Origin of the sequence: Agrobacterium sp. CFBP2214, assembly GCF_030209895.1 — a bacterium.
In the GTDB taxonomy this organism is placed as follows: domain Bacteria; phylum Pseudomonadota; class Alphaproteobacteria; order Rhizobiales; family Rhizobiaceae; genus Agrobacterium; species Agrobacterium radiobacter.
Genome location: NZ_JARVRC010000003.1, coordinates 170,649 through 227,882 on the forward strand (window position 1 = coordinate 170,649; position 57,234 = coordinate 227,882).

Here is a 57,234-nt window from a genome sequence, read left to right on the forward strand (position 1 = left end):
GCCGCTTCGCCGCCGCCGAACAGAAGGGCGAGACCCCGAGCCTGCCGCCGGCCACCACCGCGCTCGGCTCGCTTCTCAACCACATCACCGGCGGCCACCTCTCCTCCGATGATGAGCCGGGCAAACGTTCCTTCCAGCCGATGAACATCAATTTCGGCCTCTTCCCGGAACTGACGCCGGGCTCGATCGTCAAGCCTGAAGGCGTGAAGCGTTTTCGCGGCAAGGACAAGACGATCATGAAACGCCAGCTGATTGCAGCGCGGGCGTTGAGGGATTGCGCGGAATGGCTCGGCGGAAACAGGAACGAGACACACGCGCTTTGAGGCCGCTCAGTCGGCTTTGAATGGCGAGCGTTTGAGATTCCACTTTGCGAAATCCGATTTGCCCGTCTGGTACGGATATCGCTGGGAAAAGAACGGGTTAACAGCTGCAACATATTCGAATTTGAGCGTGATATCGGCGAGGACCGAGATCAGCGGCTGGTAGCTGTAGCGACCGGAGACGACGATGACAGCCTCCTGAGCAACGAAACCGTTGGCAATCACGGTTTTCTCCCACGGCACATCTTCGGCGGAGCCCAGAAAATTGTGGGCGGGAAATTGCAGCCGGGCGACCTTATCCACCAGTTTGACGCTTCTCAACGTCAGGTCGAGTTTGCCCGTCTGGAGAATGCCGCTGCCGGAAAGCACGACGAAACTCGGAACCCCCGTGCGCACCCTTTCCTCGAATTCAGGAAATCTTGCCGCCCAGCGCGCTGAATTGTCGACGATCGTCATGAACCGGTCATAGCTCAGCCAGCCCCGCCCGATCTCAATGACCACCGCAAGCATAAGGACGAGCAGCGGTGCCAGAAGCCCCATTTCCACCGCCGCAGCGCCAGAGCGGCAACGGCCAAAACCAGCAAGACGCAAAAACCGTGTCGTCTTTTTCATTCGGTCACCCGCACGGCAGTGATCGCCAGGGAAATGCTGCGCAACTGATGAATGCCCCCCGTGTCCGGCACGAGAATACGCGTCGTCGGCATCAAAAAATTCCATTTGTAACCGATCGCCAGAATGTACTGCCCGGCGGTATCGGCGGGCGGGCGAAAATCGTTCACGATCGGTATGGGCACCTTGGCTTCGGCAATGTCGTCGTCGGGAATCGGCAAAAGGGCAATCTTGAGATTGGTTTCGTCCGTCCCTCCAATGAAACGGGAGGCGATTGCCTTACGCAGCGCAATCTCGGTCGCCGGTTTACCGTCCGCCGCCGCCTTGCGGAGATACTCGATGCCCGCATTCGAGGCAAAAGAGAGATAGAGATAATAGAGCATCAGCAGGCCGATTTCGAGCGTCCCAAAAATCAGCGCAAAAAACAGCGGCAACAGCAGCGCCGTCTCCACCGCCGTTGTCGCCTTTCGGTCGCCAAACAGCCGGTAACATGCCCCATGCGTGAACCGGCATCCGCGCGGGCCGCCGCAGCTTTTATCCTGACGCGGGGAAAGAAAAGACTTCATCTCAGCCTTCTTCCATTCGATCCACATAGATAAGCTGGAAGCCCGTGATGATGCCGCCGAAGCTGTCGCTCAGTCCGGTAGCCTCGATCGTCACCCGATAGATGGAGTAAGCCTTGACCCTGAAACTGTAATCCCTCGGCGTCCAAGCGATATTGTTTTTATCCTGAGCCATTTCCCACACCTTCTGCTGAGGTTTCAGGGTGGGGAGCCGTTGCTGTAGCGAAATCTTGATTCCGTTTGTTTTTTCGACGTCCTCGACGGCCCGGCGCCCATTATACCAAACCATGATCTTATATATCCCGGGGTGAAGCTCGACATCCTTGTAGATCGAGCTATTGGCTTCGATATTTTTTTTCTTGCCGGGCGCAGGCGGGCCCCAGTCGCTGTCGAGTTCCATGACATAACGGGTTGGCAATGAGAGCTCTGTGCCCGCCTTCTTTTCAATTCCGTTCTTGTCGGTGGTCTTTACCTTATCGGCCTCCTTCAGTGTGCAGGCCAAATCGTTCGCGGTGGGGGCCCCGTTGAGTTTCTTGCTCTCCATGCCCGCCGGATAACCCTGCCAGTTGTGATTGCGGCGACAGCAGGGGCTGCTCCAGTCCTGCAACTCTACGCCGGGTCCGGTCCCACCATCCCATCCGATTTCCGAATATGGATAGACACCCCAGCAGCCGCCGGGGGTTTCCTTGGTGACGCCGTTTTTCAGAACTCGCTCGACGCCGAGAGCATTGCTCTCGAACATATTGTCAATGATGACCGCATCGTCCTCGGGATAGGGCGGGATGCCTTCGCAGGACTCATCAAGGCGATATTTCAGCTTATCGAGATTGAACATCTCCGAGAAAATCAGACCGTAACTGAACTCAGCCTTGATCTTCGTCGTGGTCCAGTCCACCTCCACCTGGCGCGAGAGGACCTTTTGCTTGGTGGATTGAATCATGGCATCGAAGGCTGCGGCCACATTGTCACGCCTGACGCGGTCAAGCAACGTATAGGTGCGCGTGGGCTTGGTGGCTCTTTCGCACGCCATCGCCATGACCCGCTTGGACTGGTTGTAATATGCCAGCGCTCTGCCGCCTTCAAAAAGCAACCCCAGCAAAATGATGAAGACCGGCAGCAGCAGCGCGGTCATGATAGCGAAGGTGCCCGAGTGGTCTCTAAGGAGCGACGAAAAAAGGCTCCTTTTCCGTGCTGTTTTTTTTATCCGCCTGCTCATCCTGAAAACACCGTTTCATGTCGCTCATCGCGGCGGGAAAGGCGCGCTGTGAAAAGCGGTGCGCCGGGCTTTCTGCCACGCTAAAAAATATCCGGCCTGCCGCCGGGTGCTGAAAATTGCCTGTCGATTGGCGAACGCATTTTCGGGAGCAGTTCTCGCCGACCTCTTAAAATCCACGGGGTCATTAGCACGGAAACCGTAAACCAAAGGCCAACAAAAACCGGAAAATATGCTGTAAATTCATATGCTTAATTCATTTATTAATAAATTAGAACGTATGAATTACGGCCATCATGCCGTGCATGACGGGGCCGATTTCGGCAATGCAGTTTTCTTCGGGGCGACAAACCGGGGTTTGCCCCTTGTCCCTCCAGCCAAGCTCGGGCAAAACAGCCCTGTTCAATCACAAGACAATGCCAGGAGATAAGATATGGACGTTCGCGCCGCAGTTGCCATTCAGGCCGGAAAACCGCTTGAGGTCATGACCGTTCAACTCGAAGGCCCCCGTGCCGGCGAAGTGCTGGTTGAGGTCAAGGCGACCGGCATCTGCCATACGGACGATTTCACCCTGTCGGGCGCGGATCCGGAAGGCCTGTTCCCGGCCATTCTCGGCCATGAAGGCGCGGGCGTCGTGGTGGATGTCGGACCGGGCGTCACCTCGGTCAAGAAGGGCGACCATGTCATTCCGCTCTACACGCCGGAATGCCGCGAGTGCTATTCCTGCACCTCGCGCAAGACCAATCTCTGCACCTCAATCCGCGCCACCCAGGGCCAGGGCGTGATGCCTGACGGGACCTCGCGCTTCTCGATCGGCAAGGACAAGATCCATCACTATATGGGCTGCTCGACCTTCTCGAACTATACGGTCCTGCCGGAGATCGCGCTCGCCAAGATCAATCCCGATGCACCCTTCGACAAGGTCTGCTACATCGGCTGCGGCGTCACCACCGGCATCGGTGCGGTCATCAACACCGCCAAGGTCGAGATCGGCTCCACGGCGATCGTCTTCGGCCTTGGCGGCATCGGCCTCAACGTTCTGCAAGGCCTGCGTCTTGCCGGCGCGGACATGATCATCGGCGTCGACATCAACCCCGACCGCAAGGCCTGGGGCGAGAAGTTCGGCATGACCCATTTCGTCAACCCGAAGGAAGTCGGCGAGGACATTGTGCCCTATCTCGTCAACATGACGAAGCGTAATGGCGACCTTATCGGCGGCGCGGATTATACCTTCGACTGCACCGGCAATACCAGGGTCATGCGCCAGGCGCTGGAAGCCTCGCATCGCGGCTGGGGCAAGTCGGTCATCATCGGCGTTGCCGGCGCCGGCCAGGAAATCTCCACGCGTCCGTTCCAGCTCGTCACCGGCCGCAACTGGATGGGCACCGCTTTTGGCGGTGCGCGCGGCCGCACGGATGTGCCGAAGATCGTCGATTGGTACATGGAAGGCAAGATCCAGATAGACCCGATGATCACCCACACCATGCCGCTAGAAGACATCAACAAGGGCTTCGACCTGATGCACAAGGGCGAAAGCATCCGCGGCGTCGTGGTTTATTGATTGGATAAGACAGAGGCGGGACGCGCGTAACCGCGCGCGCCCGCCTTTCATACAAATGTGATCGCCTCCAACCGCCTGCAGCCATTGCGATTAACGGGACGGTAAATCTATCGTCGTAAGCCGATACTACGCGGTGGAGTTGAAAATCCCTCCCCGCCCAGAACGGCGCCAGACCAGCGGAGAGCGACCCTGAAAATCGTACCGATCGACAACGGAAACCGCGTCGCCGCCGTCGCTCTTCTGGCGAAAGGCTTCCCGGAAAAAAGCGAGGCCTTCTGGTCGCGCGGGTTGTCGCTCATCAGCGAGCATCACGAGCGGCGCGAACTGGGTTCAATCGGGCAATTACTGATCAAGGGCGACGATGCCGCAGGTGTGCTGCTGACGATCAAAAGCCGCCTGCCCGACACCGGCACGATCATCGTCAACCTGTCCAGCTGGTATGTGGAGCCTTCCTGCCGCTGGTTCGCACCGCGCATGCTGCAGATGGCCTCATCCAATGAGGACGAAATCTTCACCGATCTCACCCCCTCTCCCGAAGCCTGCAGGCTGAATGAGAGGCTGGGCTTTGCGACGGTGACCGATTGCACGCTTTTTTATCCGCTGCCCTTTGCTGCACTTCGCCCGGCGAGTGCGAGGCTCCGCCCGCTTGTGGACATAAAACCGGGAATATTGTCCGGCGAAACGCGCGGCATGCTGGAAGACCACGCCCGCCTCGGCTGCATCGTGGCCTTGATGGAGGCGGAGAACCGCCACCACCCGCTGGTCTTCCTGAAAACCACAACCAGAAGACTGCCCTCCGCGCGCCTCATCCATTGCGACGACCGGCAGGTTGCGCAAAGGCACATATCCGCAATTGCCCGCCACCTTCTTGGCCACGGCCGGGTTGCGCTGACCATGGCGGCGCTTGAGGGAGAGCGAAAGGCCGGCGGCCTTGCCGCACATAAATCTGCACCCATACAAGTAAAAGGCGTATGGAACCCACAATTTATTAACGAAACATACTCAGAGTTGGTGTTATTGCCACCGTAGGTATTTTAGTGATTCTTGCGCGACTCGACGGAATCTTGGCCTTTACAGACAAAGCGCCGTTCCGGGCAGTCTTCTGGGGAACACGAGGGAAATCGGAGAACGAGCATGCTTGCAGCGCAAAAGAGTGAAATCGACGTTGCTGATACCATCTATTCCTACCTCTCCAATCGTTTTCCCGCCTATGCCCCCTTTTCCGCCGACACGCTGCTTCTCGAAGGCGGTGTGATCGATTCGCTCGGGTTTCTTGAGTTGATGATCTTCCTCGGGGAGGGTTTCGGCATCATTCTCGATGACGAGCATTTCACCCCCGACAATCTCGGCACGCCGGCCGATCTCATCGCCTTCGTCCTCAGGGAACGGAGGAGATGACACCCCATTTCCTGCTGCACCATCTTCTTACCGCGCGCGCGGCGAGCGACGATCCGGCCGTCGTCCACAAGGACCGATCGCTGAACTATCGCGAATTCGCCAAGGCAGCAGCCCGTTGTGCAGCGGCATTGCAGGAAGCCGGAACACAACGCGGTGACCGCGTCGTCATCTATCTGCCGCGCGGCATCGAGGAATGCTGGTCGATCTTCGGCGTGAGCATGGCGGCCGGCGTCTTCGTGCCGGTCAACGCATTGCTGAAGGCGCAGCAGATCCGCCATATCATCAGGGATTGCGGCGCAAAAATCGTCATCAGCGACACTGCGATGATGGATGAGCTGAAAGCAGCATTGGCAGACCTTCCCGATGTCACGATCCTGCTGGCGGAGGAGATTGGGACCCGCACCGGCGCACCCGCCCGGCCTTCGGCGGCGATCGGCGAAGACCTGGCCGCAATTCTTTATACCTCCGGCTCCACCGGCTCGCCCAAGGGCGTGATGCTGTCGCACCGCAATCTTCTGGCCGGCGCGCGCATCGTGCGCACCTATCTGGACATCACCGGCAGGGACCGCATTCTTTCCCTCCTGCCCTTCAGCTTCGATTATGGCCTGAACCAGCTGCTGACGGCGGTGGAACAGGGCGCGGCCACTGTTATCTCCACCTTCCGGCTGGGCGATGAGATCGTCCGCGATCTGCGCGACCACGCCATCACGGGTCTGGCCGGCGTGCCGACCATCTGGGCGATCCTGACGAAAGCGGCCCCATCGCTCACAAAGACGCCGCTCCCGCATCTGCGCTACATCACCAATTCCGGCGGACGCGTGCCGCAGGAAACCGTAAAAGCACTGCGCGAGAAGCTGCCGGACACGAAAATCTACCTGATGTATGGCCTCACCGAGGCCTTCCGCTCCACCTTCCTGCCGCCCGATGAAATCGACCGCCGCCCGACCTCCATCGGCAAGGCCATTCCCGAATGCGAAATCTTCATCGTCACCGCTGAGGGACAGAGGGCAAAACCGGGTGAACCCGGCATTCTCGTGCATCGCGGCCCGACCGTCTCGCTGGGTTACTGGAACCGGCCGGAGGACACGGCCAAGGTGCTGCGCCCTCACCCCTTCATTCCGGCGGCACTGGGCGGCGAAACCGTGTGTTATTCCGGCGATCTGGCGGTGGAAGACGAGGACGGTTTCTTCAGTTTCGTTGCCCGCAACGATGCAATGATCAAATCTTCAGGCTATCGCATCAGCCCGACCGAGGTCGAGGAGAGCCTGATGTCGACGGGGCTCTTCCAGCAGGTCGCCGTCATCGGCCTGCCCGACCCCTTTGCGGGCGAAAAGGTTCATGCCGTGGCGACCGCCGCCAACCAGAATATCGATGTTTCGGCCGCGCTTAAAAAAGCCGCCGAAATGCTCGCCCCCTTCATGATCCCGCGCGCCATCGAACTGGTGGAACGACTGCCGACAACGGCCAATGGCAAGGTGGATTACCGCGCGCTGGTGCGCGAACGGACGGACAATGGCGCCAACGGATAAACCCCAGAGCCACGGCCCGGCCTTTGCAGCCGCGTTATTCGGCATAAGCGAAAACGATCTGATGATCGGTGGACTTCCCGTGCGCGATATTGTCGCCGGAACCGGAACACCATGCTTTCTCTATGACGCCAGCGCCATGCGCCGCGCCTATCGCAATCTCGAAACGGCGCTCAGTGGCTTTGCCGACATCTATTATTCGGTGAAGGCCAATCCCCTGCCCGCCATCATCTCGCTTTTCCGCCAGGAGGGCGCCGGTGCGGAAATTGCTTCCGTCGGTGAATACCGCGCCGCCATCAAGGCCGGTGTCGCACCGGAAAACATCATCTTCGCCGGCCCCGGCAAAAGCAAAGCCGAATTGCGCGAAGTGATCGAGGGCGGCATCGGCGAAATCCACATCGAAAGCGCCGAGGAAATTGGCCGCATCGAGGCGATCGGCAAGCCGGTCAAAGCCTCGATCCGCATCAATCCGGTGCCGGATGCACAAGCCGGCGCGATGCGCATGGGCGGCAAGGCCACGGCCTTCGGTTTCGATGAGGAAGAGCTGGAAAATGTCCTGCCGCTCTTCAAGGACGCCCGATATATCGATCTCGTCGGCGTTCATATTTACGGCGGCACGCAGATCCTCGATGCCGACATGCTTGTCTCCCAATGGAGACACTCCATTTTGCTTGCCGCGCGCATGGCCGGGATGCTCGGTAAGCCGCTCGAAACCATCGATCTCGGCGGCGGTCTCGGCATCCCCTATTTCGCAGGCGAAACGCCGCTCGATCTTGCAGCGGTCAGTGCCGCCATTCCCGACCTCAAGGCGCTCGTAAAGGCGCATCCGCTGATAACCGACGCCCATGTCATCGTCGAACCCGGCCGTTTCCTCGCCGGTCCCGGCGGCGTCTATGTGGCGGAGGTGAATTCGGTAAAGACCTCGCGCGGCACTACCTTCGTGGTGATGGATGGCGGCATGCACCATCACCTCGCCGCCTCCGGCAATCTCGGCCAGATCGTCAAGCGCAACTACCCCATCGTCGCACCGGCCATGATGCAGGCAGACTATGAGGAAACGGCAACCATCGTCGGCCCGCTCTGCACACCGCTCGACACCCTGGCCCGCAATGCGGCCCTGCCGAAGCTGAAGGCTGGTGATCTCCTGGCAATCCTGCAATCGGGCGCCTATGGCGCCACCGCTAGCCCTTCGGGTTTTCTCAGCCATCCGGCGGCGAAGGAAGTGCTGATCGAGGATGGTGACATCGCCATTGTCACGTCGGCTCGAGATAGGGCTGGAGACAATATTGCTACCCTCACATCCGAAAATCCCCATCAAACACTAAGAATTTATGACATTCGCGAGGGCGTAATTGCAGCCGATCTTTACGATCTCCTTCATCTCCTCGCACCGGCCTCTCAAACGGCAACTTGGGTCGTTTCCACGGTCAAGTCTCTGCAATCCGCCGATGAATGGTTTGAGGTGGTGGGTGAATCGCGAGATGACCTCGAGATGTTGGCCCAGAAAGATGCGCGTATTTCAGGCGCCGTTCTGGCCGACCTCGCGAAGAAGGCGAAACAAGTGATATGGGGGCAGTTTACTGCGTTGTCGCCAGCCTTGGATCAGGAATGGGTGACCATTCGGGCAATCGACAGTAGCTTCTATGAGGTAACGACGCCTGACGCGAATGTGCAGGATAAGATTAAATCGTTCTTTCGGGATGTCCGCCCTACAGATTCGCAATACCGGTAAACTGAGACGCAACGCACGGGATAATCACCCCCGTAACAGTCTGTCCCCAACCGCAAATTTGGATTTCAGCAGACACTCATCATATTCCGCCTCGGCATCGGAATCGAACACAATACCGCCGCCAACATTGAAGACCGCGCGACCGTCATCGAACAGCGTCATCGTGCGGATCGCCACGGAGAACCTCATCTCCCCACCAGGCGATATGGCGCCGATCGCGCCGCAATAGGCGTCGCGCGGCGTCTGTTCCAGTTCGCGCAGGATCTTCATCGCCCACATTTTCGGCGCGCCGGTCACCGAACCGCAGGGAAAAAGCGCCGCGAAAATATCCTCCACCGTCACATCAGGCAAAAGCTTCGCGCGCACATGGCTGACCATCTGGTGCACGGTGGGATAGGTCTCGATATCGAACAGTCGCGGCACATGGAGGCTGCCGACCTCGGTGATGCGGGAAATATCGTTGCGCAGGAGATCGACGATCATGCGGTTTTCGGCAAGCGTCTTTTCATCCTCAAGCATCGCCGCGATGATCGTCCGGTCCTCTTGCGCATTCGCACCGCGCGGCGTCGTTCCCTTCATCGGATGGGTTTCAATGAAACCTTCCCCGTCCACCGAGAAAAACAGTTCCGGTGAGCGCGACAGGATCACCGGTCCACCGAGATCGACCAGCGCGCCATATTTGACCGGCTGGCGCTCAACCAATGACCAGAAAGCCGTGAGCGGATCGCCGCTCCAGCGAGCATGAACGGGCATCGTCAGATTGCCCTGATAACAGTCGCCGCGACGCAGATGCCCGTGCAACCGCTCGAAGCGCTGGCAATAATCTTCAAGGCTCCATGCGGGCGCGGGATCGGACAGGAACGCATCGGCATCCGGCAGACTTTCGGGCCGCGCAAATCGCCCCTCATCCGGCTGTGGGCCGGAAAAGACGCCGAAGCGAAGGAACGGCACGTTGCGAGGCTCGGCAGCAAAGTCCACAAGTTTCGGCTCGAACAGGAAACCCGCCTCGTAGGACATATAGCCGGCAAGGTATTTCCCGGCGCGGCGCAGCTGCTCCATGCGCGTCAGGGCGGCAAAAAACGCTTCCGGCTCGTCCGCGACGATGATCTCTTCCGGCTCGGTGAAGGCAGTCACCGTGCCGGTCGTATCATCCCGGAAAAGAACGTAAGGCGCATGTGCCAATGAAAGCGTCCGAAACAGGAGAAAGGGTCGGGAAACGTCAGACCGGGTCTATATCGCCCCGCGCCCACATCTCGATGGTTTCCGCATAAAAATCGGCGAAACGGCCTTCCTCGATCGACTTGCGGATACCCTGCATCAGCTCCTGATAATAGGCAAGATTGTGCCAGGAGAGCAGCATGCCGCCCAGCGCCTCGTTGGAGCGCGTAAGATGATGCAGATAGGCGCGGGAGTAATCACGCGAGGCCGGGCAGTTTGACTGCTCATCGAGCGGCCGCATATCCTCCGCATGGCGGGCATTGCGGATATTGACCCTGCCGCGACGGGTGAAGGCAAGCCCGTGACGACCGGAACGGGTCGGCATCACGCAGTCGAACATGTCGATGCCGCGCGCGACGGATTTCAGAATATCGTCAGGCGTACCGACGCCCATCAGATAACGCGGCTTTTCAGTGGGCAGCACCGGCAGCGTGATGTCGAGCATGCCCAGCATCACATCCTGCGGCTCGCCGACGGCAAGGCCGCCGACCGCGTAACCCTTGAGATCAAGCTCCTTCAGCCCTTCGGCGGAACGAATGCGCAGATCCGGCTGGTCGCCGCCCTGCACGATGCCGAACATGGCCTTGCCAGGCTGTTCGCCAAAGGCAACGCGGCAGCGTTCCGCCCAGCGCAGCGACATTTCCATGGCGCGCTCGATTTCCTTGCGCTCGGCTGGCAGCGCGATGCATTCGTCGAGCTGCATCTGGATATCCGAATCGAGCATGCCCTGGATTTCGATCGAGCGTTCCGGCGACATATGATGCAGCGAACCATCCACATGGCTCTTGAAGGTCACGCCCTTCTCGTCCAGCTTGCGCAGGCCCGAAAGCGACATGACCTGAAAACCACCGCTGTCGGTGAGGATCGGGTGCGGCCAGCGGATCAGCTCATGCAGGCCGCCAAGCCTTGCCACGCGCTCCGGGCCGGGCCGCAGCATCAGGTGATAGGTATTGCCGAGAATGATATCGGCGCCGAGCTCGCGCACCTGATCGAGATACATGGCCTTGACGGTGCCGACAGTGCCAACAGGCATGAAGGCGGGCGTGCGGATGACGCCGCGCGGCATGGCAACCTCGCCAAGGCGTGCGCCGCCACTCGTGGCTTTCAGGGTGAAGGTGAATTTCTCGTGCATCAGTTTTTCCGGAACAACAGGCTGGAATCGCCATAGGAATAGAAGCGGTATCCGGTTTCGATGGCGTGCTTATAAGCGTCACGCATCGTTTCGAGACCGCAGAAAGCCGAAACGAGCATGAACAGCGTCGATTTCGGCAGGTGGAAATTGGTCATCAGAATATCGACCGCGCGGAAGCGATATCCGGGCGTGATGAAGATGCCTGTGGGGCCTGACCATGGGTGAATGACGCCGTCTTCGGAGGCAGCGCTTTCGATCAACCGCAGCGAGGTGGTGCCGACGCAGACGATGCGCCCGCCGCGCGCCTTCACGGCATTCAGCCTGGCTGCGGTTTCCTGCGACACATGGCCGATCTCGAAATGCATCTTGTGATCGTCGGTATCGTCGGACTTAACCGGAAGGAAGGTGCCTGCCCCAACGTGAAGTGTCACGAAATGTCGCTCGACGCCCACCCCATCAAGAGCTTCGAACAGGTCGGGCGTGAAATGCAGGCCGGCGGTGGGGGCGGCGACGGCTCCTTTTTCGCGGGCGTAGATGGTCTGGTAATCGGTCTGGTCCTGCGCATCTTCCGGCCGTTTGGCGGCGATATAGGGCGGCAAGGGAATATGGCCGACGGAGGCGATCGCCTCATCCAGAACAGGGCCGGAAACGTCGAAAAGCAGCGTGATTTCGCCCTCTTCGCCCTTTTCCTCGACGGTGGCCTCGAGATGGGCAAGGCCGCAGGCATTGTCGCGCTCATAACCGAAACGGATGCGGTCACCCTCTTTGATGCGCTTGCCGGGGCGCGCGAAAGCCTTCCAGCGCGACTGGTCGGCGCGCATGTGCAGCGTGGCCGAAACAGCCGTCTCCGGCGCGCCTTCGCGCAGGCGAACGCCCTCAAGCTGGGCGGGAATGACGCGGGTGTCGTTGAAGACAAGCGCATCGCCCGGCTTCAGAAAAGTCGGCAGGTCAAAGACGCGGTGGTCTTCCATGCGGCTTTCATTCGGATCGACCACCAGCAGGCGCGCGCTGTCGCGCGGGTTCGCCGGGCGAAGGGCGATATTCTCCTCGGGCAGATCGAAATCGAACAGGTCTACACGCATTGCAAGGGTCTTCCAGACATCAAAACTTTACACGGCACGGTGAATTTCGGTCCGCCGCATCCCGCCCACTCCCCTCATTCCTGTGCTTGTCACAGGAATCCAGTCGACACGCGTCTGCGTGGCGAGGGAGTCTTTCCAGCCCAAAGACTTGGGCTGGCTGGATTCCTGTGACAAGCACGGGAATGAGGGAAAAAGGAAACGGCGCAAAGAACAGCAATCGTCAAATCTGCCGCACCGTCCTCCACATCAAGCACCGTCAATAAACATCAAAACCCGCCCCGCATAAACTGCGGGACGGGTCAAACTGCAACTTCCGAAAATCAGGCCGCCGAAGCGAGCTTGATGGAAACGATCGAATCGGGATCCTTCACCGGCTCGCCGCGCTTGACCTTGTCGATGGCTTCCATGCCTTCGATGACCTGGCCCCAGACGGTGTACTGCTTGTTGAGCCACGGAGAATCCGTGAAGCAGATGAAGAACTGCGAATTGGCGGAGTTCGGGCTCTGCGAACGGGCCATGGAGCAGGTGCCGCGCACGTGCGGGATGGCGGAGAATTCAGCCTTCAGGTCCGGCTTGTCGGAACCGCCCATGCCGGCGCGGGCCGGGTTGAAGCTGTCGGAACCCTTCTTGCCGAACTGTACGTCGCCGGTCTGGGCCATGAAGTCTTCGATGACGCGGTGGAACACGACGCCGTCATAAGCGCCTTCCGATACGAGTTCCTTGATGCGGGCAACGTGGCCCGGAGCAACTTCCGGCAGCAGCTGGATCACGACCTTGCCGGTCGTCGTTTCCATGATGATGGTGTTTTCCGGATCCTTGATCTCGGCCATGGTTATTCTCCTCTGTTCGGGCTCTATTGCCCTACCTTACTTTTTGCCGACGGTGACCTTGATCATCCGGTCGGGGTTGGAAACTTCGCCGTTGCCGCCGGCGCCGCGCTTGATCTTGTCAACGGCTTCCATGCCGGACACGACCTTGCCGACCACGGTATATTGCCCGTTCAGGAACGGACCATCGGCAAACATGATGAAGAACTGCGAATTGGCGGAATTCGGATCCTGCGAACGGGCCATGCCGACCACGCCGCGCGTGAACGGAACCTTGGAGAATTCGGCCGGAATATCCGGCAGATCGGAACCACCCGTACCGGCGCGCTGGGCGCTGAAGCCCTTCTCCATATTGCCATACTGCACGTCGCCGGTCTGCGCCATGAAGCCGTCGATGACGCGGTGGAAGGCGACGTTGTCATAAGCGCCCTTCTTGGCCAGCGCCTCGATCTGCGCCACATGCTTCGGCGCAACATCGGGCATCAGCTCGATGACAACGGGACCATCCTTCAGCTGGACGGTGAGAAGTTCGGCGGCCGAAGCGAGGGTGCTGGCGGCAAGCGCGCCTGCAAACATGGCGCCGGCAAAGGCAAATCGAACGAGTTTCATCGGATTGGCTCCAGAATGTGAGGCTGAAGTCAGCGCTTCAGCTTGGCGTTGAGGGCTTCAAGCACGGCCTTGGGCACGAAGGCGTCGACATTGCCGCCCATGGCGGCGATCTGCCGGACCAATGTGGCTGTAATGGGTCGCGACGACGTGCCGGCGGGCAGGAACACGGTCTGAATATCAGGCGCCATCTGGCGGTTCATGCCGGCCATCTGCATTTCATAATCGAGATCTGTGCCGTCACGCAGGCCGCGCAGCAGGAGATGCGCGCCGTGCTGGCGCGCGGCGTCAACGACCAGATTATCGAAGGAAACGACTTCCATGCGCGCCGCCTCATCGGGCAGCTGTTCGGAAAGCGCCTGCTTTATCAGCGCTGCCCGCTCCTCGAAGCTGAACAGCGGCGCTTTTCCGGGATGGATACCGACGGCAACGATGACTTTCGACGCCACATTCAGCGCCTGGATAAGCACATCCAGATGTCCGTTGGTCATCGGATCGAAGGATCCTGGATAAAAGGCAATCGTCATATCGCTCTCAGGTGGTGGGCGCGCTTCGATGCTGGGTATCATGTGCCCGCCTTTTGTCATGGAGAGGCACGCGGCGCAAGACTTTATAACCATCCCTCACAAGCCCGGTTGCGGCGTGAACCCGGGATGAATGGGCCGTTCAGTGCGGTTTCACAGCTATTTTGTTTAAATGCACAACATCGGGAAACCGAAACGCCCCTCACTCGTTAAGCATCCGGAGAATTGAAAATGCTGGCCTTCATGATCGTCCTTTCGATCATCGCATCATTCGCTGCCGAGTATCTTTTTCTCGAATGACGGCCTTAGCCAGTTTCCTGAACGCCAGATGAACGAGCCATTCAAGGAAGTTTCACAGGCGCGATGCTAATCGATTTTTACGGTTGACGCGGAACATGTCGAGACATGGCGCGTTAAGAAAGAACCAAAGGAACGGACAGATGTTTGTAAGAGAAAAACAGTCTACTTCGGCGAAAATCAGCGTCATCAGCACCGCCTGGACAGTACTGGTTATCGCAATGGTAGCAACGACGTTTAGCCTTTATGAGCAGAAGACTGAAACCCAGGGACCGGACTACCCGCAACTGACCGCCCGTTACCAGTATATGAATTATTACTGAGGAACGGGGAGAATTTCCCCACAACTCCCGGAGACGATATCAATGTTCACATTTCTGACGATGCTTCTGGCCCTGATCAGCGTAATGTTCGTGACATCGATGATATCAGTCGTCGCCGAGATGCGGCGGGAGGATGAGGAATTCAAGGCGACGATCCGGCGCGACCGCGCCTTCTGAGCGCGGCGAACCGACCCGACGGCCCCTTAGAAATGATTCTTTTTCAACCGCCTGGACCTTCCGGGCGGTTTTGTTTTGCCAAGCCGCCAGCCTCTCCTTCCCTCATTCCTGTGCTTGTCACGGGAAACCGGCCGACGCGGCTCTCGTGCAGTGGGAGGAGTCCTTTCAGCCCAAGGACTTGAGCTGGCTTAATTCCTGTGACAAGCACAGGAATGAGGGAAGAAGAGGCAGCCGATATTGAACCGTCGCCTCCATTTCGGCGCCTCCAATCACACAACCGTTTTCAAAACCCCGTTTTTCCAAGGCAAATTCCCTTCAATTTCCGTTTGGATTGATTTAAGGAACGCCGATACGTTGCGGGCCGGACAGCCGGCGACCGCGATGACGTTCCTGTGAGGTTTGCATAACGATGCTCGATTCCCTGAGAAATGCTTCTCGAACCATGGCAGCCAAGCTGCTGCTTCTCCTGCTTGTTGTTTCGTTTGGCGTCTGGGGCGTCTCCGCATCGCTTGTCACCGCCAATTCCCACGCCGTCATGACGGTGGGCGACCAGACGGTCAGCCCTGAGGAGTTCCGTCTCGCCTATCAGCGCCAGATTTCCGATCTCAGCCGCCAGTTCGGCACCCGGCTGACGACCGAACAGGCCAAGGCCTTCGGCATCGACCGTCAGGTCTTCAGCCAGCTTGCGGCCGGTGCAGCCCTTGACGAGCTGGCCTCGAAGATGAATCTCGGCCTTTCGGAAAACCGCCTCGCCAACCTCATCGCCGAAGACCCGGCCTTCAAGTCAGTCAACGGCCAGTTCGACCGTAATCTCTTCAGCGAGCGCCTGCGCAATTCCGGCTTCCGTGAGGACGACTATATCAAGGAACGCAGCAAGGTTGCCGTCCGAAGCCAGATCGTTGAAGCCGTCTCCGATGGTTTTGCCGCACCGCAGGTGCTGGTGGATGCGCTGAAGCAATATCGTAATGAACAGCGCTCGGTCGACTACGTCATTCTTTCGAACGCCGTCATTCCGCCGGTCAAGGCGCCGGGCGACGATGTGCTCACGCCCTGGTTCGAGACCAACAAGACGAAATACCGCGCGCCCGAGTTCCGCAAGTTCACCTATGTGAAGCTGGAACCGTCGGACATTGCCGATCAGGCCTCCGTCACCGACGCCCAGATCGCTGATTATTACAACAGCCACAAGGACAGCTTCCGCACCGCCGGCCGCCGCACGGTGGAGCAGCTGACCTTCCCTGAAAAGGAAATGGCCGAAGCCGCCGCCGAACAGATCCGCCTCGGCAACACCACTTATGACCAGGTGGTGAAGGATCAGGGCAAGGCCGCGTCGGACGTCACGCTCGGCGAATTCACCAAGGATACCATCCCCGACCAGTCGATTGCCGATGCCGCTTTCGCCATCCAGAAGGATGGCGGCGTATCGCCGGTGGTCGAAGGTTCCTTCGGCCCGGTGCTCCTGCGCGTCACCGGCATCAAGCCGGAAACCACCCGCACGCTGGAAGAGGCGAAAGAGGATATCCGCAAGGACCTCGCCACCGCCGCCGCTGCGGAAGAAATCACCAATGTTCATGACCGTTACGAGGACCTGCGCGCCGGCGGCTCTTCGCTCGCGGATGCGGCAACGCAGCTGAACCTGAAGGCCGTCACCATCGCCGCCATCGACGCTTCCGGCCTCGATGAGAAGGGCGATGCGATTCAGGGCCTGCCCTCCCCGCAGCTCGCGCAGGAGGTCTTCAAGACCGAACCCGGCACGGAAGCCCTGCCGATCAATCTCGGCCGTGAAGGCTACATCTGGTTCGATGTCGACCAGATCATCGCCGCCCGCGACCGCACGCTTGCCGAAGTCCGCGACGATGTCGTGGCCGACTGGACGGCGGAACAGCAGCGCAACGCGCTTGCCGCCAAGGCCGAGGAACTGAAGGCGCGCGTCGAAAAGGGCGACACGCTGGAAGCCGTGGCCGGTGAGCTGAGCCTTGCCGTCGAGCAGAAATCCGGCCTGCGCCGCACCAGCGAGGACGCTATTTTCGGACGGCAGACCATCGCCGCCGTCTTCTCGGGCGCCGAAGGCGTGGTCGGCACTGCCGCCGATGCCGAGGGTTCCAGCCGCATCCTCTTCAAGGTCACCTCCGTCGACACCAATGCCCCGGCAGACGCGCTTGCCAATGACGACCAGCAGTTTGCCGCCATTGCCCGCGCGGCCGGCGACGACATGCTGGACCAGATGGTCAACCGCCTGCAGAATGACTATGGTGTCACCATCAATCAGGCCCTCGCCGATCAGGCGATGGTCGGCTTCTAACCCGGGGGGCGACAAGATGGCCGAACTGAAGCCGCTGATCGCCAAGGTCGCAAATGGAGAGAGCCTGAACCGCGAGGAATCGCGGGCGGCTTTCGACGTTTTGATGTCGGGCGAAGCCACGCCGTCGCAGATTGGCGGCTTCCTGATGGCGCTGCGCGTGCGCGGCGAAACGGTGGACGAAATCGTCGGCGCCGTCTCCTCCATGCGCGCGCGCATGCTGCCGGTTTCGGCTCCCGCCAATGCCATCGATATCGTCGGAACCGGCGGTGACGGCATCGGCACCTATAATATCTCGACACTCGCCTCGATCATCGTCGCCGGAACGGGCCTGCCCGTCGCCAAGCATGGCAACCGGGCGCTGAGCTCCAAATCCGGCACGGCAGACGCACTCTCCGCGCTTGGCGTGAAGCTCGATATCGGTCCTGAGCTCATCGCCCGCTGCATCAGCGAGGCGGGTCTCGGCTTCATGTTCGCGCAGCTGCACCATTCGGCCATGCGCCATGTCGGCCCCAGCCGCGTCGAACTCGGCACGCGGACGATCTTCAACCTGCTTGGCCCCCTTTCCAATCCGGCAGGCGCAAAACGCCAACTGCTCGGCGTCTTCTCGCCGCGCTGGCTGGTGCCGCTTGCCGAAGTGCTGCGCGATCTCGGTTCTGAAAGCATCTGGGTCGTGCATGGCGACGGCATGGACGAGGTGACGACCACGGGCGTTACCCATGTGGCGGCGCTGGAAGGCGGCAAGATCCGCACTTTCGACCTGACGCCGAAGGATTTCGGCGTCGAGCCCGCTTCCATGGAAGACCTGAAGGGCGGCGACGGCATTGCCAATGCAGCAGCACTGCGCGAGGTCCTGTCCGGCAAACGCAACGCCTATCGTGACGTGTCGCTGTGCAACGCGGCCGCAGCGCTGGTCATTGCCGGCAAGGCGGAAACGCTCACTGAGGCGATGGCGATCGTCAGCGAGGCGCTGGACAGCGGCAAGGCCGCAGCCGCGCTCGACCGTCTGGTTGCCGTGTCCAACGAAGAATGAGAGCGAGATCATGAGCGACATTCTCAAAAAGATCGAGACTTACAAGCGCGAGGAAATCGCCGCCGCCAAGGCGAAGGTTTCGCTGGCCGATCTGAAGGCCATGGCCGCAGACCAGAGCGCGCCCCGCGGCTTTTATAAAGCGCTGAGGGCAAAGCAGGCCGAAGGCAAGTTCGGGCTGATCGCCGAAATCAAGAAGGCGAGCCCCTCCAAGGGCCTGATCCGTCCGGATTTCGATCCGCCGGCGCTGGCCGCCGCCTATGAAGCCGGTGGCGCCGCCTGTCTGTCGGTTTTGACGGATACGCCGAGCTTTCAGGGCGCACCGGAATTCCTGACCGCCGCCCGCAATGCCTGCGCTTTGCCGGCGCTGCGCAAGGATTTCATGTTCGATACCTATCAGGTGCATGAAGCCCGTGCCTGGGGCGCGGACTGCATTCTCCTCATCATGGCCTCGCTTTCCGACGACGAGGCGAAACGCCTTGAAGACGAGGCTTTTGCGCTCGGCATGGATGTGCTGGTCGAGGTGCATGACGCCGAAGAAACCGAACGGGCGCTGAAACTCGCCTCGCCGCTTCTCGGCATCAACAACCGCAACCTGCGCACCTTCGAAGTCAGCCTCGAAACCAGCGAGAAGCTGGCGGGCCTCGTGCCGGCTGACCGGCTGCTGGTGGGCGAAAGCGGCATCTTCACCTTCGAGGACTGCCAGCGTCTGGAAAAGAGCGGCATCAGCACCTTCCTCGTCGGCGAAAGCCTGATGCGCAAGGATGATGTGACGGCGGCGACCAAAGCGCTGCTGACAGGCCAATCCGGCATTCTGGCAGCGGAATAAAGCGCCGATGAGCGAGACGGGAAAGCTCACCCATATCGATGCGAGCGGCGAAGCGCATATGGTCGATGTCGGCGACAAGGCCGAGACCGTCCGCGTCGCCGTGGCCGAAGGCTTCGTGAAGATGAAGCTGGAAACGCTGGCGCTCATCCGCGACGGCAATGCCAAGAAGGGCGATGTCATCGGCACTGCCCGTCTGGCGGGCATCATGGCCGCCAAGCAGACGGCAAACCTCATTCCGCTCTGCCATCCGCTGATGCTGACCAAGGTTGCGGTCGATATTACCGAAGATACCGCCCTGCCCGGCCTGAGAGTCGAGGCCATGGTGAAACTGTCTGGCAAAACGGGCGTGGAGATGGAAGCGCTGACCGCCGTCTCCATTGCCTGCCTGACGATCTATGACATGGCGAAAGCCGCCGACAAGGCGATGGAAATCGTGAATATCCGCCTTCTCGAAAAGAGCGGCGGCAAATCCGGCGATTTCCGGCGACAGGAGACCTGAATGAAACCGCTGCTGCCCGTGGATGAGGCCATAACACGCCTTCTGGAGGCAGCGGTTCCGGTGACCGAAAGCGAGATCCTGCCGCTTGCCGAATGTGATGGTCGCGTTCTCTCGGCCGACCTTACGGCGCGTCTCACCCAGCCGCCCTTTGATGCCTCGGCCATGGATGGTTATGCCCTGCGCAGCGCCGATGCGCTCAATATCGGTTCGGTTCTCACTGTCATCGGTCAGGCCGCCGCCGGCCATGCTTTTGCCGGCACTGTTGGTGAAGGCCAGACCGTGCGCATCTTCACCGGCGCGCCGGTGCCGCAGGGTGCGGATACAGTCCTCATTCAGGAAGATGCCGAAGTGCTGGAGAGCGGAAAGATCCGCACCGCCTTCGACGTCACTGCCGGGCGACATATCCGCCCGCGCGGGCAGGATTTTACCGAAGGCGAAACGGCGCTGAAGGCCGGGCGTGAACTTGGCTTCACCGACCTGACACTGGCGGCGGCGATGAACCATGCCGCGCTGACCGTCTATCGCAAGCCGCGCATCGCCATCCTCGCCACCGGCGATGAGTTGCTGCCGCCGGGAAGCGCACCGCAGCCCGCCCAGATCATCGCCTCCAACACCTTCGGTGTCGCAGCCCTTGCCCGGCAGGCCGGCGCAGAGGTTCTCGACCTCGGCATCATTGCCGATGACGAGGGGTTGATCCGCGCGGCCATCGGCAAGGCCGTCGCGGCGAAGGTCGATGTGCTGGTGACGCTCGGCGGCGCCTCCGTTGGCGACCGCGACCTCGTGCAGGCCGCGTTGAAGGCGGAAGGCATGCAGCTCGATTTCTGGCGCATCGCCATGCGTCCGGGGAAACCGCTGATGGTCGGTGCCATTGGCGCCATGCAGGTTCTGGGCCTGCCTGGAAACCCGGTAGCAAGCCTCCTCTGCGGCCTGCTGTTCCTCGAACCCCTGGTCCGCAGCATCGCCCGCCGCGCCCCCCTGCAACGCGAAGCTACAGCCCGCACCGCCACACCGCTGAAGGCGAATGACCAACGGCAGGACTATCTGCGCGCCCGTTTCAGCACGGACGAAAACGGCATGCTGGTGGCGGAAGCCTACGCGAAGCAGGATTCATCGATGATGAAGATATTGGCCCATTCCGATGGCCTGATCGTGCGCCCGCCACATGCGCCGGCGGCAACCGCCGGGGCGGAATGCCCGGTCATAAGGCTGAAATCCTGACACGCAGTCGGTGCGGCCGAAGCTGCGGCCGGAAGCATAATTGATCCCTTCGCAAAATTTGCCGAATGGTTGCCGCGCCGTCACAAAATGGCACTGCCGCATCCCGCATGGCATGGGAGCCGCAAATAAAACTGTAACGTTACTGTATCCCGACACGGATGACAGAAAACGCCGCCTATAGGCGGTGTCTCTCCCAACTCAAAAAACCTCATCTCTTTTCATCCCGGCAATATCTTTCCTTATTGTTGTGCCAAAATAAATCACACCAACCCCGTTATTGGGATTGACAGAATAAATGCGATGCTGTCACCAAGACGAATAGTAGAGATAAAAAGCTCCGGAATTCTTCAAAATGAAAATTACTTATATTTATCAATTAACTAAAATAAAAATTGGCGAAAAACGAGTTTCTGGAAACAAAAATTAGTTTCCCGTAAATTAAGCTTTCCAAAACTAGCTTCATAATAATAATCATAGTCGATAAGCAGACTCACTGGAGTTTCTTGATGAACACGGCATCCACGCCCAAAACCACGGGGCCCGACATTGCCGGGCAGATTGCCTATGCCATGCGGAGCATGGGTGTTTCGCCGATCCCGCGTAACTACAGCCTGTTTTACGAAGCCTATATCGGTTCGAACCCTGCCCTGACGAAGGATCTGGCCGCGCTCGGCAACCGGGTGACGCAGGAAGATCTGGACGAGCTGTCCTCACGCTATGGCGAAGGTAATCCCGCACGGTCGATCGACGATGCGCATGACAAGCTGCGGCGTGAACTGGAGGGTCTGCTGGGAACGCTGAGGCGCGAACAATCCTCCATCGAAAACTACAACAGGATTCTCGGCGAAACGCGCCAGCGCATCGACGACAAGAACGCCGCCAGCAGCAATATTCTGAGGAATGCAATCTCATTGCTGGCCGAAGCCACCGGCTCGAAGATCATCGACGGCGAAAAGGCGTTCAACGACGTCAACCGCCATGCCGAGGAAATGCATCAGGTGCGCCTCGAACTGGACGAATACAAGCGCATCGCCAATACCGACTCGCTGACGCGCCTCTCCAACCGGCGCGCCTTCGACGACCGGCTGGCATCGGTTTATGACAGCTCCATCGGCCTGCAATATACCACGCTCGTGCTACTCGATATCGATCACTTCAAGCGGATCAACGACACATTCGGCCATCCGGTCGGCGACAAGATTCTCGCCACCGTCGCCTCGGTCATCCGCGCCAATGTCCGCAAGGATGGTTTTGTCGCCCGAAGCGGCGGCGAGGAATTCGCCATCATTCTGGATGGCAACACGCCCGAAGAGGTGATGGTGACGTGCGAGCGCATCCGCCTGTCGCTGGAAAGCACGCCGTTCCGCAATTCGAGATCGGGCGCCGACTATGGCACGGTGACGATTTCCATCGGCTTCGCCTCCGCCGCACAGGCCACCAATCCGAGCGAGCTTTACGGCCATGCCGATACGGCGCTCTACCATGCCAAGGAAACCGGCCGAAACCGCTCCGTCTATTATGAGGACGGCATGCAGAAGAACTATGTCGGGAAGAACTGGCTGATTTATCGAACTTGAGGATGTTGGCGTACGCGCCACTATCTCCCCCGTCATGCCGGACTTGATCCGGCATCCAGTCACGGCGCGTCTGCGCCGTGAAAAGAGTCTCTGGCGATCAAGGACTTGATCGCGCTAGACCCCGGACCAGTCCGGGGTGACGGAGTGAGACGCTCCGCTTTCGCCAATGGCGTAAGCCTTGCGAGGCTTGCCTCAGCGGCCCGACGGTCGCGTCTTTATTGCGCCTCACCACATGGTCTTCGCAGCCCGCGCCGCCCATTCGCGGTCATAGGTTTCCTGATCGAACTCCGCCTTCGCCGCCTTGAGCAGAAGACCGGGTGTCGGGAGCGCCGACGGATCGACGAAATTATCGGGGTTCCACAGCTCGGAGCGCATCAGCGCCCGGGCGCACTGGAAATAGACTTCGTCGATCGTCACCACGATAACCGTGCGCGGATGTTTGCCATCCATCTCGAAGCTCTCCAGCAGATCGGGAGCGACGGAGACCACGGCGCGGCCGTTGATGCGCATCGTCGTGTTCGAGCCGGGGATCAGGAACATCAGCGCCACGCGCGGATCGCGCACGATGTTCAAAAGCGAATCCACGCGGTTATTGCCGCGCCAGTCCGGCAGAAGCACCGTCCTGTCATCAGCCACCCTGACCACGCCGCCCTTGTCGCCGCGCGGTGAACAGTCCATGCCCTCCGGCCCGACCGTCGCCAGCGCGAGGAACGGCGAAGTCTCGATCATCAGCCGGTATTCGGCCGTCAGCGTGGCTGTCACCTTGGCGATCGATGCCTCGCTCGTGCCGTCATAGATGGCCTTCAATTCCTCAACCGTGCGAATGATCGTCATATCCGTTCCTATCCTTACGAATTCCCTTTGCCGACATCGAAAGATCGGCGCGTCCTATTCCTCTGCCGCTTCCGCCTTTTCCCGCTCGGCCCGCTCGCGCGCCGTGCGGGCGGCAACCAGATCGGCCGGCTGGGCGTTGCCACGGATCAGCGACCGGCCGGCATAGATGCCGCCGACGACTTCCATGGCGAAACGTTCCTCGTCGCGGTCGCGGAATTCCTCCACCAGACGGGCGGCGTCTTCCCGCTCCTCGCCCATGGCGCCAAGCACTTCCTCGCTGAAATTCAGCGCCGATTCCAGCGTCTCGCGGATCTGGTAATCGACACCCGCCTTGAGCAGATCAATGGCATGGCCACGGTCGTAAGCACGGGCAAGGACCGGCACCAGCGGGAATTCGTGCTTGACGATCTCCGCGATCCTGACCGCGGCCTCCTTGTCGTCGACGCAGATGAGAACCGCGCGCGCCGTGCTGGCGCCGGCCGCATGCAGGATTTCCGCCCGCGAACCGTCGCCATAATAGACCTTGAAGCCGAACTCCGCCGCATCGCGTACGAACTCGGCATCCTTGTCGATGAGCGACAGCGTGTAGCCCCGCGCCAGAAGCGGCTGGCTGACGATCTGGCCGAAACGCCCGAAGCCGATAAGGAGAATGCTGCCCTCGACATTCTCGGGCACGTCGAGATCGTCGGTATTGGGAACCGCCGCCGGCACCAGCCGGTCATGCAGGATGACCATTAGCGGCGTCAGCACCATGGAGATGATAATGGTCGCCGTCAGGATGGCGTTCGCCTCCCGGTCGAGAATACCAGCGCTGACGGCGGCCGAATAAAGCACGAAGGCGAATTCGCCGCCCTGCGCCATCAGTACCGCCCGTTCCAGGCTTTCGCGCCTGGTAGTGCCAAGCGCCCGCGCCACGCCATAGATCAGGAAGGCCTTGAGCAGCATGTAGGCGACGACGCTAACCAGCACGAGCTGCCAGTTGGAGGCAATGACGGCAAGATCGATGGCCATGCCGACGCCGAGGAAGAACAGCCCGAGCAGAATGCCGCGAAACGGCTCGATATCCGCCTCAAGCTGGTGGCGGAAAGAGGATTCCGACAGAAGCACGCCGGCAAGGAAAGCGCCCATGGCCATCGAAAGACCGCTGACCTGCATCAGAAGCGCCGAACCGAGCACCACCAGCAGCGCCGCAGCCGTCATCACCTCACGCGCGCCGGAAGCGGCCAGCAGGCGGAAAAACGGGTTGAGAAGATAACGCCCGGCCAGGATGAGCGCGCCGACGGCGGCAAGCGCGATGCCGACGGAGACCCAGCGCTCCGACGCCGTCACATGTTCGCCGCCCGCACCGAGGAAGGCGACAAGCGCCAGCAGCGGCACAATGGCCAGATCCTCAAACAGCAGGATCGCTATGATGCGCTGGCCTTTAAGGCTCGACATGCTGTTGCGTTCCTGCAGCATCTGCATGACGATCGCCGTCGAGGTCAGCACGAAACCAGTGCCGGCGACGAAGGACATGATGACGGGAAAGCCGAGGCTGACGCCCACCAGCGTCAGACCCGCCATACAGACCAGCACCTGCAAGGCACCCAGCCCGAAAATATCCTGCCGCATCGACCACAGCCGCGAGGGCTGCATTTCAAGGCCGATGATGAACAGGAACATCACCACGCCGAGTTCCGCTATATGCAGAATGGCCTGCGAATCGGAAAAGAAACCGAGACCATAAGGCCCGATCACAAGGCCGGCGGCCAGATAACCGAGCACCGAGCCGAGGCCGATGCGCTTGAAGATCGGCGCGGCGACAACGCCTGCCGCCAACAATACGACCACCTGGGCCAGATCATTTCCGTTCGCTTCTACAGCCACACGCCACCCCGCTGAAAATCAATAAGACGAGGGTGTTCCCTCCCTCACTTCCTAGCGCATCGACGGGAAAAGCGAAAACGATTTTACTGACGGACGGCGCGCAGATTCAACGGGTTATTTGCTGCCGGGACATGGTGCTTCAGATGCCCTGTGCTCCCACCCTCATTCCTGTGCTTGTCACCGGAATGAGGGAAGTAAGCGCCTACCGGAATCGCGGTTCCCTGCTCAAGCCCTTTTCGGCGAGCTGCCGTTCATAATCGGCAAACAGCGCATCCCCTGTCTCACCCAATTCCTTCAGATATTTCCACGTGTAGATGCCGCTATCGTGGCCATCGTCGAAAACGATGCGAACCGCATAATTGCCGGTCGCGACCATGGAACGGATGGCGACATTGCGTTTGCCGGGCACCGTGACCTTTTGTCCCGGCCCGTGGCCCTGCACTTCCGCCGAGGGCGAAAGCACGCGCAGCATCTCGGCGCCAAGCCGGTAAACGCTTCCATCATCAAAGGAAACAGTCAATTCGCGCCGGTCTTTCGACACAAGCAGCTCGGTCGGCCAGGCATCACTCATTTTTCACTTCCGCAAGCTCGTCACATGCGTCAGAATTACGGACTTGCCTCACGATAGGCAAGCCACTACATCACCTAATAGAGCACACATCAGGCGTGTGTGCCCGGCGCAAGGCGCAATGAGGATGGAGACGTGAACAGTTTCCCCGGCTCGCTTGAAAAAGCGAAAACCCTGACGGAAAACAGCACACCGATGGTGGACCCTTTCGGCCGCGCCATCACCTATCTACGCGTTTCCGTGACCGACCGCTGTGATTTCCGCTGCACCTATTGCATGTCCGAGCACATGACCTTCCTGCCGAAGAAGGACCTTCTGACGCTCGAAGAACTCGACCGCCTCTGTTCCGTCTTCATCGCGCGCGGCGTGCGCAAGCTGAGGCTGACTGGCGGCGAGCCGCTGGTGCGCAAGAACATCATGTCGCTGGTGAGGAACCTCGGCCGACATGTGCAAACAGGCGCGCTCGACGAACTGACGCTGACCACCAACGGCTCGCAGCTTGCGAAATTCGCCGCCGAACTCGCCGATTGCGGCGTGCGCCGCATCAATGTCTCGCTCGATACGCTCGACCGCGATAAATTCCGCCATATCACCCGCTGGGGCGATATCGACCGGGTGATGGAAGGGTTGGATGCGGCCCAGGCCGCGGGCATCAAGGTCAAGCTCAACGCCGTGGCGCTTAAGGACTTCAACGACGCCGAGATTCCCGATCTGATGCGTTTCGCCCATGGCCGCGGCATGGACCTGACTGTCATCGAAACCATGCCGATGGGCGAGATCGAGGAAGATCGCACTGACCGCTACCTGCCGCTTTCGCAGCTGCGCGCCGATCTCGAAAAGAGCTTCACGCTCATCGACAGCGATTACCAGACCGGCGGCCCCGCCCGTTACGTGACGGTGAAGGAAACTGGCGGCCGGATGGGCTTCATCACCCCGATGACGCATAATTTCTGCGAAAGCTGCAATCGCGTGCGCCTCACCTGCACCGGCACGCTTTATATGTGTCTCGGCCAGGACGACGCCGCCGATCTGCGCACGGCGCTGCGCGCCTCCGACAGCGACGTCTATCTCTCGAGCGCTATCGATGAAGCCCTGCTGCGCAAGCCGAAGGGGCATGATTTCATCATCGACCGGACCCATAACCGGCCCGCCGTCTCCCGCCACATGAGCGTGACCGGCGGCTGAGCCTCTTTCTCGTCCACCCGCCCATATAAGCGGTTGAAATACCGGCTGTGCCGTGCCACGTCTCTTTGCATGGAGGAATGCGTGGTTGCGCCGGAACGGCGGCTCCAGATCGCCCGCAAGGGCGGACGGAGTAAACCGCGCATGGTCTGGGATATTTGGGAATGGCATTGACGGACAATACGCGCGGCGCACTTTTCATGGCGCTCGCAATGGCAAGCTTCACGGCCAATGATGCGCTGACGAAGTCCGTCACTCCCTATATCAACACCGGCCAGATCATGTTCGTGCGCGGCATCATGACCGTGGTGCTGATCTATATCGCCGCACGCCATTTCGGCGCGCTCCGGCCGCTCAAAACCCTGCTGCGGCCCATCATCATCCTGCGCTGTCTCTGCGAGGTGACAGCCGCCGTGCTTTATCTGACGGCGCTCGGCCTCATCGAGTTTTCCAATGCCTCGGCCATATTGCAATCCCTGCCGCTGGTGGTGACGCTGGGGGCTGCCCTTTTCCTGCGCGAACCCGTGGGCTGGCGGCGCTGGGCGGCCATCATCACCGGTTTCATCGGCGTGCTGATCATCATTCGCCCGGGCCCTGAAGGCTTCACGCCGGGGGCGCTGCTCGTCGTCGCATCGCTTGCGGTCACCGCCGCGCGTGACCTGCTGACCCGGAAGATGTATGCGGATGTGCCCTCACTCGCCATCACCGTCATCACCGCTTTCGTCAACATGGCCGTGGGCGGCCTGTTGATCGTGCCCTTCGGCGGCTGGCAGCCGATGAATTTCATGATTCTCTCGCATCTCGCCGGTTCCGCCATCCTGGTGCTGGTGGGCTATCAGGCGATCATTCTCGCGATGAGATCAGGCGAAATCTCCTTTGTCGCGCCATTCCGTTACACCAGCCTGCTCTGGGGTTTCATGATTGGCGTGTTCTTCTTCAACGAGAAAATCGACAGCTACACCATCGTTGGCGCCATGATCGTCATCGGTTCGGGCCTCTATACCTTCTATCGCGAAAGCCTGCGCAAGCGTTCGCAGATGGCCAAGCGCTCGGCTGCGACACCCACCGCCGCAACCACGGTGCGGCCGGCTTCCGTAACGAAAACTACCGTAACGGAAGAAGCGGGAGAATGAGATGAACAGCGGCCGTTTCCTCGACAGGACCACCCCGCCCCACATCATCACGCTTGTTGTCATCGCCGGCGTCGCAGCGCTTTGCATGAACGTGTTCCTGCCCTCGCTTGCGGCCATGGCGCTTTATTTCGAGACCGATTATGCCGTGATGCAATTTGCCGTTTCGGGCTATCTTGCCGCCACCGCCTGCCTGCAGCTCGTCATCGGCCCGCTCTCCGATCTCTTCGGACGCCGGCCGGTGATGCTCGTCAGCATCGCCATCATGATCGTCGCAACGCTCGTCTGCATGCTCGCACCCAACATCACCGTTTTCATGATCGGGCGCGTGGCGCAGGCGGCCGTCGTTTCCGGCTTCGTGCTGGCGCGCGCCATCGTGCGTGACATGGTGCCAATGGAACAGGCGGCCTCGATGATCGGCTACGTGACCATGGGCATGTCCGTGGTGCCGATGGTGGGGCCGACGGTTGGCGGCCTGCTCAACGACATCTCCGGCTGGCAGTCCAGCTTCGCCCTCCTCTGCCTGCTCGGCATCGGCATTCTGGTGCTCGCCTGGTTCGATCTCGGAGAAACCAACCACAACAAATCGGCGAGTTTTTCCCAGCAGTTTCACGCCTGGCCGGAGCTGCTGCGCTCGCCGCTGTTCTGGGGTTATGCGCTGACCTCGACCTTCTCATCGGGCATGTTCTTTTCCTTCCTCGGCGGCGCGCCCTTTGTCGGCAGCGTGCTTTACGGGCTTGCACCGGCCATGCTCGGCCTGCAATTCTTCTTCATGGCCAGCGGCTATATGCTCGGCAACTTCATCTCCGGCCGTTATGCCAGCGAAATCGGCATCACCCGCATGATGCTGTCGGGCAATGTCATCGCCATTGCGGGCATCGTCACGACCATGGTGTTGATCTCAGCCGGGGCGGAAAGCGCCTATGCGTTTTTCGTGCCGCTTGCCCTGATCGGCGTCGGCAACGGCGTGACGCTGCCGAGCGCCAATGCCGGCATGGTCAGCGTCCAGCCGCATCTGGCAGGCTCCGCCTCCGGTCTCGGCGGCGCCATGACCATCGGCGGCGGCGCGGCATTGTCGGTGCTCGCCTCCTCGGTCCTGTCCAAAGAGGATGGAACCTGGCCGCTTCTTCTCGTGATGCTGGCGACCGGCCTTGTCGCCCTCCTCACCACCTATATCGTAAGGCTGCAGGAAAAGCGGGAATGACGGCCCCTTTTGAAATACCCGGTCTCGTGCTCGCCGGCGGGCTTTCGCGGCGCATGGGCAGCAACAAGGCGATGGTGCAGCTGGGCGATCGCCCCCTCATTTCTCATGTCATCAGCCGCATCACGCCGCAGGTCTCGGATGTCACCATTAATGCCGCCATCAGCGGCAATAACGGCTGGGCGGAGAGTTTAGGCCTGCCGATGCTGCCTGATACGCTGAACGGCCATGCCGGCCCTCTCGCAGGCGTTCTGGCAGGCATGCGCCACTTCCGCAATCGCGAGACCGCCGGCAGTCATTTTCTTACCGCGCCGGCCGACAGCCCATTTTTTCCTGACGACCTTGTGGCGCGCCTTTGCGACCACGTATCGGACCATGCGATCGTCATCGCCGCCTCCAGCGGCCAGCTTCACCCGGTTTTTGCGCTGTGGCCGGTGGCCCTCGCCGATGATCTCGAGGCGTGGCTGAAGAACGATGCGAACCGGCGCATCCGCGCCTATCTTGCCCGGCATGTCACCATCGGCGTGGCTTTCCCGCCGCTGGAAACGGCAAAGGGCAGCCTCGATCCGTTCTTCAACATCAACACGCCGGATGAACTGGCGCTGGCGCGAAGCTATCTGGAGAGCATGGAACCATGACGGTACAAAAGGTCTTTGGCATTGCCGGCTGGAAGAACTCGGGCAAAACAGGCCTTGCGGTGCGTATCGTCACCGAACTGACGGCGCGCGGCTACCGCGTCTCCACCATCAAGCACGCCCATCATGATTTCGACATCGACAAGGTCGGTGCCGATAGCTGGCGTCACCGGCAGGCCGGCGCGCACGAGGTTACCATCGTTTCCGGCACCCGTTTCGCCATCATGCATGAACTGCGCGGCGAACCGGAACCCTCCTTCGAGGATATTCTGTCCCGCCTCGCCCCCTGCGATCTGGTGCTGATCGAAGGTTACAAATATGAGCCGGTGCCGAAGATCGAGGCGCGCCGTCTGGAGGCCGCCAAGACCGAACCGCTTGCGCCGCTCGACCCGCATATCGTCGCGATTGCCGCCGATCATGAGGTGGCGGACGCCACCCTTCCCGTCTTCGATCTCGACGAGACCGCCACGATCGCAGACTTCATCGAGAAGACGGTTGGGCTGGTCAGGGGCTAGACATGTAGCGGATCGACGTGACTTGGGCTGCATCCCCACATCCGTCATACCGGCCTTGAGCCGGTATCCAGCCAGCCCAAGTCCTTGGGCTGAGGAGACTCATTCCGCCGCGCAGACGCGCGTCGACTGGATGCCGGATCAGGTCCGGCATGACGGAGGAGAAAACCGCGAGGAAACCAACACCCACTAAGCCCGTGGCACCCATTCCAGCACCTTCTCCGCACGCACCACCCCAAAAATGAAAAAGCCGGGTTCTTCACCCGGCTTCATCATTCCTTGAGACGCAATACCTATTCAAGGAAACTGGAGGGGTTCACCGGCGTCGCATCCTTGCGGACTTCGAAGTGAACCTGCGGACGCTTGGCGCTGCCGGTCATGCCTGAGGTGGCGATGGTCTGGCCGCGCTGGACCTTCTGGCCACGCTGTACGTCGAGATTGGCGGCATTGCCGTAAACCGTGACCTTGCCATCGTCGTGACGGACGAGAACCGTGTTGCCGAGCTGCTTCAGGCCGTTGCCCGCATAGATGACCACGCCGTTTTCGGCGGCCTTGATCGGCGTTCCCTCGGGAACGGAGATGTTGATGCCATCGTTGCGGCTGCCTTCGACATTGTCGCCGAAATTGTTGATGACCGCACCGCGGACCGGCCAGCGATATTTGCCGATGCCGGTGGATTCCGGTGCGATGGAGGCCATGTCGGCCTTCTTCTCGATATCGCTAACACTTGCCGTGGCTGGTGTGGCAGGCGCAGTCGGAGCGGCGGCAGCAGCGGGAGCCTTGTAGGGCTCAGGCTTGACGGATGCGGTTTCGACCGCCTTCGCCGCTTCCTTGGCGGGAACGGAAGCTGTCTTGATGGCATCCGTCGAAGCGCCCGGCATGGTGAGCGTCTGGCCGACGCGGATGCTTTCGTTGCCGAGACCGTTTGCCGTCTTCAAGGCAGCAACCGACACGCCGTTTTCGCGGGCGATCTTCGCCAGGCTATCGCCCGGCTGAACCTTGTAACCACCGGTCGGCGGCAACGGCTTGCCGCCCGGAGGCGTCAGCTTGCCGGCTTCGGAGGAAACCTTGTCACGGACGGCGGTCTGCGACGGCAGCACGGCTACGTTCCCCTCGGGGCCGCGCAGCGGGGTCGGCTGGTCGCCATTGCGGTTGAGAGCGATATTGCCGGCGGCATCCTTGGCGGCATTGCGGGCCTGGCCGAATTTCGGAATGAGGATCGACTGGCCGGCCTGCGCCGAGGATGCGGTCTTCAGACCGTTGACGCGCAGCAGTTCCTTTTCCGGAACGCCGTAACGGTTGGAGAGTGTCGCGATGCTTTCGCCGGGACGCAGGGTCACGGAGGAAGCGCCATCGGTGTGCCAGCCATTCTTGTCGGAACGTACGGTCGCGGTGGTCAGGTTGTCGGCGACGGGGGCGGCAGCCTGCTGGGCGGGCGCTGCAAGAGACGGCGCGGCCTTGGGCTGAGCGGACGGGAAAGGCTGGGCCATGGCTTCGTTGCGGGTCGACGGATCGCGGCTTGCCACGGCGGTTGGGGCCGAAAGCTCGGAACGCTGCACCGGCGAGGCCGACGCGCGGGCCGTGGAAGGCTGAACGCCGCCATAACCACCGGACTGCGGATAGGAGTTGCCGGCCATGTTCTGGTTGGCGTAACCACCCTGCGGCGCGGCAGAGGCGTAACCGCCATTCATGTCGCCCTGCGGGACCGGGACCTGCCCGTAAGCACCGCCGCCCTGACGGGCAGGAATTGACGCCGTTGTCATCCGATCCGGTCCACTGGAAAAGAGGCCGCTGAACCGCGTTGCATCCGAGCTACAGCCCGTTGCGACGCTTGCCAGCAATGCCGCTGCGAACATTTTTGCGACTGATTTTCCGATTTTAGACGAATGTCTCATACGCATGACTCGATCTACACTGACGCCAACCCGCCGCATCTAGATGCGATCCGGCACAAATTTCACTTCTTGCAAGGCCCATTTCCCGAGGTGGGGAAAACCATGCGTCGATGTTTATGATTAAAGCGCGTTAGTGTTACCACGCCGTTAAAACGTTAAGCCGCTCAGTGCTTTTTTGACACTTCGATAACCATGACGGAAACCAGATGCGTCATGTTGAGACAATAATGATATTAAAAATCAGATAGTTGCGAAAATTCAGAACATTAGGAGACAAAAATAGAATGTCTCCAAAATTTTCAATTTGTCACAAATGACGCGCAATATGGGTGCTGAGCGGCAGATAAGGCGCCTCGAACAGCTCTTCCGTCTCGAAGCGGCTACCGGTCTTGGAGAAACGCGTCATCACGCAACGGTCGCCTTCAAGAATGATCGGCGCGATCATCATGCCGCCCGAAACGATCTGCTCGGCAAAGAAGCGGGGCATGGTGGTAAAGGCGGCGGTGGAGACGATGCGATCGAAGGTTCCCTCGCCCACCAGACCGTTGCTGCCATCCGCCTGGCGGATGACGACATTGCGGATGGAGAGATCGTCCAGACAATTCTGCGCCTGCTGCACCAGCGTCTTGTAGCGCTCCAGCGAAAAGACGCGCTCCACCCGGCGTGCGATGATCGCGGTCATGAAACCGCTGCCCGTGCCGATTTCCAGCACGCGCTGGCCGGGTTTCAGCTGCAGGCGGGCGAGAATCTTCACCGCCATGTCAGCGCCTTCCATGAAGGCGCCGCAGTCGATCGGAATGGTGCGGCTGGAATAGGCGTCGGCCGCAAATTGCGGCGGCACGAATTTGGAACGCGGCGTCTGCTCGACAGCCGTCAGAAGGTCAAGGTCGGAAATCCCCTCGCCCCTTAAGCGGAGAACGAGAGCGGCAAAACCTTCCTTTTCGACCATTGCGGATTTCAATCGGCGACTCCGAATCCAAGTGCTTGCGCAACCCGATCCTTCACCGTGTAGTCCGTCAGGTCAAGCTTAAGCGGTGTGACCGAAATCTTGCCGTGCTTCAAGGCGTGAATATCCGTGCCCTCGCGGAAGGTGCCGAGGCGCTCGCCGAAGCGCAGCCAATAATAAGGAAGACCGCGACCATCCTGCCGCTCCTCCACCGTCAGGCCGAAATCGAGCTTACCCTGCCCGGTGACGGACACGCCCTGCACATCCTTTGGCGCACAATTGGGGAAATTGAGGTTGAGGAAGGTGCCGTCAGGCAGATCGACATCAATGAGCTTGCGAATGAGATCGGGCGCATAGGTTTCAGCGACTTCCCACGGCACAACGCGGCCTTCGGCGTGGCTGAACGCCTGGCTCAGCGCAAAGGAGCGCACGCCCTGCAGCGTGCCTTCGATGGCGCCGGCAATGGTGCCGGAATAGGTGACATCATCGGCCATGTTGGCGCCGGCATTGACGCCTGACAGAACGAGATCGGGTTTTTCCGGCAGAACCTCGCGAATGCCCATGATAACGCAATCGGTGGGCGTGCCGCGCAGCGCGAAATGTTTGTCGGAAACCTTACGCAGACGCAGCGGTTCGGAAAGCGTCAGCGAATGGGCAAGCCCGCTCTGGTCGGTTTCCGGCGCAACGATCCAGACATCGTCCGACAATGTGCGGGCGATACGCTCCAGCACGGCCAGACCTTCGGCGTGAATACCGTCGTCATTCGTCAGCAAAATCCGCATATTTTCCTCCGCTGCTGTATCCCGCTATGAGGACACAATGATTTCTCTCACAGAAGCACCCCCCATACCCGTCATTCCGGCCTTGAGCCGGAATCCAGTCGACGCGCATCCGCGCGGCGGGAAGAGTCTCTTCAGCCCAATGACTTGGGCTGGCTGGATACCGGCGCAAGGCCGGTAGGACGGCCGCTTAACAGACGGACAATCAGGCCGCCTTCTCGATCCGCGTCAGCCCGCCCATATAGGGCAGCAGCACGTCCGGAATTGTGACGGAACCATCGTCGTTCAGATAATTTTCGAGAACGGCGATCAGGCAGCGGCCGACGGCGGTGCCGGAACCGTTCAGCGTGTGCACGAACTTCGTCGCCTTGTCGTCCTTGCCGCGATAACGCGTATTCATGCGCCGCGCCTGGAAATCGCCGCAGACCGAGCAGGACGAAATTTCGCGATAGGTATTCTGGCCGGGCAGCCACACTTCCAGATCGTAGGTCTTGCGGGCGCTGAAGCCCATGTCGCCCGTGCAGAGCGTCATGGTGCGGAAATGCAGGCCAAGCCGCTTCAGAACTTCTTCGGCGCAGGCCGTCATGCGCTCATGCTCGGCAACGGCGCTTTCCGCATCGGTGATGGAGACGAGCTCACATTTCCAGAACTGATGCTGGCGCAGCATGCCGCGCGTGTCGCGACCGGCCGAGCCCGCTTCCGAACGGAAGGACGGCGTCAGCGCGGTGAAGCGCAGCGGCAGCTTCTCCTGATCGAGAATTTCGCCGGACACGAGGTTGGTCAGCGTCACCTCCGCCGTCGGGATCAGCCAGCGGCCATCCGTGGTCTTGAACAGGTCCTCGGAGAATTTGGGCAATTGCCCGGTGCCGAACATCGCCTCGTCGCGCACCATCAGCGGCGAGGAGACTTCGGTATAGCCATGTTCGCTGGTGTGCAGGTCGATCATGAACTGGCCGAGCGCTCGCTCCAGACGCGCCAGCTGGCTGGTCAGCACGGTGAAACGTGCGCCGGAAAGCTTGGCGGCACGCTCGAAATCCATATAGCCGAGCGCTTCGCCAATCTCGAAGTGCTCCTTTGCCTCATGGTTCCAGCCGGGCTTCTGGCCGACCACACGGGCGACCACATTGTCATGCTCGTCCTTGCCGTCGGGCACATCGTCGAAAGGTATGTTGGGCAGGCGCGACAGCGCGTCGTTCAGCTCGGCGGTGACCTGACGGTCCTCCTCCTCGGCGCGCGGCATGTTGTCCTTGAGGTCGGCGACTTCGGCCTTGAGCTTTTCAGCAAGCTCCATGTTCTTCTGCGCCATGGCGGCGCCGATCTCCTTGGAGGCGGCATTGCGGCGCGACTGCATGTCCTGCAGGGACTGGATGACGGAACGGCGCTTTTCATCGAGCGCGATCAGGCCGCTGGCGGCAGGCTCCGCGCCGCGGCGCGCAAGCGCCGCATCAAAGGCTTCGGGGTTTTCGCGTATCCATTTAATGTCGTGCATCGTCGTTCCAGACCGTTGTTGCATTGCCCGTGTTTTACAGCAAAACGCCGGGCATGAACCCGGCGCGAGGAGATTTTCAGAGCGGCGAGACCTTCAGGAAAATCAGGTCTCCTCCAGCTCCGTGCTTGCGGATTCCGCAGCGCGCTTCCTCTCCACGAGTCGAGCCATGTAGATGGAAATCTCGTAGAGAATGATCGCAGGCAGTGCAAGACCGATCTGGGACATGGGATCGGGCGGCGTCAGCACGGCGGCAACCACAAAGGCCATGACGATGGCGAACTTGCGCTTTTCCCTGAGCCAGTCGCTGGTCAGAAGACCGACGCGCGCCAGAAGCGTGGTGACGACGGGCAGCTGGAACACCAGACCGAAGGACAGCACCAGCGTCATGATGAGGCTCAGATATTCCGACACCTTCGGCATCAGTGAAATCGCGACTTCGCCATCTTCCGGCAATTGCTGCATGGCGAGGAAGAACCACATGACCATAGGCGTGAAGAAGAAATAGACGAGCGCCGCACCGATAAGGAACAGGATCGGGGAAGCGATGAGGAATGGCAGGAAGGCGGCGCGCTCGTTCTTGTAGAGACCGGGCGCCACGAATTTGTAAAGCTGCGAGGCGATCACCGGGAAGGAGATCACCATGGCGCCGAACATCGCAACCTTGATCTGCGTGAAGAAGAATTCCTGCGGCGCAGTATAGATCAGTGACGATTTCGTCACATCCAGCCCCGCCCAGAGCACTGCCCACTTATAGGGAATGACAAGCAGGTTGAAGAGATGTTTGGCAACGGCGAAGCAGCCGATGAAGGCAATGAAGAACGCGCCGAGCGCCCAGATCAGCCGCGTGCGCAACTCCATGAGATGCTCAATAAGCGGCTGCGGCTTATCCTCGATGTCCCCGCTCATGCTTCATCCTTTGTGGGCTTTGCAGCCTTGGTTTTTGCCGTCTTCGCCGGCTTGGCATCTGCCACCGCCGCCTTGTCTGCGGAAGACTTCCGGACGGCCGCCTTTTTGGCGACGGTCTTCACGGCGGGCTTCGAGGCGGCGGGCTCACTGGTTTTCACGGTGACGGCGGTTTCGGGCGCTGCGGCAACCTTGCTCCGGGCTGCACGTTTCGGCTTGGCGGCAACCGCTTCGGCCTCAACAGTCGCAATAGATTTCGCCCGCGCGCGCTTCGGCTTCTCCTCCGCAGCGACGGCCGCGGCAACCGGCGCAGCGGGTGCGGCTACAACAGGCGGCGCATCCGGCAGCTTCATTTCAGGCTCAGGCACGCTGACCAGCGGCGCGACCGGCTCGCTTGTCGCCGGCGCCGGCGTGGACGAAAGGCCATCCGGCGCAGCCGTCGCCTTCTGAAGATCGGACTTGATCTCGTTGCCGAGCTGGCGAAGCGGGTTCATCGCATCGCGCAGCGAGTTGGTGGGGTTGAGATTGCGGACATCGGAGATCGTCTGGCGCACATCGTCCATGTCGGCCTCTTTGAGCGCCTCATCGAACTGCGTGCGGAAGTCCCCCGCCATCTTGCGAAGGCCGGCCATCGTTTTGCCGAAGGCGCGGATCATGGGCGGCAAGTCTTTCGGTCCGACGACCACGATCAAAACGACCGCAATCACCAGAAGCTCGCTCCAGCCGATATCAAACATCAATATGCTCCCGAGACCCTAACGCCCGTCAGTCTCACACCAAGCGGCAAGGCCGCTTACTTGATCTCGTCAGCCTTGTGGTCGACGGTCTTCGTGTTGGCATCGGCCGGCGGCGGCGTCTGGTCTTCGTCAGCCATGCCCTTCTTGAAGCTCTTGATGCCCTTTGCAACATCACCCATCAATTCCGGAATCTTGCCGCGTCCGAAGAGGACGAGAACGATCACCAGCACGATGAGCCAATGCCACACACTAAAAGAACCCATAACTGAAACTCCTGAATTTCGCTTTCAGACGATGTAAGACGTTTGAAAGGCTTTTTCAAACGACAAATCGTCGCTTCAACAGCGAGTGCGCATAAAGTTTTCGTGGCCGCGCCAACAGGATGGCGATATCAATCGTCGCCATCGCCGCCGCCAGGCGCAAGCAGGCCCAGTTCCTCAAGATCAAGCTGCGTGATCGGGTCTTCGTCCTCACGCAATTCGTCGCTCATCATCGGCAGAGGCACGCCGAAATTGGAGGGAATGCGGCCGGAAAGCAGCCCTGCGCCCTTCAATTCCTCAAGGCCCGGCAGATCGCGCAGTTCCTCAAGGCCGAAATGGTCGAGAAACTCCACCGTGGTGCCGATCGTCACGGGCCGGCCGGGTGTACGCCTGCGGCCACGGAACCTGACCCAGCCCGCCTCCATCAGCACATCAAGCGTGCCGCGCGAGGTCTGAACACCGCGGATTTCCTCGATTTCGGCGCGTGTCACCGGTTGATGATATGCGATAATCGCAAGAACTTCCAGCGCCGCGCGCGACAGCTTCTTCGGCTCCTTCTCCTCGGCGCGGATGACGAAAGAAAGATCACCGGCGGTGCGAAAAGCCCATTGCCCGCCCACCTGCACGAGATTGACGCCCCGCTCCGCATAGAGAACCTTGAGACGCTGCAGAATGGCGACGACATCCATGCCGCGCGGCAGGCGCTCGGCGATGAAACCGACAGAAACCGGCTCGGACGAGGCGAAGACCAAAGCCTCGGCGATCCGCTCGGCCTCCTTCACCTGCCGTTCGGAAAACACCGTCTGTTCGGGCTCGGCCCCATCTGCCGCAATGGTGGCCTCGGCGGTCTCATCGTCATTCATCATTATCAGTCCTTTCGGCATTCACGGCACGGTCGTCCCTTGCGCCGCGGCGCATATAGATGGGCTGGAAAGCACCGTCCTGCCGGATTTGCAGCGAGCCCTCGCGCACCAGCTCCAGCGAAGCGGCAAAGGCGCTGGCAATCGCCGTCACGCGCATGGCCGGATCGGGCACATATTGCAGCAGATATTGATCGAGCACGGTCCATTCCCCGACATCGCCAAGGAGGTGGGTCAGAAGCTCGCGCGCCTCGACAAGCGACCAGACCTGCCGTTTTTCAATCGTGACCTGGGTAATCGCCTGACGCTGCCGCAGATTGGCATAGGCGCTGAGCAGATCGTAAAGATTGGCCTCATAGGCCGAGCGGTTGATATGCGGAATATGCTCCGGCGCGCCACGGGCAAAAACATCGCGGCCGAGCTGGGCGCGGTTGACGAGGCGTTCCGCCGCCTCGCGCATCGCCTCCAGGCGTTTCAGCCGGAAGGCCAGCGTCGCGGCCATTTCCTCGCCCGAGGGGCCTTCATCTTTGGATTGCTGCGGAATGAGGAGCTTGGATTTGAGGAAGGCGAGCCACGCCGCCATCACGAGATAATCGGCCGCCAGCTCGATGCGCACGCGGCGCGCACTTTCCACGAATTGCAGATATTGTTCGGCGAGCGCCAGCACCGAAATGCGCGCCAGATCGACCTTCTGCGTGCGGGCAAGATGCAGGAGAAGATCGAGCGGGCCTTCAAAACCCGCGACATCGATGACCAGCCCGGCCTCACCCGTCAACCGCTCCGGCGTCACATCCTGCCAGAGCTTGTCCATCGGCGTTGAATTGCGAGACTTGTCTGCGGCCATTGTTCCATCCGCCGGGCGTCCGGCCTTGATCCCGAGTGAGCGGCCGCCCCCAAGATCGTCAGGAAACGGCCCACATGGCGTTGAATTCGGCTCTCAGTTCCGCTTCGTCGGACGGGTCCGCAGTCGGGAAACCCGCTTCAACTGCCCGCACCCGCTCCAGCGAGCGGCCGGAAAGAACGGGAACCTCCTTCACGACTTCAAGCATTTCACCCATCACGCCGTTGCAATGCAAGACTATATCGCAGCCACCCGCAACAATATTCGCAGCCCGCTCGCCCAGCGTACCCTTCAACGCGTTCATGGAACTGTCGTCGGACATCAGCAGGCCATCAAAGCCGATACGACCGCGAATGATCTCCTCGATGACCTTCGGCGAGGTCGTAGCAGGCCGTTCGCGGTCGACGGCATTGAATACCAGATGCGCGCTCATCGCCATCAATTCGTGGTTCAGCGCCCGGAACGGCACAAAATCATGGGCGTCCAGCTCATCGAGCGGTACATCGACGACAGGCAGTTCATGATGCGAATCCACCATGCCGCGACCGTGACCCGGCATATGTTTCATGACAGGCAGCATGCCGCCCGCCTTCAGGCCATCGGCGGCCGCCTGCCCCATCTCGGCCACCATGGTCGGCGTGTAGCCATAGGCGCGGTTGCCGATGACGTTGCTGGCGCCTTCCACCGGCACGTCAAGCACCGGCAGGCAATCGACATTGATACCGAATTTCATGAGGTCGAAGGCATGCAGGCGCGACATCAGCCAGGCGGCACGCAGACCCGCCCCCCGGTCGCGCTCATAGATTTCACCGAGAATGCGGGCATTCGGATAGGCCTGCAGGATCGGCGGCTTGATGCGCTGAACACGCCCACCCTCCTGATCGATCAGAACCGGCGCGTCTGGCCGCCCGACGGCGTCGCGCATGGCGGCGACGAGATCGGTGATCTGCTGCGGCTCGCCGATATTGCGCCCGAACAGGATGAAGCCCCAGGGCTGTTCATCGCGGTAAAGGGCAATCTCGTCGGCGGTCAGCGAAAGCCCGCTGCATCCGAGGATCATAGCTTTGCAATCAGTCATGATGTCACGCTCTCAGGGAAGATAGGGGTAAGGGTAAGGAGACTGCGCCATCGGGACTGCGAAAATCGTCCGATAACCTCTCCGCCGTCATCCTCGGGCTTGATCCAAGAATCCATCGCTCCGGGTTGTGGATCCTCGGGTCAAGCCCGAGGATGACGCAGAGTGTGATGGAAGGTCCAAATACTCTAAGGGCTGCCTCATGCGGCAGCCCCAATCTTTCTACGCCGGATCAGCCTCTATCAGCGCGCTACCAGGCAGCTGCCGCCGGCTGAGCGGAACTTTTCGCACAGCGCCACGGCTTCGTTCTTGTCACCCGCCGGAATGCGGACGCGGTAGAACGTGCCCTTGCCGGCGATTTCGGCGGCCTTGATGTCGACGCCACGTCCACCGATGACCGAGCCGAACTTGGCCGACATGTTCTGGTAGGACTTCTGGGCTTCCGCCTGGCTCGGCAGCGAGGCGATCTGGATGTAGTAGCCACCGGCAGAAGGCGTGCTGGTCGCTGCCGGGGTCGCGGCTGCCGTCTGCTGTTGCGCGGCCTGCGGCTGTGCCGGAGCGGTCGCGGGGCGCACATTGCCCTGGTTGGTCACCGTTGCCACCACATTGGCAGGCTGCGAGGACGGACGTGCCGCTGGAAGCGGTGCTGCCGACTGCGCTGCCGGCTTGGCGGCGGCGGCAGGTGTGTTGGCCTGCGGCTGAGCCTGCTCCGGCGCGACCGGAACCCGCGATGCGGCGATGACGGCGGGAGCGCCCTCACCGGGCTTCGCGGTCTGCGGCGCTGCAAGCTCCTCGACCTTGTCGGCCTTCGGCGGCTGGGCTGCAGGTACCTCGACCTCCTGGGCAACCAGCGTGCCATCAGGCTTGACGATCATGGTGCGGACCTTGCGCGGCGAAACGCCGGTTGCAGCCGAACCTTCGTTCTGTGCGGCCTTTTCTTCCGGCGAAAGCAGACGCGGATCCTCGGTCTCGCCAACCGGCGTGCCGGCGGCTTCCATATCCGCGTCGTTTTCGCCTTCAAGCGGCAGTTGTTCGGGGATCAGCGTGCGCTGAACCACATCCACCGGCTGCTCGTTGCTGGAAATCAGCGCCGGCTGCTTCGGATCGGCAGCGCTGCCGCCGGCCACGCGGTCATAAACCGCCTTGTCCTGATTTGGCACGACGCGACCGCCCGGATTTTCCGGCACGACCTTCATCGGGTCATTGTCGGCGGAGATGATGACAGGTGCGCCATTGGAGCCCGTGCTGGACGAGCCGCCGGAAACCAGCGCGTAAACGCCGCCACCGATCAGCACCAGACCGATTGCGGCTGCAACCGGCATGATCCAGCGGCGACCGCCGCGTTCATCCTCGTCACGATAAGCCGCCGGATGCTCCACATAGGTATTCTCGGCGTCGCGGGACGCGTTGCCACGGGAAGCCGCAGCCTCCTGCATGGAACGACGGAAATCCTCTTCCAGCGCCCGTTCGAATTCATCGGCCTCTTCCGGAGCCTGAACAGGACGCGCCTGGGCGGCGCCGCGATTTTCCGCATGTTTGTGACGGTCGAGACCACCGGCGACAGCAGGCGCAAACAGCGTCGCTAGCTCGGTATCGATATCGAGATCTTCTTCGTGACGGCGCGCGGCCGGCTTGGGTTCAAAAACCCCGACCGGCAGTTCCGGCACATCCATTTCTATGATGGTTTCCGGATGTTCTTCCGTCTCGCCGATCTGCGAAGGATCGAAAGGCAGGCTTTCCAGCGTCTGCGGTGCGGCCGGCTGCGGTGCTGCAGCAGCGGGACGCGGCTGAACAGCAGCAGCAGCGACCGGTGCGGCAACGGCAACGGGAGCCGGGCGCGGCTGCGGCGCGGGCTGTTCTCTCACGGGCTGCGGCGCGACGGCAGCAACGGCAACCGGAGCGGCCGGCTGCTGGCGAACGGGTTGCGGCGCGGGCGCAGGTGCAACCTCCGCCTCGGCGATTTCAGACAAATCCAGATCAAGATCGAGATCGTCGAGCGCGAGCTCGAAATCATCATCGTTGAAGCCAGCGAAATCCGTGAAATCCAACTCTTCGACGGGTGCTGCGGGCGCAGCAGCGACAATCGGCGCTGCCTTCACCGGCGCGGCGGCGACCACGGGCAGCTCCACTTCCGCAGCCTGCGCAGCGGGAACGTCCTGCACGAGCGGTGTTTCGCCGCGACCGGGAATGGAATATTTCGCGACGTCGTAAATCAGCTCGTCCATCGGCGAGAGATGTTTCGATGCCGGCTTCTCGGCAACCTCAAACGCCAGAGGCTCCGCGGCAGGCGTGAAGGTCTCGGCAACCGGCGGTGCAAAGGACGGAGCGGTGTCTTCCGCCTGAACGAAGGCAGGTGCGGGAGCGACTTCAACCTGCGGCTCGATACGGGCTGCAGCAGGCTGCTGCTCGGAACGCGGCTCAACCCGCTTCGGATCGACAGCCGAAACATCCCGGCGCGCGCCGAAATTGGCAAGCGGCAGCCGCAGGCTGGAGAATTCCAGCGAAGACCGGCCGCCATGCGACGGCGGACGCACGGAAATCGGTGCGGGCGCTTCCTCGGCGACAGCTATTTCCACCTCATCGGCGAGATCGAAAGCCTGCGGCTCCGGCGCATAGGTCTGAACATTGCGCGAAACATCGGCCGGGAGCTCCGGCATGGCGTGCCATTCGGGTTGCACGGGCTCAGCGGCCTGCGGCTCTTCCCATGCCACCTGCTGGGCGGCCGGCTGATAAACCATCGGCTCGGCGGGACGCGACTGGCGCGAATGCACATCGAAAACTTCGGCCACCGCGCCGGCATCATCACGGAAATCCGCGCGAATATCCTGGGTGGTCGTTTCGACGTAGTTGTGAATATAGGCCTGATCGATTTCCGGAAGCGGCTCTTCCCTCACCTCTGGCGAAGATGCGGCCACGGGCGCTGGTTCAGCCACCGGCGCAAGCTCCGGCTCGCGGCGGGCGAAAACGGATTCGACACGCTGCATGAAATCGTTGGGGTGGATGCCCGCACGAACATCGTTTGCCGGATCAAGAACGACCGGATCGGCGTGCGGCGCATCGTAAACCTCGAACTCCCGAAGCAGCTCGTCTTCGAGGTTGAATTCGGGTTCGCGGCGGGTTGCCGGTGAGGCAGCGCGTGGCGCAGCTTCGGAACCCGCATGCGAAGGACGATCTTCGAAGCCGACGATACGTGCCAGCTCTGCCAGAGGATCGTTGTCAGCGAAGCCTTCGGACCGGGTGTCCCGGTTATACGCGACATTTTTTTCGACCATTACGTGTTCCACCATCTACGCATTGCAGCTCTTGCCAGCGTATTGTGAGCAAATAATGGTGATATGTTATCGCATTTCAGCAGGTGCGTCCGCTCCTAAAAGCGTAAGGCCGGACCTCAAAACATTTGCGACAGCATTCACCAGCCCAAGTCTGGCAATGCTCAATTCTCGGTTTTTATCGTTAATAAAACGTAATTCCGGCTGGTCTTTACCCTTGTTCCAGTGTCCATGGAAGGAACTGGCGAGATCATAGAGGTAAAAAGCAAGCCGGTGCGGCTCATGCGAAAGGGCTGCGGATTCGATCAGGCGCGGATATTCGGCGAGCTTTGCAACAAGCTGCAACTCATTGATATCACTGATCAAAGCGACAGATGCCGCCATCTCTTCCGCAGAGGGAGCAAGCCCCGGAAACGCTTCCTGCGCCTGCCGGAAGATCGACATTGAGCGGGCGTGCGCATATTGCACGTAAAAAACCGGATTATCCTTCGATTGTTCGGTCACTTTCGCGAAATCGAAGTCCAGCGGCTCGGAATTCTTCCGATAAAGCATCATGAATCGCACGGGATCGCGACCCACTTCGTCGACAACATCGCGCAGCGTGACGAAGTCGCCGGAGCGTTTCGACATCTTCACCGGCTCGCCGTCACGGAACAGCTTGACGAGCTGGCACAGAAGAACCGTCAGCTTCGACTTGCCCTCGGAGACGGCGCGCGCAACGGCTTCAAGACGCTTGACGTAACCGCCGTGGTCAGCACCGAGCACATAGATCATCTCGGAGAAACCGCGATCGAACTTGTTCTTGAAATAGGCAACGTCGGCGGCAAAATAGGTGTAGGAACCGTCCGACTTCATCAGCGCGCGGTCCATATCGTCGCCCACTTCCGTGGAGCGGAACAGCGTCTGTTCGCGGTCTTCCCAGTCCTCAGGCAATTCGCCCTTCGGCGGCGGCAGGGTGCCCTTGTAGACATGGCCCTTGAAGGTGAGGTCGTTGATGGCCGAGAGAATCGGACCGCCATTGCCCTCATGCAGCGTGCGCTCCGAGAAGAACACGTCGTGCCGGACGTTGAGCAGGGCAAGATCCTCGCGGATCATCACCATCATCGCGTCGATCGCCTTGTCCTTTACGATCGGCAGCCATTTTTCCTCGGGCATGGCGCGCAGCTTGATGCCATATTCATCCGCCAGCGCCTGGCCGACGGGAACGAGATAGTCACCGGGGTAGAGACCGGACGGAATGGTGCCGATATGTTCACCAAGCGCCTCGCGGTAACGCAGGAACACCGAACGGGCCAGCACATCGATCTGCGAGCCGGCATCGTTGATGTAATATTCCTTGGTAACGCCGTAACCCGCAAAAGCGAGCAGGTTCGCCAGCGTGTCGCCGACAACGGCGCCACGGCAATGGCCGACATGCATCGGGCCGGTCGGGTTGGCGGAGACATATTCGACGTTGATCTTCTGGCCAGCACCGACGGTGGAGCGGCCGAAATCGATGCCCTGACTGATCATATCGGCCAGAAGACGCTGCCAGTAACCGACCGAAACCTTGAGATTGATGAAGCCCGGACCGGCGACATTGACGCTGTCGACATCGCCATCCGCCTGAAGGGCGGGCACGATGAGTTCGGCAAGCGCGCGCGGATTGGTGCCGAGCGGCTTCGCCAGCACCATGGCGGCATTGGTTGCTACATCGCCGTGGCTCAGATCACGCGGGGATTCGACCGTAACTCGACTGAAATCGACCTTTTCGCGGTTCTCTTTCACGAGATCGAGGGTCTCGAGCGCGTTTTTGATCCTGGTATCGAAATCAGCAAAAATGTTCATCGTTCCAACCTGCGCGAAGGGCTTCTGTTTATGTCCGGCCATCATAACCGGGTCGGCTCCGCGATTGCCCGCTGCCCTATCTCAAATCGGGGGTGTGGTCAAACAGACGCTGGTGGGCGCGCAGTGCATAACTGTCGGTCATGCCGGCCAGATAGTCGCCCACATGCCGGGCTTTTGCGGCCACGCTCATGCCGGAAATGCTGTCCACCCAGTAGTGGCTCTGCATTTCCGCCGGCGTTTCCATATAACGGTGGAAAAGATCGGTAACGATCTGTGTCGCGCCGGCGCGGATGCGCATGATTTCCGGATGCCGGTAGATATGGCCAAACAGCAGCTTCTTGATCTGCCGGTCGGTCTCGGCCATCTCAGGCGAGAAGGTCGCAACGGTGAAATCGGCGGCGCGGATATCGGCGGCGCTTCGCGGTTTCAGGCGGGCAAGATTCTGCTGCGCCACACCGATCACATCCTCGACCATATGGGTGATCTGCCGGCGCATGATCTCATTGGCGAAACGCTCCTTGTCGAGTACGGGATATTTCGCCCGCACCTGCGCCATCAGGCCGCTCAGGAAAGGCACCTCCTCCAGCATCTCGAAGGTGAGATAACCGGCGCGCAGGCCGTCATCGATGTCGTGGGTATTATAGGCGATGTCATCGGCAATCGCCGCCACCTGCGCCTCGAGGCTCGCATAGCTGCCGATTTCCAGATCCTGCAGCTCGCAATATTCGAGGATGGGCAGCGGAACCGGTCCCTTGATCCCCCCGCCCTTGGCATTGACCAGCGGGCCGTTGTGCTTGACGAGACCCTCGAGCGTTTCCCATGTGAGGTTGATACCGTCATATTCGGCGTAGCGGCGCTCCAGCTTGGTGACGATGCGCAGCGATTGCGCATTGTGGTCGAAACCACCATAGGGCAACAGCACGGCATCCAGCGCGTCTTCGCCGGTATGACCGAAAGGCGTGTGGCCGAAATCATGCACCAGCGCCACGCCCTCAGCCAGATCCTCGTCCAGCTTCAGCGCGCGGGCAAGCGCTCGCGCAATCTGCGCGACTTCGATGGTGTGGGTGAGACGCGTGCGATAATGGTCGCCGTCAGGGCTGATGAAGACCTGCGTCTTGTGCTTCAGGCGGCGAAAAGCTGTCGTGTGGACGATGCGGTCACGGTCGCGCTGGAATTCGGAACGCGTCAGGCTTCCCTCTTCCGGAAAAAGACGTCCGCGCGTGGTCCATGGATCAGAGGCGAAAACCGCCCTCTCGCCGCTTCCGAAACCCAATGCGCGCTGGTCTATGATCATGCATCCACCTGTTGTCTTCTCTGGCCGGCACTTCCTTTGGTCTCGGCCATTGACCTTTTCATTCACCCTTCATACCTATCGCAGAGGTCAGCGCAAAGCATCATCGCCGCGCTGACCGCCTTCACACAGGCTATAGACCGGTAATTTGACCGGTTTATAATGGTGACAACGAGATTATTGCTCTCCGGTTCTTGACCCCGGCAGGAGAAACGACATGGAAAACAGCGACATTACCCTTTCGGAAGCAGCGGCGAAGCGAATCGCCCAGATCGTCGCGGCCGACGCCGGCAAACAGGCGCTGCGCGTTTCGGTGGAAGGCGGCGGCTGCTCGGGCTTCTCCTACAAGTTCGATCTGGCCGAAGACAAAGCCGATGACGACATCGTGATTGCGCGCGGCGACGCCAAGGTGCTGATCGACAGCCTGTCGGTTGTCTATATGGCCGGCTCCGAAATCGACTTTGTGGACAATCTGCTCGGCCAATCCTTCCAGATCAAGAACCCCAATGCCGTAGCAAGCTGCGGCTGTGGCACGAGCTTCTCGATTTGAGTGGGAAATACCGGCGCGCAATCCGCACGCCAGCCACCAAGCTTTGAAATAACTCGCATCTCTCTCCTCCCCTCATTCCTGTGCCTGTCGCAGGAGGCCGGTCGACGCACGTCTGTGCGGCGGGAAGTGTCCTTCACCCCAAGGACTTGGATTGGCTGGATTCCTGTGCCAAGCACAGGAATGAGGGAGGAAAAAACGCAGCGATGCCGCCCGCCCGGCGTCTTTCCACCACATCCGCACGGCCATTTCCCAAAAACGGTGGCAATCGATTTTGCATCGGGTAAAAGTACCCTCACAAAAGGGAAACTCCGATGAAGATTGCCACCTGGAACATCAATGGCGTCAAGGCGCGTATCGAAAACCTCTGCCAGTGGCTGAAGGATTCATCGCCTGATATCGTCTGCCTTCAGGAAATCAAATCGGTCGATGAGGGTTTTCCCCGGCTTGAGCTGGAAGCGCTCGGCTATCACGTCGAGACTCACGGCCAGAAGGGCTTCAATGGCGTCGCGCTGCTCTCGAAGGTAAAGCCCGACGAGGTCAATCGCGGCCTGCCGGGTGACGATGCCGATGAACAGGCGCGTTTCATCGAAGGCGTGTTTTCCGTGGAAGGCGGCGCGATCCGCGTCTGCTCGCTTTACCTGCCGAACGGCAATCCGCCTGACGATCCGGTCAAATATCCCTACAAGCTTGCCTGGATGGAGCGGCTGCGGCGTTTTGCCGAAGATCGCCTCGCGCTCGAGGAACCTCTCATTCTGGCCGGCGACTACAACGTCATTCCCGAGCCCTTCGATTGCCACGACCCACGCGTGTGGGAAGGCGACGCATTGTTCCTGCCAAAGACCCGCGCAGCCTTCCGCAAGCTGGAGAATCTGGGCTTCACCGATGCCGCGCGGGCGACGACGGATGAAGCAGGACTTTATTCCTTCTGGGATTATCAGGCCGGCGCATGGCCGAAAAACAACGGCATCCGCATCGATCATCTGATGTTGTCGGCGGAAGCTGCCGACAGGCTGCAATCCGTCAGCATCGAAAAACATGTGCGGGCCTGGGAAAAACCGTCCGACCATGTGCCGGTCTGCGGTTATTTCGCGTTCAGTCCCGCCGGCTGACGACCGGCCCTCTTCAGGCGGAAAAAGCCGCCCTGATCGCCATTCTCAATCCGGATCGTTGAACTGCATGTTCTGCGCCATGGCGATTGCCGCGCGGCGATCATTCTCGCCGGCGAGCGAAAAAGCCTGCTCCTGCAGGTTCTGTATCCAGGTGCAGTCCGCCGCCGTGCATTTGTCGAGCGCGGCCGTCATGAAGGCCAGCCCCTGCGTCGTCTGGCCTTCCTGGAAGATCAGGTTGCCGAAGATCGACATGGCGCCGGCATGGCCGTGCTTGCGGGCCTGGTTGAGCCACTTCTTGGCCTGCTGCACATCAGCGCGGCCGCCCTCGCCGGCGAGAATCATCTCCGCCAGACGGAACTGCGCTTCAGCAACACCAAAGGTGGAGGCCACCTGGAAATAAAGCTGGCGGGCCTGCGAAAGGTCCATTTTGACAGGGCTGCCGGGAATGCCGTGACGGTAATAATCGGCGAGAGAAAGCAGCGCATTGACGAAGAAGCCGGTATCTTCCGAACCCGGCTCGACGCCCTGATTGGCGATTTCGCTGTAGATCTTGAAAGCCTCGAAGTCGTTCTTGGCGACGCCGTCGCCATAGGCGTACATATTGGCCAGCGCCCAGCGCGAGCCGGTATGACCCTTTTCAGCCGCGTAGCGATAGGCCTCGACGGCTTCACCCTTGTTACCGTTCTTGTAGGCTTTGAAGCCGAACTTGAACAGGTCGAAGGGGCCGGATTCCTTGGTCACGCCCGCATTGATGTCAAAAGCCGCAGCAGGCATTGCGAGCGACGCAAGCAACATGCCCATGAGGAGCGGCTTTAAAACGTTGGCTTCACATTTCAGCATTTCAGCGAACTTCTCTCACTCTTCCCGGCATATAGCCAATACTTGCGGAATACTGCAAAGCCGAACCCGCCGGGTCGCGATTTTTCGAACACACTGCGTCTTTCCGGCAGCACTTTCCAGCGCACCACCGGTGGTCATCTGCGGCAATTGCCCTCATTTTCCAGTGAGACAGATATAGGCATAATTTCCGGCAATATAACGGCATTTCACCGTCCACCGGTCAGCGCCAAACAAGAAAGCCGGACCCAATTCCCGTATTACTTGCTTAAACCCTGAATCCAAACCCGTTTTCACTTTCCGGCCTTGCGCACCACCACATCAAACGCCTGCATGTTCTTTCATTCCCGCGTCCCTAAACATAAGCCAAGCACCCTGTTTGTGGCGGGAAATGGACAGATATGCTCACATTCCAACGCGACCACACGCTTGCAGAAAAGTGTTGCCAAATCGTCACAAAACTTTCGGGCTAGAAAATTTTATCGAGCAGGAATCATAGTCGCGCATGAAAAAAGGCCCGGTTGGTAAACCGGACCTTTATTTTAGCATCTGTGGAAGGATGGTATCAGAACTTGACCTTCACGCCGGTCGAGATTGCTGCGACGAGGTCGTTACCGAAGTCGTAGCCTGCCTCGTTGCCGCAGGTGAAGCCTGCGCCGCACGGTCCGCCATTGATGGACGAGCTACCCGAGGTGAGAAGGCCGAGAGCACCGGCAATCTTGAACTCGATGTTCTTGTTCGGGGAGTAGACGATCTGCGTACCCAGCGTCCAGGTATCGGTCTGGGTGCCGATGACGGTCGATGTACCGCGATCCCAGGTCAGGCTTACAGCACCGCTCCACTGTTCGTTGAACTTGTGACCAACGCCGCCGGAAATCGTCCAGCCGTCGCGATAGAACAGGTCGAGCGTATTCAGCGTGTCTGCGCCACTCGGAACGCAGGGAGACGTGCCGACCGCGCAGAAAGGAATGACCTGAATCTGGCTCCAGTCCGTCCACTTGACCGAACCGAAAGCAAGCCAGTCCGGCGCAATACCGGATTGCACCTTGAGCTCGATACTGTCTGGCATGGAAACAGAGCCATAGATCGGCACGAGCTTGCCGCCGTATTTTGCAAGCGTGGGAGATATGGACGGCGGCGTCTGCGGGATCGCCCTGACGTCGGCGAAACCGGTCAGGTCGTGATCGACGGCGCTGTTGTAAACGAGGCTCGCACGGAACGCGATCTCGGGAATCTCATAGGCCATGCCGGCGCGCCAGCCCCAGCCGTCACCTTCCATCTCAAGTTTGCCGACGCCGCTGAAGCTGGACCAGGCCGGATTGAGGCCCAGAACGGCCGGGCCGAGAACCTGACGGTATTTATAACCGCTCAATTCCTGATAGAAGCCGCCGCCGATGATCGAGAAGTCACCCTTGCCAAGATCGAACTTCACCCGGCAGGTGGTGGCGTAATTGTGCGACTTGACCTTGGTTTCGATATTGTAGCTCGATCCCTGCCAGATGCCGGGATTGAGATGCGCGCCCCATGGCTGCGAATAGTCGAACATGCAGTCGCCGAAATCGCCGATTGCCGCCTTGGCGCCGACGCGGGTCGACCAGAAGTTTTCAGAGTCATCTGCGCTTCTTGACCAGGCCGCAGGCAAAGGACCGCTCTTCAGCGGATTGTCCCGCGCATTCTCCACCTTGCGCTGCGGCGCGACAAAGGTCGCGGAACTGTCGAGAACATAATCGGACGGATCGAACAGCAGGTCGATATTGTAACCACCGCGCTCAAGGCCACCCGCCAGTGAAGGCGTTACCGCCGCGATGCTGACTGCGAAACATACCGCGCCGCGAAAAATTGCAGTTTTTGCCATCTCTCTCCCCAATCAAGGCAATGTGATCATCAAAAGAGTGAAGCGCTTCGCAGCAAATGACAATCTGCCGCACACTGGCACAGTTCTGCGACACTTCTCCATTTTTTACGTAAGAATTTGATGTCGATCCCCTTGCATAGTCATTTTAGGTTATTTTTCTAATCCAATTGAAGCAATCCGACATAAAATGAAACAAATTCCCACTTGAGACAGGAATTGTCTCCAAATAACCACACTCACGGGTTTCCCGAGGAAACGCGCTTATCAGGCCGTTTTTGTTGGCTTTTTTAACTGTTCGGACAGTTTCTTGCTGAAAATGGCGTGAAATAATCGCTCATTCGAGCGCACATGATTCGCCATTGCAGTGCAGCAATCAATCGAGACGACTTGTTACGCCAAAGCAAAAAAACGCCCCGTTTCAAACGGGGCGTTTTTGTTTCTCCAAAGCCGTAAGCGGTATTACCCCGCTTCGCTGACCCGTGTGAGCGCCGTTCTCAGGCTTGCAAGCTGCACTTCCAGCTCGGCCTTGCGCTCGCGCTCGGCAGCAACCACTTCCGGATCGGCATTGGCCACGAATTTTTCGTTCGACAGCTTTTTGTCGATGCGCTCCATTTCCGCATCCACCTTGCCGATCGCCTTTTCGAGACGGGTCTGCTCAGCCGCGAGATCAACGAGGTTGCCGAGCGGCAGGCAGACCGTCGCCTCGCCAACGATGATCTGCGCGGAACCCTTCGGCGCAACCTCGGCGGCACGGATTTCATCCGCCCGTGCTAAGCGCCGGATGGCGGCGGCGTGGCGGTCGAGCCGCGCTTCGGTGGAGGTATTGGCGCCGACGACCACAAGCGAGGCGGTGGCGCCCGGCGGCACATTCATTTCGGCGCGCGCGGAGCGGATGCCGGAAACGAGATCGATCAGCCAGTTGATTTCCGCAGCTGCGGCATCATCGCGGAACTCCGGCGTCGGCCAGTCGGTGAGGCAAAGCAGATCATCCCGCTCCTCGCCCTCGCCCGCCGTGTGCGCCCAAAGCTCTTCGGTCATGAAGGGCATGAAGGGATGCAGGAGCTTGTAGATTTCTTCCAGAACATAGGCCGCACAGGCCTGGGATTCCCGTTTCGCCTTTTCGTCCTCGCCGCCGAAGACGGGCTTCAGCAGTTCCAGATACCAGTCACAGAACTGGTTCCAGACGAAGCGATAGAGAATGCCTGACGCATCGTTGAAGCGGAAATTCTCAAGCGCCGCCGTCACGTCGCGCGCCGTATTGGCAAGCTCGGTCAGGATCCAGCGGTTGATGGTCAACGATGCGGTTTCAGCCAGGAAGTGCGGATCGCGCTTGACGCCATTCATCTCGGCAAAGCGCGTGGCGTTCCAAAGCTTGGTGCCGAAGTTGCGGTAACCGGCGATACGTGCCGGATCGAGCTTCACGTCGCGACCCTGCGCCGCCATGATGGCCAGCGTGAAACGCAGCGCATCCGCGCCGTATTCGTCGATCAGTTCCAGCGGGTCGATGACGTTGCCCTTGGACTTCGACATCTTCTGGCCGTTCTTGTCGCGAACCAGCGCGTGAATATAGACCGTGCTGAAGGGCTCAACCGGATTGCCGGCGTCGTCCTTCATGAAATGCAGGCCCATCTGCATCATCCGCACCACCCAGAAGGGGATGATGTCGAAACCGGTGACCAGCACGTTGGTCGGGTAATAACGCGCCAGTTCCGGCGTCTGTTCGGGCCAGCCGAGTGTCGAGAACGGCCAGAGCGCCGACGAGAACCAGGTGTCGAGCACGTCTTCGTCGCGCGTCAGGATTTCGCCCGGCGCGAAGTTCTCAAGCTTCTCTTCGACCCAGGCCTTCCACGGACCTTCATGGGCGATATAGTGCTGGATGGCGGCCTGCAGGGCCTCTTCTTCGGTCTTCTCAACAAAGACCTGCCCGTCCGGGCCATACCATGCGGGAATCTGGTGTCCCCACCACAATTGCCGCGAGATGCACCACGGCTGGATATTCTCCATCCACTGGAAGTAAGTGTTTTCCCAGTTCTTCGGCACAAAATTGGTGCGGCCTTCGCGAACCGAGGCAATCGCTGGCTGCGCCAGCGTCTTGTTGTCCACCCACCACTGGTCGGTCAGGCGCGGCTCGATCGGCACGCCGCCGCGGTCGCCATGCGGCACCACATGCTTGTGCGGCTCGATCTTGTCGAGCAGCCCGGCCTCTTCGAAGATTTCAACGATGATCTTGCGCGCGGTAAAGCGATCCTGTCCTTCCAGACGATCCCATGCGCCGTGCAGCGCAGCGGGATGGCTGAGACCTTCGAGGAAATCCTCGTTCTCCTTGATGGTGATCGTGCCGTCGATATTCATGACATTGATGGCGCGCAGGCCGCAGCGCTTGCCGACTTCGAAATCGTTGAAGTCATGCGCGGGCGTGATCTTCACGGCGCCCGTGCCGGCGGTCGGATCGGCATAGTCATCGGCAACGATCGGGACCTTGCGGCCGACGATCGGCAGGATGACGTGCTTGCCGACAATGCCCTTGTAACGCTCATCCTCAGGGTTCACCGCAATACCGGTATCGCCGAGCATCGTTTCCGGACGCGTCGTGGCGACGACGATATAATCGCGGGTCTCGAACTCGGTGGGCTTGCCCTCCTCATCGAAAGCGATCGGATACTGATAGGTAACGCCCTTTTCGAGCGGGTAGCGCAGGTGCCAGAGATTGCCCTTGACCTCGATCTGCTCGACTTCCATGTCGGAAATCGCGGTCAGCAGCTTCGGGTCCCAGTTGACCAGACGCTTGTCCTTATAGATCAGGCCCTGCTTGTAGAGCGTGACGAAAACTTCGAGTACAGCTTCGGAGAGACCTTCATCCATGGTGAAGCGCTCACGCGACCAGTCGCAGGATGCGCCAAGGCGTTTCAGCTGGTTGAAGATCAGGCCACCTGATTCAGCCTTCCATTCCCAGACCTTCTCCACGAAAGCCTCGCGGCCCATCTCGCGGCGGCCCGGAAGCTGGCTTTCCATCAGCTTGCGCTCGACGACCATCTGCGTGGCGATGCCGGCATGGTCCATGCCCGGCTGCCACAGCACGTCCTTGCCGCGCATACGCTCGAAGCGGACCAGAATATCCTGCAGCGTGTTGTTGAGCGCGTGGCCCATATGCAGGGAGCCGGTCACATTCGGCGGCGGGATGACGATGGTGAAGGTTTCCGCGCCCGGCTTGGCGTTGGCGCCGGCACGAAAAGCATTAGCCTCGTCCCAGGCTTTGGCGATCTTCGGTTCGACGGATGCGGAATCGTAGGTCTTTTCGAGCATTTCCTGACCTGAATTTTAGAGTTCTTGTGTGGATTTTTTTAAATAAGGATGGACGGGAGAGAGTCAACAGAAACCCGCCCGCGAGCCAACCATTGAGCGGACCCACGGGTGACTATGACCCCATAACACCTTCATCTTCAACAAAAAAGCCGCCCCGTTGCCGGAGCGGCCGCTGTTTCATCGCATCATCAGCAATTGCAGATGCGACAAGAGCGGGACTTAGCGGCGCGAACCGCGCGCCACGCGCTCGATTTCCTCGCGCACGAGACGCTCCACCAGCGTCGGCAGATTGTCTTCCAGCCAGTCCTGCAGCATCGGGCGCAGCATCTCGGCGGCCATATCCTCGATCGAGCGCCGCTCGACACCGTCGAAAACCTCCGCCAGCTCGCTGAAGGAACGGGCGATCTGCGCACCGGCAGCGGCGGAAAGCAGATTGAGCGACAGGCCGCCCTCAACATCCGCCTCGTCTTTTGCCTGCAACTCGGCCAGATCGAATGTCGGCGTATCAACGACAGGGTTCAGCACCGCGATGTCGAAACGCTCCGCTGTCAGCGGCGTTTCAATAGCACCGCGCAGAGTAAGCTGATCGAAACGGCTTTCGGCCGAAGGCGCGCTTTCGACGGCGGCAGCGGCGGCGCGATCCTCAGCGGCAAAAGATGCCGGCTGCTCGTTCACACCTGCGGCCACCACGGCTGCCATCAGCGGCCGAACATCCGTCGGACGCTGCGGCGCGGCGCGGTCGGAAGACGATACGGACGAAGGCTGCGATACATTCGGGGCGGCTGCGGCCGGCAACCCGGTCTCGGCCGCGCCACGCTGCGCCTGCGCGGCGAAAGCCTGCGGTCCCATGGCGGCGTTACGGTCGGCGGCAGCACGCACACGGGCGGCGACATCGGCAAGCGACATGGTCTTTTCGGCAGAGCTTTCCTGCCGTTCAGCCATGGGCCCTTCAGAAATCGGCGAAAAATCCTGCGCAGGCCGTGCGCCAAAAGCCTGGTTTGCGGCGGGGGGAACGCGTGCCGGCGGGCTGATGGGCTCCGCCACGAAGGCCGCTTCGCTTGCAGCCTCGTCTTCATCGTCATAGACCGGCGGCAACTGCCCGGAAAACGCGCCGGTGGGTCCGGTCTCGTTGCTTTCGATGATCCGGCGGATAGACGCCAGAATCTCTTCCATGGACGGTTCACGCGCTACGCTTGGCTGAGCCATATCAATCCCCGGTTTCCACTCTTCGAGCGCCCTTACCGCATCCCACGGACATCGGATGAAGCGCTCCTTGACCTGTTCAATTCGCACATCGCGTTTCCGACAACCAAAATCGATCGTCACACCGATGCTCTGAAACATGGTCGGCCAAAGCGCTTGAGCAATTTTGCCGTCCCTGTCACAGGATCATGCGGGGCAGAAATACGCACACCCCGAATCACCCTTAGTTTAGGTCAGCATAGCGAGGAACTAAATCACTGATTCGACAAGTTTCGTGATGATGCACAGCTTTGTGAGAGCGGCCGGGAGGAAGCGCTCTTCCGGCAAACCAAACGCAAAAACGCCGGGGCGGAAAGTCCACCCCGGCGTCAAAAAGACGATGATCGTTTGCCGATCAGAAAACGAATTCAGCCGCCTTGGCAAAACCCGGCACCGGCTTGACCGACGCATTGAAGAAGGTAGCGGCCGATGTGCCGTTACCATCGCGGCGATAGACGGTGGCCTTCGCGGCTCCGCCATATCCGACAACGACAACCAGACGTCCGCCGTCGCGGAGCTGATCGATCAACGCCGCCGGCACTTCTTCCACCGAGCCATTGATGAAAATGAGGTCATAGGGCGCTTCGCCCGCATAGCCCTTTTCGAGATCGCCGGTCACGACGGCGACATTGTCATATCCGAGCGAAGCCAGCGTCTCGGTCGCCTGTGCGGCCAGCGCCTCATCGCTTTCGAGCGAAACCACCGAACCGGCAAGCTGGGAAAGAATGGCAGCCGCATAACCTGCACCACCGCCGACTTCCAGGACGACGTCTTCCTTCGATACGGCCGAAAGCTGCAGCAGCTTCGCCAGCGGCGAAGTCTTCATGACATAACGGGCCGGGCGGCCGTCGCGGGCGGGACAGATCTGCAGGTCCTCGTCCACATAGGCAATCTGCCGCACGCCCGCCGGCACGAAAGCCTCGCGCGGCACGCTCAAAAACGCCTTCAGCACGGAATGCGACGTCACGTCGGTCGTGCGCAACTGGCTGTCGACCATATTGGCGCGTGCGGTTTCGAAATCCATCATGTCCTTATCGCCTCAATTTCACGGATAGGGGCCAAAAACCAGCCCAAGTCGGAAGATGCAGCCGACCGTTAAAACAATCTCATAATTGCCAGAGGCTGCGCTTTCAAGCGCGCTCATTGGCTGGGGTCCTAAAAAGCACCGGAGGGTGATGTAAATTTCCCGCGATTGGCGTGAATCGCATCGTCAGGAAGCAGGAATATCCGGCATGATCCAGCAGAAAAGCTGAACGAGATCGCTCCAAAGCTGCGTCAGGTCCTCGATCATCTGGATCGTCGTCACATAGGCATAGATCGCCAAGACAGTCACGACACCGAGGAGCAGCCATGGCCAGAGCCTGCGGTTCCTGCCGTTGCCCGCCTTGTCCTGCCGATCCTGATCCACGCTCTTCTCCTGCATTCTGGCCAAAAAAACAGCGCGCATGCGCGTCATCTACGGGTCGCAGATCTGATGTAATGCCGATGGTGGAGAAATTTGGAGGCCTCGCCCGGAATTGAACCGGGGTACAAGGATTTGCAGTCCTCTGCGTCACCACTCCGCCACGAGGCCTCAGACGCTCATCAATCAAGCGATGGCGGGCATTTAGAACGAATCCATTATGGGCGCAAGAGGGTTCGTTCCGAATGTAGTGTTTTTTCGGATAGGACCGGCACG

Annotated in this window: 52 protein-coding genes, 1 tRNA gene and 1 pseudogene (1 of these 54 cut by a window edge); 21 read left to right on the forward strand and 33 right to left on the reverse strand. The window is 60.3% G+C overall.

Going from position 1 to position 57,234, the window contains the following annotated elements; all coding sequences use genetic code 11:
- A protein-coding gene (gene trmFO / locus QRN60_RS08035; protein WP_165000585.1) for a methylenetetrahydrofolate--tRNA-(uracil(54)-C(5))-methyltransferase (FADH(2)-oxidizing) TrmFO crosses the window boundary here: on the forward strand, positions 1–323 show its end. 1,120 nt of this gene lie to the left of the window's left edge; 323 of the gene's 1,443 nt are visible here — the last part of the coding sequence; the start codon falls outside the window, past its left edge; the stop codon is at positions 321–323.
- 6 nt (positions 324–329) lie between these two features.
- Here the strand turns inward: trmFO and QRN60_RS08040 are convergent, their stop codons facing one another.
- The 4 genes from QRN60_RS08040 to QRN60_RS08055 all read right to left on the reverse strand — a co-directional run bounded on the left by QRN60_RS08040 (position 330) and on the right by QRN60_RS08055 (position 2,787).
- The gene (locus tag QRN60_RS08040) at positions 330–932 is read right to left on the reverse strand and encodes a TadE/TadG family type IV pilus assembly protein (protein ID WP_111834446.1); all 603 of its coding nucleotides are present in this window, start codon (positions 930–932) and stop codon (positions 330–332) included.
- Positions 929–1,381 (reverse strand): TadE/TadG family type IV pilus assembly protein, encoded by a 453-nt coding sequence (locus QRN60_RS08045; RefSeq protein ID WP_284160359.1) that lies wholly within the window; start codon positions 1,379–1,381, stop codon positions 929–931. Before QRN60_RS08045 ends, QRN60_RS08040 begins: the two co-directional genes overlap by 4 nt.
- A 115-nt stretch (positions 1,382–1,496) precedes the next feature.
- Positions 1,497–2,624, reverse strand: a complete 1,128-nt coding sequence (locus QRN60_RS08050; protein ID WP_129564966.1) for a pilus assembly protein — start codon at positions 2,622–2,624, stop codon at positions 1,497–1,499.
- Positions 2,625–2,649: 25 nt separating this feature from the next.
- Positions 2,650–2,787 carry a hypothetical protein gene (locus tag QRN60_RS08055; RefSeq protein ID WP_020012708.1) on the reverse strand — a complete coding sequence of 46 codons (138 nt, stop codon included), beginning with the start codon at positions 2,785–2,787 and terminating at the stop codon, positions 2,650–2,652.
- 351 nt (positions 2,788–3,138) lie between these two features.
- Between QRN60_RS08055 and QRN60_RS08060 the strand changes: the two genes are divergently transcribed.
- From QRN60_RS08060 to QRN60_RS08080, 5 genes and pseudogenes are all read left to right on the forward strand, one after another.
- Positions 3,139–4,266 (forward strand): S-(hydroxymethyl)glutathione dehydrogenase/class III alcohol dehydrogenase, encoded by a 1,128-nt coding sequence (locus QRN60_RS08060; RefSeq protein ID WP_129564967.1) that lies wholly within the window; start codon positions 3,139–3,141, stop codon positions 4,264–4,266.
- A gap of 288 nt (positions 4,267–4,554) precedes the next feature.
- On the forward strand, positions 4,555–5,295 hold the full coding sequence (locus tag QRN60_RS08065; RefSeq protein ID WP_165000587.1) for a DUF922 domain-containing Zn-dependent protease: 741 nt from the start codon (positions 4,555–4,557) through the stop codon (positions 5,293–5,295).
- Between the two features lie 105 nt (positions 5,296–5,400).
- Positions 5,401–5,664 carry an acyl carrier protein gene (locus QRN60_RS08070; RefSeq protein WP_003503006.1) on the forward strand — a complete coding sequence of 88 codons (264 nt, stop codon included), beginning with the start codon at positions 5,401–5,403 and terminating at the stop codon, positions 5,662–5,664.
- The gene (locus QRN60_RS08075; protein ID WP_129564969.1) at positions 5,661–7,193 is read left to right on the forward strand and encodes an AMP-binding protein; all 1,533 of its coding nucleotides are present in this window, start codon (positions 5,661–5,663) and stop codon (positions 7,191–7,193) included. The genes QRN60_RS08070 and QRN60_RS08075 overlap by 4 nt, the downstream gene beginning before the upstream one ends.
- Positions 7,177–8,445, forward strand: a pseudogene (locus QRN60_RS08080) (type III PLP-dependent enzyme); the annotation flags it as partial. The gene QRN60_RS08075 and the pseudogene QRN60_RS08080, both read left to right, overlap by 17 nt.
- A gap of 501 nt (positions 8,446–8,946) precedes the next feature.
- Here QRN60_RS08080 and QRN60_RS08085 read toward each other — a convergent pair.
- The 6 genes from QRN60_RS08085 to coaD all read right to left on the reverse strand — a co-directional run bounded on the left by QRN60_RS08085 (position 8,947) and on the right by coaD (position 14,314).
- A complete protein-coding gene (locus tag QRN60_RS08085) occupies positions 8,947–10,104 on the reverse strand; it encodes an aminodeoxychorismate synthase component I (protein WP_087744101.1) in 1,158 nt (385 codons plus the stop codon).
- Between the two features lie 37 nt (positions 10,105–10,141).
- The gene (tgt, locus tag QRN60_RS08090) at positions 10,142–11,272 is read right to left on the reverse strand and encodes a tRNA guanosine(34) transglycosylase Tgt (protein ID WP_006314436.1); all 1,131 of its coding nucleotides are present in this window, start codon (positions 11,270–11,272) and stop codon (positions 10,142–10,144) included.
- Positions 11,272–12,354 carry a tRNA preQ1(34) S-adenosylmethionine ribosyltransferase-isomerase QueA gene (queA, locus tag QRN60_RS08095; RefSeq protein ID WP_129564970.1) on the reverse strand — a complete coding sequence of 361 codons (1,083 nt, stop codon included), beginning with the start codon at positions 12,352–12,354 and terminating at the stop codon, positions 11,272–11,274. The genes tgt and queA overlap by 1 nt, the downstream gene beginning before the upstream one ends.
- A 320-nt stretch (positions 12,355–12,674) precedes the next feature.
- On the reverse strand, positions 12,675–13,184 hold the full coding sequence (locus tag QRN60_RS08100; protein WP_003503025.1) for a peptidylprolyl isomerase: 510 nt from the start codon (positions 13,182–13,184) through the stop codon (positions 12,675–12,677).
- A 36-nt stretch (positions 13,185–13,220) separates the two neighbouring features.
- Positions 13,221–13,790 (reverse strand): peptidylprolyl isomerase, encoded by a 570-nt coding sequence (locus tag QRN60_RS08105; protein WP_059760168.1) that lies wholly within the window; start codon positions 13,788–13,790, stop codon positions 13,221–13,223.
- 29 nt (positions 13,791–13,819) lie between these two features.
- A complete protein-coding gene (gene coaD / locus QRN60_RS08110; protein ID WP_060726298.1) occupies positions 13,820–14,314 on the reverse strand; it encodes a pantetheine-phosphate adenylyltransferase in 495 nt (164 codons plus the stop codon).
- 437 nt (positions 14,315–14,751) lie between these two features.
- Here coaD and QRN60_RS08115 point away from each other — a divergent pair, with 437 nt between their 5' ends.
- The 8 genes from QRN60_RS08115 to QRN60_RS08150 all read left to right on the forward strand — a co-directional run bounded on the left by QRN60_RS08115 (position 14,752) and on the right by QRN60_RS08150 (position 22,560).
- Complete coding sequence (locus QRN60_RS08115) at positions 14,752–14,931, forward strand: hypothetical protein (RefSeq protein ID WP_162690317.1); 180 nt, start codon at positions 14,752–14,754, stop codon at positions 14,929–14,931.
- 42 nt (positions 14,932–14,973) lie between these two features.
- Complete coding sequence (locus QRN60_RS08120; protein WP_003503032.1) at positions 14,974–15,108, forward strand: hypothetical protein; 135 nt, start codon at positions 14,974–14,976, stop codon at positions 15,106–15,108.
- Positions 15,109–15,517: 409 nt separating this feature from the next.
- Positions 15,518–17,410 carry a peptidylprolyl isomerase gene (locus QRN60_RS08125; RefSeq protein WP_077998375.1) on the forward strand — a complete coding sequence of 631 codons (1,893 nt, stop codon included), beginning with the start codon at positions 15,518–15,520 and terminating at the stop codon, positions 17,408–17,410.
- A gap of 16 nt (positions 17,411–17,426) precedes the next feature.
- A complete protein-coding gene (trpD, locus tag QRN60_RS08130) occupies positions 17,427–18,440 on the forward strand; it encodes an anthranilate phosphoribosyltransferase (RefSeq protein ID WP_003503036.1) in 1,014 nt (337 codons plus the stop codon).
- 10 nt (positions 18,441–18,450) lie between these two features.
- Complete coding sequence (gene trpC / locus QRN60_RS08135; RefSeq protein WP_060726301.1) at positions 18,451–19,266, forward strand: indole-3-glycerol phosphate synthase TrpC; 816 nt, start codon at positions 18,451–18,453, stop codon at positions 19,264–19,266.
- Between the two features lie 7 nt (positions 19,267–19,273).
- On the forward strand, positions 19,274–19,765 hold the full coding sequence (moaC, locus tag QRN60_RS08140) for a cyclic pyranopterin monophosphate synthase MoaC (protein ID WP_080866179.1): 492 nt from the start codon (positions 19,274–19,276) through the stop codon (positions 19,763–19,765).
- Positions 19,766–20,983: a molybdopterin molybdotransferase MoeA gene (locus tag QRN60_RS08145; RefSeq protein ID WP_129564971.1), complete on the forward strand. Its 1,218-nt coding sequence runs from the start codon at positions 19,766–19,768 to the stop codon at positions 20,981–20,983. It abuts the gene before it with no gap.
- A 506-nt stretch (positions 20,984–21,489) separates the two neighbouring features.
- Entirely contained in the window at positions 21,490–22,560 is a 1,071-nt protein-coding gene (locus tag QRN60_RS08150; RefSeq protein ID WP_107675607.1) for a GGDEF domain-containing protein, read from the forward strand.
- 225 nt (positions 22,561–22,785) lie between these two features.
- On the opposite strand, the gene QRN60_RS08155 is transcribed toward QRN60_RS08150, so the two are convergent.
- From QRN60_RS08155 to QRN60_RS08165, 3 genes are all read right to left on the reverse strand, one after another.
- Positions 22,786–23,394 (reverse strand): pyridoxamine 5'-phosphate oxidase family protein, encoded by a 609-nt coding sequence (locus tag QRN60_RS08155; protein WP_107675608.1) that lies wholly within the window; start codon positions 23,392–23,394, stop codon positions 22,786–22,788.
- Positions 23,395–23,448: 54 nt separating this feature from the next.
- The gene (locus QRN60_RS08160; protein ID WP_035213526.1) at positions 23,449–25,260 is read right to left on the reverse strand and encodes a monovalent cation:proton antiporter-2 (CPA2) family protein; all 1,812 of its coding nucleotides are present in this window, start codon (positions 25,258–25,260) and stop codon (positions 23,449–23,451) included.
- Between the two features lie 202 nt (positions 25,261–25,462).
- Entirely contained in the window at positions 25,463–25,831 is a 369-nt protein-coding gene (locus tag QRN60_RS08165) for a gamma-butyrobetaine hydroxylase family protein (protein WP_003509699.1), read from the reverse strand.
- 132 nt (positions 25,832–25,963) lie between these two features.
- On the opposite strand from QRN60_RS08165, the gene moaA reads away from it, so the two are divergent.
- The 5 genes from moaA to mobB all read left to right on the forward strand — a co-directional run bounded on the left by moaA (position 25,964) and on the right by mobB (position 30,491).
- Positions 25,964–27,013, forward strand: a complete 1,050-nt coding sequence (gene moaA, locus QRN60_RS08170) for a GTP 3',8-cyclase MoaA (RefSeq protein WP_060725732.1) — start codon at positions 25,964–25,966, stop codon at positions 27,011–27,013.
- Positions 27,014–27,174: 161 nt separating this feature from the next.
- Positions 27,175–28,143: a DMT family transporter gene (locus QRN60_RS08175; RefSeq protein ID WP_060726306.1), complete on the forward strand. Its 969-nt coding sequence runs from the start codon at positions 27,175–27,177 to the stop codon at positions 28,141–28,143.
- 1 nt (position 28,144) lies between these two features.
- Positions 28,145–29,344, forward strand: a complete 1,200-nt coding sequence (locus tag QRN60_RS08180) for a multidrug effflux MFS transporter (RefSeq protein WP_080866183.1) — start codon at positions 28,145–28,147, stop codon at positions 29,342–29,344.
- The gene (gene mobA / locus QRN60_RS08185) at positions 29,341–29,979 is read left to right on the forward strand and encodes a molybdenum cofactor guanylyltransferase MobA (RefSeq protein ID WP_129564972.1); all 639 of its coding nucleotides are present in this window, start codon (positions 29,341–29,343) and stop codon (positions 29,977–29,979) included. The genes QRN60_RS08180 and mobA overlap by 4 nt, the downstream gene beginning before the upstream one ends.
- On the forward strand, positions 29,976–30,491 hold the full coding sequence (gene mobB, locus QRN60_RS08190; RefSeq protein WP_060726308.1) for a molybdopterin-guanine dinucleotide biosynthesis protein B: 516 nt from the start codon (positions 29,976–29,978) through the stop codon (positions 30,489–30,491). The genes mobA and mobB overlap by 4 nt, the downstream gene beginning before the upstream one ends.
- Before the next feature lie 290 nt (positions 30,492–30,781).
- Here the strand turns inward: mobB and QRN60_RS08195 are convergent, their stop codons facing one another.
- The 13 genes from QRN60_RS08195 to QRN60_RS08255 all read right to left on the reverse strand — a co-directional run bounded on the left by QRN60_RS08195 (position 30,782) and on the right by QRN60_RS08255 (position 46,663).
- A complete protein-coding gene (locus tag QRN60_RS08195; protein WP_162686881.1) occupies positions 30,782–32,344 on the reverse strand; it encodes a LysM peptidoglycan-binding domain-containing M23 family metallopeptidase in 1,563 nt (520 codons plus the stop codon).
- 346 nt (positions 32,345–32,690) lie between these two features.
- A complete protein-coding gene (locus tag QRN60_RS08200; RefSeq protein WP_165000588.1) occupies positions 32,691–33,344 on the reverse strand; it encodes a protein-L-isoaspartate(D-aspartate) O-methyltransferase in 654 nt (217 codons plus the stop codon).
- Positions 33,341–34,111 (reverse strand): 5'/3'-nucleotidase SurE, encoded by a 771-nt coding sequence (gene surE, locus QRN60_RS08205; RefSeq protein ID WP_003509717.1) that lies wholly within the window; start codon positions 34,109–34,111, stop codon positions 33,341–33,343. Before surE ends, QRN60_RS08200 begins: the two co-directional genes overlap by 4 nt.
- A gap of 202 nt (positions 34,112–34,313) precedes the next feature.
- Complete coding sequence (gene serS, locus QRN60_RS08210; RefSeq protein WP_080866185.1) at positions 34,314–35,597, reverse strand: serine--tRNA ligase; 1,284 nt, start codon at positions 35,595–35,597, stop codon at positions 34,314–34,316.
- A 102-nt stretch (positions 35,598–35,699) separates the two neighbouring features.
- Complete coding sequence (gene tatC, locus QRN60_RS08215) at positions 35,700–36,503, reverse strand: twin-arginine translocase subunit TatC (protein ID WP_003509720.1); 804 nt, start codon at positions 36,501–36,503, stop codon at positions 35,700–35,702.
- Positions 36,500–37,237, reverse strand: coding sequence for a Sec-independent protein translocase protein TatB (gene tatB, locus QRN60_RS08220; protein WP_003509721.1), 738 nt, complete (start codon positions 37,235–37,237; stop codon positions 36,500–36,502). The genes tatC and tatB overlap by 4 nt, the downstream gene beginning before the upstream one ends.
- A gap of 56 nt (positions 37,238–37,293) precedes the next feature.
- The gene (locus tag QRN60_RS08225; protein WP_003509722.1) at positions 37,294–37,500 is read right to left on the reverse strand and encodes a twin-arginine translocase TatA/TatE family subunit; all 207 of its coding nucleotides are present in this window, start codon (positions 37,498–37,500) and stop codon (positions 37,294–37,296) included.
- Between the two features lie 128 nt (positions 37,501–37,628).
- On the reverse strand, positions 37,629–38,363 hold the full coding sequence (gene scpB / locus QRN60_RS08230; RefSeq protein WP_099085363.1) for an SMC-Scp complex subunit ScpB: 735 nt from the start codon (positions 38,361–38,363) through the stop codon (positions 37,629–37,631).
- Positions 38,353–39,201: a segregation and condensation protein A gene (locus tag QRN60_RS08235; RefSeq protein ID WP_129564973.1), complete on the reverse strand. Its 849-nt coding sequence runs from the start codon at positions 39,199–39,201 to the stop codon at positions 38,353–38,355. The genes scpB and QRN60_RS08235 overlap by 11 nt, the downstream gene beginning before the upstream one ends.
- Before the next feature lie 58 nt (positions 39,202–39,259).
- The gene (nagZ, locus tag QRN60_RS08240; RefSeq protein WP_003509725.1) at positions 39,260–40,276 is read right to left on the reverse strand and encodes a beta-N-acetylhexosaminidase; all 1,017 of its coding nucleotides are present in this window, start codon (positions 40,274–40,276) and stop codon (positions 39,260–39,262) included.
- Between the two features lie 239 nt (positions 40,277–40,515).
- A complete protein-coding gene (locus tag QRN60_RS08245) occupies positions 40,516–43,545 on the reverse strand; it encodes an SPOR domain-containing protein (RefSeq protein ID WP_284765287.1) in 3,030 nt (1,009 codons plus the stop codon).
- 66 nt (positions 43,546–43,611) lie between these two features.
- On the reverse strand, positions 43,612–45,369 hold the full coding sequence (gene argS / locus QRN60_RS08250) for an arginine--tRNA ligase (protein WP_129564975.1): 1,758 nt from the start codon (positions 45,367–45,369) through the stop codon (positions 43,612–43,614).
- Between the two features lie 76 nt (positions 45,370–45,445).
- Entirely contained in the window at positions 45,446–46,663 is a 1,218-nt protein-coding gene (locus QRN60_RS08255; RefSeq protein WP_129564976.1) for a deoxyguanosinetriphosphate triphosphohydrolase, read from the reverse strand.
- 214 nt (positions 46,664–46,877) lie between these two features.
- Between QRN60_RS08255 and erpA the strand changes: the two genes are divergently transcribed.
- The gene (gene erpA, locus QRN60_RS08260) at positions 46,878–47,210 is read left to right on the forward strand and encodes an iron-sulfur cluster insertion protein ErpA (protein WP_003509729.1); all 333 of its coding nucleotides are present in this window, start codon (positions 46,878–46,880) and stop codon (positions 47,208–47,210) included.
- A gap of 311 nt (positions 47,211–47,521) precedes the next feature.
- Positions 47,522–48,319: an exodeoxyribonuclease III gene (xth, locus tag QRN60_RS08265; protein WP_020811523.1), complete on the forward strand. Its 798-nt coding sequence runs from the start codon at positions 47,522–47,524 to the stop codon at positions 48,317–48,319.
- A 45-nt stretch (positions 48,320–48,364) separates the two neighbouring features.
- Here the strand turns inward: xth and exoR are convergent, their stop codons facing one another.
- The 7 genes from exoR to QRN60_RS08300 form a co-directional block, all read right to left on the reverse strand.
- Entirely contained in the window at positions 48,365–49,159 is a 795-nt protein-coding gene (exoR, locus tag QRN60_RS08270) for an exopolysaccharide production regulator ExoR (RefSeq protein ID WP_003509731.1), read from the reverse strand.
- 562 nt (positions 49,160–49,721) lie between these two features.
- A complete protein-coding gene (locus tag QRN60_RS08275; protein ID WP_003509739.1) occupies positions 49,722–51,011 on the reverse strand; it encodes an outer membrane protein transport protein in 1,290 nt (429 codons plus the stop codon).
- Between the two features lie 459 nt (positions 51,012–51,470).
- A complete protein-coding gene (locus QRN60_RS08280; RefSeq protein ID WP_113076807.1) occupies positions 51,471–54,314 on the reverse strand; it encodes a valine--tRNA ligase in 2,844 nt (947 codons plus the stop codon).
- A gap of 219 nt (positions 54,315–54,533) precedes the next feature.
- The gene (popZ, locus tag QRN60_RS08285) at positions 54,534–55,520 is read right to left on the reverse strand and encodes a cell division protein PopZ (protein WP_129564977.1); all 987 of its coding nucleotides are present in this window, start codon (positions 55,518–55,520) and stop codon (positions 54,534–54,536) included.
- Positions 55,521–55,911: 391 nt separating this feature from the next.
- Positions 55,912–56,583 (reverse strand): protein-L-isoaspartate O-methyltransferase family protein, encoded by a 672-nt coding sequence (locus QRN60_RS08290; protein WP_020810546.1) that lies wholly within the window; start codon positions 56,581–56,583, stop codon positions 55,912–55,914.
- Positions 56,584–56,766: 183 nt separating this feature from the next.
- The gene (locus QRN60_RS08295; RefSeq protein ID WP_129564978.1) at positions 56,767–56,964 is read right to left on the reverse strand and encodes a hypothetical protein; all 198 of its coding nucleotides are present in this window, start codon (positions 56,962–56,964) and stop codon (positions 56,767–56,769) included.
- A 91-nt stretch (positions 56,965–57,055) separates the two neighbouring features.
- Positions 57,056–57,129: transfer RNA gene (locus QRN60_RS08300), tRNA-Cys, on the reverse strand.
- Between the last annotated feature and the right edge of the window lie 105 nt (positions 57,130–57,234).

Excerpts from the sequence above, each read along its gene's own strand:
- QRN60_RS08040 (WP_111834446.1), bottom strand. The coding sequence starts at position 932 with ATGAAAAAGACGACACGGTTTTTGCGTCTTGCTGGTTTTGGCCGTTGC.
- QRN60_RS08050 (WP_129564966.1), bottom strand. The coding sequence starts at position 2,624 with ATGACCGCGCTGCTGCTGCCGGTCTTCATCATTTTGCTGGGGTTGCTT.
- QRN60_RS08060 (WP_129564967.1), top strand. The coding sequence starts at position 3,139 with ATGGACGTTCGCGCCGCAGTTGCCATTCAGGCCGGAAAACCGCTTGAG.
- QRN60_RS08070 (WP_003503006.1), top strand. The coding sequence starts at position 5,401 with ATGCTTGCAGCGCAAAAGAGTGAAATCGACGTTGCTGATACCATCTAT.
- QRN60_RS08075 (WP_129564969.1), top strand. The coding sequence starts at position 5,661 with ATGACACCCCATTTCCTGCTGCACCATCTTCTTACCGCGCGCGCGGCG.
- tgt (WP_006314436.1), bottom strand. The coding sequence starts at position 11,272 with ATGCACGAGAAATTCACCTTCACCCTGAAAGCCACGAGTGGCGGCGCA.
- queA (WP_129564970.1), bottom strand. The coding sequence starts at position 12,354 with ATGCGTGTAGACCTGTTCGATTTCGATCTGCCCGAGGAGAATATCGCC.
- QRN60_RS08100 (WP_003503025.1), bottom strand. The coding sequence starts at position 13,184 with ATGGCCGAGATCAAGGATCCGGAAAACACCATCATCATGGAAACGACG.
- QRN60_RS08105 (WP_059760168.1), bottom strand. The coding sequence starts at position 13,790 with ATGAAACTCGTTCGATTTGCCTTTGCCGGCGCCATGTTTGCAGGCGCG.
- coaD (WP_060726298.1), bottom strand. The coding sequence starts at position 14,314 with ATGACGATTGCCTTTTATCCAGGATCCTTCGATCCGATGACCAACGGA.
- QRN60_RS08115 (WP_162690317.1), top strand. The coding sequence starts at position 14,752 with ATGTTTGTAAGAGAAAAACAGTCTACTTCGGCGAAAATCAGCGTCATC.
- QRN60_RS08120 (WP_003503032.1), top strand. The coding sequence starts at position 14,974 with ATGTTCACATTTCTGACGATGCTTCTGGCCCTGATCAGCGTAATGTTC.
- QRN60_RS08125 (WP_077998375.1), top strand. The coding sequence starts at position 15,518 with ATGCTCGATTCCCTGAGAAATGCTTCTCGAACCATGGCAGCCAAGCTG.
- trpD (WP_003503036.1), top strand. The coding sequence starts at position 17,427 with ATGGCCGAACTGAAGCCGCTGATCGCCAAGGTCGCAAATGGAGAGAGC.
- trpC (WP_060726301.1), top strand. The coding sequence starts at position 18,451 with ATGAGCGACATTCTCAAAAAGATCGAGACTTACAAGCGCGAGGAAATC.
- moaC (WP_080866179.1), top strand. The coding sequence starts at position 19,274 with ATGAGCGAGACGGGAAAGCTCACCCATATCGATGCGAGCGGCGAAGCG.
- QRN60_RS08145 (WP_129564971.1), top strand. The coding sequence starts at position 19,766 with ATGAAACCGCTGCTGCCCGTGGATGAGGCCATAACACGCCTTCTGGAG.
- QRN60_RS08150 (WP_107675607.1), top strand. The coding sequence starts at position 21,490 with ATGAACACGGCATCCACGCCCAAAACCACGGGGCCCGACATTGCCGGG.
- QRN60_RS08155 (WP_107675608.1), bottom strand. The coding sequence starts at position 23,394 with ATGACGATCATTCGCACGGTTGAGGAATTGAAGGCCATCTATGACGGC.
- QRN60_RS08165 (WP_003509699.1), bottom strand. The coding sequence starts at position 25,831 with ATGAGTGATGCCTGGCCGACCGAGCTGCTTGTGTCGAAAGACCGGCGC.
- QRN60_RS08175 (WP_060726306.1), top strand. The coding sequence starts at position 27,175 with ATGGCATTGACGGACAATACGCGCGGCGCACTTTTCATGGCGCTCGCA.
- QRN60_RS08180 (WP_080866183.1), top strand. The coding sequence starts at position 28,145 with ATGAACAGCGGCCGTTTCCTCGACAGGACCACCCCGCCCCACATCATC.
- mobA (WP_129564972.1), top strand. The coding sequence starts at position 29,341 with ATGACGGCCCCTTTTGAAATACCCGGTCTCGTGCTCGCCGGCGGGCTT.
- mobB (WP_060726308.1), top strand. The coding sequence starts at position 29,976 with ATGACGGTACAAAAGGTCTTTGGCATTGCCGGCTGGAAGAACTCGGGC.
- QRN60_RS08195 (WP_162686881.1), bottom strand. The coding sequence starts at position 32,344 with ATGTTCGCAGCGGCATTGCTGGCAAGCGTCGCAACGGGCTGTAGCTCG.
- surE (WP_003509717.1), bottom strand. The coding sequence starts at position 34,111 with ATGCGGATTTTGCTGACGAATGACGACGGTATTCACGCCGAAGGTCTG.
- serS (WP_080866185.1), bottom strand. The coding sequence starts at position 35,597 with ATGCACGACATTAAATGGATACGCGAAAACCCCGAAGCCTTTGATGCG.
- tatC (WP_003509720.1), bottom strand. The coding sequence starts at position 36,503 with ATGAGCGGGGACATCGAGGATAAGCCGCAGCCGCTTATTGAGCATCTC.
- tatB (WP_003509721.1), bottom strand. The coding sequence starts at position 37,237 with ATGTTTGATATCGGCTGGAGCGAGCTTCTGGTGATTGCGGTCGTTTTG.
- QRN60_RS08225 (WP_003509722.1), bottom strand. The coding sequence starts at position 37,500 with ATGGGTTCTTTTAGTGTGTGGCATTGGCTCATCGTGCTGGTGATCGTT.
- scpB (WP_099085363.1), bottom strand. The coding sequence starts at position 38,363 with ATGATGAATGACGATGAGACCGCCGAGGCCACCATTGCGGCAGATGGG.
- QRN60_RS08235 (WP_129564973.1), bottom strand. The coding sequence starts at position 39,201 with ATGGCCGCAGACAAGTCTCGCAATTCAACGCCGATGGACAAGCTCTGG.
- nagZ (WP_003509725.1), bottom strand. The coding sequence starts at position 40,276 with ATGACTGATTGCAAAGCTATGATCCTCGGATGCAGCGGGCTTTCGCTG.
- QRN60_RS08245 (WP_284765287.1), bottom strand. The coding sequence starts at position 43,545 with ATGGTCGAAAAAAATGTCGCGTATAACCGGGACACCCGGTCCGAAGGC.
- argS (WP_129564975.1), bottom strand. The coding sequence starts at position 45,369 with ATGAACATTTTTGCTGATTTCGATACCAGGATCAAAAACGCGCTCGAG.
- QRN60_RS08255 (WP_129564976.1), bottom strand. The coding sequence starts at position 46,663 with ATGATCATAGACCAGCGCGCATTGGGTTTCGGAAGCGGCGAGAGGGCG.
- erpA (WP_003509729.1), top strand. The coding sequence starts at position 46,878 with ATGGAAAACAGCGACATTACCCTTTCGGAAGCAGCGGCGAAGCGAATC.
- xth (WP_020811523.1), top strand. The coding sequence starts at position 47,522 with ATGAAGATTGCCACCTGGAACATCAATGGCGTCAAGGCGCGTATCGAA.
- exoR (WP_003509731.1), bottom strand. The coding sequence starts at position 49,159 with ATGCTGAAATGTGAAGCCAACGTTTTAAAGCCGCTCCTCATGGGCATG.
- QRN60_RS08275 (WP_003509739.1), bottom strand. The coding sequence starts at position 51,011 with ATGGCAAAAACTGCAATTTTTCGCGGCGCGGTATGTTTCGCAGTCAGC.
- QRN60_RS08280 (WP_113076807.1), bottom strand. The coding sequence starts at position 54,314 with ATGCTCGAAAAGACCTACGATTCCGCATCCGTCGAACCGAAGATCGCC.
- popZ (WP_129564977.1), bottom strand. The coding sequence starts at position 55,520 with ATGGCTCAGCCAAGCGTAGCGCGTGAACCGTCCATGGAAGAGATTCTG.
- QRN60_RS08290 (WP_020810546.1), bottom strand. The coding sequence starts at position 56,583 with ATGATGGATTTCGAAACCGCACGCGCCAATATGGTCGACAGCCAGTTG.